This window comes from Nocardiopsis sp. iso_25, assembly GCF_056173305.1.
Window position 1 is genome coordinate 2,805,854 of sequence record NZ_CM149667.1, and the last position, 54,786, is coordinate 2,860,639.

Genomic DNA, 54,786 nt, shown 5'->3' on the forward strand with positions numbered 1-54,786 from the left:
CCGCAGGTCGTGACGCGGGGCCGTGGCGCGCCCCCGCGACGGGGCGGCGCCACCGCCCCGGCATGACGTTTCTCCGTTCTGACTCATGACGCGGTGTCACTGGTGGCACCCCGGAGTCGGGAGAACACTGAAAGACGGATGCCAACCGACGCCGCGGAGCCGCGGACGGACGCGAGGGCGCGGCCCCTCCGGTCCGCGGCCCCCGTCACCGAACACCAATGAAAGGGATGACATGGCACTGCCCGCGAGGATCTCGGTCGAGGACTTCTTCGGTGCGCCGGAGCGCGCCGGTGCGACGATCTCGCCGGACGGAACCCGCATCGCCTACCTGGCGCCGTGGAAGGAGCGGCTCAACGTCTGGGTCCAGGACCTGGACCCGGCCGGGAACTTCGACGGCGAGCCGCGCTGCGTGACCGCCGACGAGGCCCGCAGCGTGCAGAGCTACCAGTGGACCGATGACCCGCGCTGGCTGCTCTACCTCCAGGACAGCGGCGGGGACGAGAACTGGCACCTGTTCCGGGTCGACCTGGAGGCCGCCGAACCCACCGCGGTGGACCTGACCCCCTTCCCCGGCGCCCGGGTGGTGGAGTTCGAGCCCTCCCGGGGAAAACCGGGGAAGATGACCGTGTTGCTCAACGCCCGCGACGCCGCCGAGTTCGACCTGCACGAGCTGGACGTGGCCACCGGCGAACTCACCATGCTGGCCCAGAGCCCCGGCGCCACGGAGACCTGGTTCCAGGGCCGCGAGGGCGAGCTGTTCACCACCTCCCTCAACGCCGACGGCGACCCGCAGATCTCCCGCCGGGACCCCGAGACGGGTGACCTGCACCCCGTTCTGGTCCACGACGGCGCCGACTACCCGGTGGGCGTCTTCCCGACGCAGGTGACGCCGGACGGGACCGGGATGTGGATCGGCTCCAGCCGGGGCACCGACCGCACCCGCCTGGTGCGCGTGGACCTGTCCACTGGTGAGGAGACCGAGGTGGACAGCCACCCGGACTTCGACATCGACACCCGCGCGCAGGTCTTCCCCACCTTCCCCCCGCCGCTGATCCGGGACCGGCGGGGCGAGCTGCTGGGGGTGCGCTACATGGGCGGGCGCCAGGTCGTCCACGCCCTGGACCCGCACTTCGCCGAGGTGCTGGCCGAGCTGGAGAAGCTGTCCGAGGGCGACCTGTCCGCCATCTCCTGTGACGACAGCGGACAGCGGTGGGTCGTGAGCTTCACCCACGACCGCGACCCGGGCGCGACCTGGTTCTACGACCACTCCACCGGGGAGTCCCGGCTGCTGTTCCGTCCCAACCCGCACCTGGACCCCGAGGCGATGGCGCCGATGACGCCGGTCACCATCACCGCCCGGGACGGGCTGGAACTGCCCTCGTACCTGACCCTGCCGGTGGGTGTGGAGCCGGAGAACCTGCCCATGGTGCTGACGGTCCACGGCGGCCCCTGGGCCCGCGACAACTGGGGGTTCAACAGTTCCGCGCAGTTGTGGGCCAACCGGGGCTACGCGGTCCTCCAGGTCAACTTCCGCGGCTCCAGCGGGTTCGGCAAGGCCCACATGAAGGCCGCGATCGGCGAGTTCGCCGGGAAGATGCACGACGACCTCATCGACGCCGTGGACTGGGCCGTCGCGCAGGGCTACGCCGACCCGGAGCGGGTCGCGATCCTGGGCGGCTCCTACGGCGGCTACGCGGCTCTCGTGGGTGCGGCCTTCACCCCCGACCGCTTCGCCGCCGCCGTCGACGTCGTCGGCATCTCCGACCTGGCCAACTTCATGCGGACCCAGCCCGCGTTCGTGCGGCCTTCGCTGGTCAACAACTGGTACCGCTACGTGGGCGACCCGGCCGTTCCCGAGCAGGAGGCCGACATGCTGGCCCGTTCGCCGATCACCAGGGTGGACCGGATCACCGCGCCGCTGATGGTGGTGCAGGGCGCCAACGACGCCCGGGTGGTCAAGGCCGAGTCCGACAACATCGTCGCGTCGGTGCGCGAGCGCGGCGTGGACGTGGAGTACCTGGTCTTCGACGACGAGGGACACGCCATCGTCAACACGGAGAACCTGATCACCATGTTCGGCGCCATCGACCGCTTCCTCGCCCGCCACCTCGGCGGACGGTGAACCCCTGACCGCCCGGACCGGTCGCCGCCGTGCCGCGGCGCACCTTCCCCCTGAAGGGGTTGAGTGTGCCGTGACGGTACGGTGTCGACTGGTCCCGGTCGTGCCCCGGCACGGAACCCGGTCGTGACACGGCGCGAGACCCCACCGCGGGGAAGAAGGAGGGACTGTGGACTGCCTCGGACAACCGTCGGAGCCGGAGGAGGGCGACGCGGAGGAGGCGCGGCACGAGCACGACGCCGCAACGGCGGACGGCAGGCCGCTGCGGCCGTTCCGGCGCCGCGAGGTGCTCCACCGGGTGCTCTATACCGTCGAGCACCCCGGCCCGGGCGGTGGACGCGTCGTCTACACGGCCGAGGTGGACCTCGGCCGGGAGGACGGGTGCGCCGAGCTGTACGCCGACGGGAGGAGCCAGGCCAGAGCCGAACTCCCGGCGGCCTTCCCGGTCCCCGGCGGGGTGATCGAGGTCGACATCTCCCTGTACGGCGTCCGCCGCGTGCACCTGGTCCTGGACGACGGCCGGGAACAGCGGCTCACCCCCGCGCCGGGCACCATCGAGGACCTGCGCGGCCGACTCCACCGCCGACACCCCCGGGTGAGCCGCGCGATCGCGGGGCTGGCGGTCGCGATCCTGGCCCTCAACCTCGTCCTGGCCGTTCCCCAGGCGCTCGAACTCGTCACCGGTATCCCCAGGGTCGCCGAACTCTTCGGTTCCTTCACCTCGCCGGTCGCACTGCCGCGGTGGCTCAACGCCGCGCTGATCCTGGCCGGGGTCCTGGCCGCCGTGGAGCGGGTCCTCACGCTGCGGCGCAACCGGGTGCTCGACGCCGAGACGCTCTGGATGAACTTCTGACACCGCCCGGCCGGCGGCCCCGGCCGGGCGGCCCCGGCGGACTTCCCGTCCGTTCCACGGCGCGCGCGGTGCTCGTGTCGGGGAACCGGGGTCCAGCGCCGTGGTGCTCACCTTCGCCCACCAGATCGCCGACGGCGTCGGCGGCCTGCGGGCCCTGTTGGACCTGGCGGCGGCCCTGGGCGGTGAGGACCTGGACCGAGGTGGCGCCCCGGGAACGCAGGAGGAACTGCTCGCCCGCACCTGTCGGGCGGCCGGAGGCGGTGAGGCGGCGGCCGGAGGCGAGGCGGCGGACGGTGTTGGGGTGCCGGAGGGTGGTGGGGCCGCGACCGGTACGCCCCCGGAGGAGGACGCGCGCATGGACGCCGTCGGCGAACTCGTGCCGTTCTCCGGGCGCTTGCCGCACGTCGACGCCCTCGCACTGCGCGAGGGGCTGACCGAGCGGCTCGTCCGCCGCTGCCGCCTGGAGCGCACGTCCGTCCACGCCGCGCTCTGCGCCGCCGCCGCGACGGTGCTCCACCGTGAGGGGCGCGAGTTCGTGCGCGTCCTCAGCCCGATGGACCTGCGCCACGCGGTCGGCCTGCCCGACGAGGCGGCCGTCCGCTTCGCGGGCGCCCGGACGGCGAGCACCGCGGACGAGGCGAAGGACTTCTGGGCGCTCGCCCGGCGGACCGGCGGATCGCTGGCCCGTCTGCGCGCGCCGGGCGCGCTCAGGGCCGGTGCCGCGGCCGTCGTGGAACACCCTCCCGAGGGCTCCGGCGACGCCGAGGCGATGATGGCCGCCGCCACCGCGGCCGACATCCAGATCACCAACGTCGGGGTCGCGGGGGTGGCGGGGGGCGCGGGCGTCGCGCACCCGGGCGGGCAGAGCCTGGCGGTCCTCTCCGCCCTGTGGGGTCCCGCGCAGACCACACAGCTGCGGGGCGAGCACGTGCTGGGCGTCGTCACCGTGGGCGGGCGGCTGCGGATGACGGAGCTGACCCGCGACCACGTCGCCGGGCTCCTTCCGCGGATGGGCGCCGTGCTGGCCGAGGCGTGCGCCGAGCCGACTCGCGGCTGAGCGGGCGGTTCCGGCACCAGGGCCGGGGACCGGGGGAGCGGCTCCGGCCCGGGCCCGGATGCGGGCCGGGCCTGCGGCCGGTCGGGAGCACGCGGGGGCTCCGCCTCCCGTTTCCCGGGAGGCAGGGGCCCGGTCAGTAGGGGACGCGGTTGCGTCCGACGAGGAACCACAGGATGGCCCCGATCAGGGGCGCGATGCAGACGAAGATGAGCCAGACGACCTTCATCGCCCCGTCCACCCGCGACATGAGGATGCTGAACACGGCCGCGATGATCAGCACGACCGTCACCAGGGACACCAACGCGACCCCGACCAGCAGCAGGATCGGGAGCACGGTGTGGACGAGGTTCGGATCGTTCGCCGCCAGGAGTGACATGTCGTTCCCTTTCGAGGTCCGGGGTCGGGCGTGGTGTCCCCGCCCGACCGCGGCGGGACCGCGGGCGGAAGGGCTCCCGGCGGTCCGTCGGTGCGGGCCGACCGGGCTCCCCTGCGGGGACGAACACCACGCTAGGCGCGGGACCCGTGGGGAGGCATCCCTCTGGAGAACCCACCGTGCCGTCTCCTAAGGCGGCACGCCCCGGGGGAGGGGAGCCGCTTTGGTCGGTGCGCCGACCGACTTTCGTCGGTGCCCCGAGGAGTGTCGCCGTCCCACGAATTCCCGTCCGGGCGAAGTAGCCTCGGCGGGGAGAGGGAGGACCACCATGACAGGACAGGGCAGGACACCCGGACCCGACCACCCCATCACCGTCGAACCCGCCGGCGCGCGCGTCGTCGCGCGGGTGGGGGACCGGGTCGTCGCCGACACCGAGGACGCGCTGACCCTGCGGGAGGCCGCCTACCCGCCGGTCCACTACGTTCCACTCGCCGATGTGGACCCCGCGGTTCTGCGGCCGAGCGCGACCACCACCCACTGCCCCTACAAGGGAACCGCGACCTACCGCACGCTCGCGGTCGGGGAGGGCGAGGAGCTGGTCGACGCGGTGTGGGCGTACGAGGAGCCCTACCCGGCGGTCGCGGAGATCGCCGGGTACGTCGCTTTCAGCCCTGACAAGGTCCGGGTCACCGCCGATTTCTGAGCGGTCGCGCGGCGGGCTCCCCCCGGCGGGAGCGCCCGCCGCGCTCGCAGGCGTCGGTCCGGTGCCGAACTCTCCCCGCGCGGCCACGCACGGCCTCCGGCGCCTCCCACGGGGCGCGATCGTTCGACGGGAAGGCGTCATACTGGCCGACGTGAGTCATGACGCCGTTCCGGCCCCCGTCCGGATTCCGGGGTACCGCCCGGAGAACCCCCTCAACCGACGCCCGGAACTCCTGGAGGAGAGGCTGTTCTGGCTGGTGCACCTCTACGACGGTGCCCAAGGCGAGATCGGCAGGCGGCTTTTCGGTTCGGAGCACACGTGGGACGACTACGTGCGCTTCCAACGCCGGGTGTGGCGCCGGGACGCCCTGCCGACCTTCACCCTCCCGCTCGCCACCGGCCACCGCCTCCACGTCGTCTACAGCATCAGCGACGGCGATGCGGGCGTTGACTACCTCCTGCACCATCCGGACTGGGACGAAGCCGATGTCATCGCCGTCCACGCCGGGGAGGGCATGGTGCCCGGCCTTTCCTGGCCGGAACTGCTCGCCGCCGCGGACAACGGTCCGTCCGGGGCAGGGAGCATGGATTTCCACGCCCGTCTGCTGCTTCTCCTGCCCGCCTGCGCGGACGGTTCCACGCCGGGCGGTGAAATCCACCGGTTGGCGGCGGCGCTGCGCGCACGTGTGGGAGTCGAGGCCCCGGAGGCGCTCGCCTCCGCCATCGTGGAACGCTGGTCGGCGTCCGGTCCGGTGCGCTGGAGGACGACCGGTGCCGGGGTCCGGGTCAACGACGGAGAGTACTCCTTCCGCAACCCCGGCGCCTTCTCCGCCCTGACGGGGGCGAGCCTCGCCCGGGTGTCCGCCGCACTCGCCCCGTGAGGCGGATTCCGCTCAGCCCTGTCGCGGCCCGTGAGCGCGTCGTAGGCCGGGGCGTCCAGGACGCGTCCGGGTGCCAGCCAACCGCGCCGTGCTCGTAGTCACCGCCCGGGACAAGCCGCCGGAAGGCTCCGGTGACCCCGGTGGGGGACCAGGCCCCGCGTTCCTCCAGAAGCCGCTGGTGCTCGGCCCCCGCCCGCGGTCCACGCTCCATGAACAGCAGGTGGTCCACCAGCATGCGCAGGGTGGTCTCGCCTCCGTACATCCCGGGCCGCCGCAGGGCCGAGTTCAACTGGCCGACGAGGTGGGAGTGCATGTCCTCGGACGCCACGAGTGTTCTGGATGTGCCCATGCGCGCATTCTTCCCGTCGGGCCGCTCCGGTGCCTCCACGGGCTCCGGGCCCTTGCGGAAGGGATTGACGAAGTTGTGTTAGCGAGTAACACTTCTTGTGTCGGAACCGACCGGGGGAGGAGCGGACATGGACCAGCGCACGCGCCGCAGGCAGCGCAACAGGGCCGCCATCCAGGAGGCCGCCCTGCGCCTGTTCGAGCGGCAGGGCTACGAGGCGACCACGGTCGCCCAGATCGCCCGTGAGGCGGGCGTCTCGCACATGACGTTCTTCCGCTGCTTCCCCTCCAAGGAGGACGTGGTCCTGCGCGACGAGTACGACCCCATGTTGGAGGAGCTGGTCCGCGAGCAGCCCGACACGCTCCCGGCCGTCGAGCGGATCCACCGGGCCACCCTGGTCGGACTCGGTCGGGTCTACGAGGACAACCGGGAGGCGCTGCTGGCCCGGGCCCGCCTCCTGCTGTCCATCCCGGCCCTGCGCTCACGTATCGGCGAGAACCTGGCCTCGGCGAGCACCGCCTTCGAACGCGCTCTGGCCCCGGCCCGGGGCGAGGCCCTTGACCCGACTCCGCCTGCAAGTGCAGCCCTCGGTCCGATTCCGTCTGGAAGCGGAGCCCCTGGTCTGGATTCTCCTGCAAGCGAGGCCTCCGCTCCGGATCCGCCCGGAAGCGGAGCCCCCGATCCGGCGCCAGCCGGGACCGAGCCCCCCGGCCTGGAGACCAGGGCCGTCGCCGCCGCCTGTTCGGCGGTGCTGTCCGAGGCCGTCGTCGCCTGGGTGGACTCGGACGGCCGGGACGAACTGCCCGCGCTCGTCGACCGGGCCTTCCTCGCCCTGCGCACCCCCTCACTCACCCGCCACCGACCCTGAGGACCCCCCATGACCGACCAGGTCATCACCGTCCAGGACCTCCGGGTCCGCTACCCGAACGCCGACCGGCCCGCGGTCGCGGGGATGAGCTTCTCCGTGGCCCGCGGCGAGGTCTTCGGCTTCCTCGGACCCAGCGGCGCCGGAAAGTCCACGACCCAGAAGGTGCTCACCCGGCTGCTGCGCCGCTACGAGGGCGAGGTGCGCGTCCTCGGTCGGCCCCTACGCGACCGGGGCGCGGACTACTTCGAGCGCGTGGGCGTGGGCTTCGAGCTCCCGGCCGGGTTCGGCAAGCTCACCGCCCGCGAGAACCTCGCCGCCTTCGCCTCCCTCTACCGCGGTCCCGTCGAGGACCCCGGCGAACTCCTGGCCCGGGTGGACCTGGCGGACGCGGCCGACCGCAGGGTCGACGACCTTTCCAAGGGCATGCGCATGCGGCTCAACCTGGCCCGGGCACTGGTCAACAGACCCGAACTCCTCTTCCTGGACGAGCCCACCTCTGGCCAGGACCCGGTGCGCTCCGCCCTGCTGCGGGAGGTCGTCCGGGAGGCGGCCGACCGGGGGTGCACGGTCTTCCTCACCACGCACGACATGGTCACCGCCGACCTGCTGTGCGACCGGGTCGCCTTCGTGGCCGGTGGGCGCATCGCCGCCGTGGACACACCGCGCGGCTTCAAGCTCCGCTACGGCCGCCCCGGACTCGTGGCCCGGGTGCGCGGACGGGCCGCCCGGGAGATGCCGATGGAGGCACTGGCCGAGGACGCCGAACTCCTGGAGCTGCTGAGGCGGGGCGAGGTGGAGACGCTGCACACCCGCGAGGCCTCGCTGGACGAGGTCTTCGCGACGGTCACCCGGGAGAAGCTGTGAACCGCCTGCTCGCGACCGCCGCGCTGGAGTCGCGGGTCGGCCTGCGCTACGGCGTCGTACCCGTGGCCGCCGCCCTCGGCGCCGTGTGGACCCTGGTCCTGCTCGCGGTCCCCGCCGAGGCGGCCGGGACGGTGGCGGCCTACCTGCTCTTCCTGGACACGGCGGGCTTCGGCGCGCTCTTCGCCGCGGCCCTGCTGCTCTTCGAACGCACCGAGGGAACGCGTTCGGTGCTGACCGTGACCCCGCTGCGCGCGGGGGAGGGGGTGGCGGCCCGGCTCGCGGTGCTCACCGCGCTGACGCTGCTCATCGCCGTGCCGATGCTCGCGGCGGCGCTGCGGGGCCGCTTCGCCGACCTCGCGCAGGCCCTGCCGCCGGTCCTGGGCGGGGTGGCGCTCACCTGTCTGCTGCTGCTCACCGTGTGCCTGGCGGTGGGCGCCCGCTCCCGGGACCTGTCGGGCTTCCTCCTCGCGGCCCCGCTCACCGTCGCGCCGCTGGTCCTGGTCCCCCTCGTGCACGTCAGCGGAATCCTGGAGCACCCGCTCCTGTACGCGGTGCCGACCACCGCGGGCGCCGACCTCATCCGTCTGGGGGCCGCGCCCGGCTCCCTCGACGCGTCCCCCGCGGCCCTGGCCACGGGCACGGTCTACGCCGTGGCGTGGGCGGCGGCCGGGGTGGTCGCCGCCTCCCGCGCGGTCGAGCGCGGAGCGGCCCCCGCTCCCCGGCAGCACACGAACGGCAGGGGTGCGAGCGGCCAGGGCGAGGCCGGGTCCCTCCGGCCGGTCACCGGACGCGGCGGCCTCCCGGCGATCGTGCGCTTCGCCCGCGTCGACCTCTTCGGCACCGGGCGCGACCCCCTGCTGCTGCTCATGCTCGGCGCCCCGGTCCTGCTGGCGCTGGTCATCCGCTTCGCCTTCCCGGCGGCCTCGGAGTTCGTCCTCGGCTCCTACGGGTTCGACCTCGCGCCGCACACCCCCGTGGTCCTGGCGGCACTGGTCCTGCTGCACGTGCCCATGATGTTCGGGGTGGTCGGCGGCCTGCGCGCCGTCGAGGACTCCGACGAGAACGTCCTGCTCGTGCTGCGCGCCTCGCCGGTGTCCGTGCCCGCCTACCTCGGCTACCGGACGGTCCTGGCCACCGCCCTCTCCCTGGCCGGGCTCGCCGCGGCCCTGCCCCTGAGCGGGCTCATGGCCCCAGGGTGGTCCGCGCCGGTCGTGGTCGCCCTCGTGCTCGCTGCCCTCCAGGCGCCGCTGCTGACGGCGACGATGACCGCGCTGTCGGCCAACAAGGTGGAGGCCCTGGTCGTGGTCAAGGGGATCGGCGCGCTCCTGGTCCTGACCCCGGTGGCGGCCTGGGCCCTGCCCGCGCCCTGGAACCTCCTGCTACTGACGCTCCCGCCGTCCTGGCCCGCCCTGGCACTGCCCGGCTACGACGCCGGGCCGCTGGGGACCTGGCTGTGCCTGACAGGCGGGATCCTGGTCGCGGCCGCCGCGCTGGCGCTCCTGCTGCGGCGCACCGTGCGGCGGATCGAGGGCGCGTAGGCCGACGCGCGGGGGAGGCGTCCGGCCGGGTCCGCGGCTGCGCTCCGGCTGCCGGACGGACCGGGCCCGCTCCCCCCACGGGACACCGGACGGGCCCGATCCCGGCATCCTCCTCCCGGCGGTCGAACGAGCCGGTTGCCCGAACTCCTCCGTCCGACAGCCTGGCGGACCGGGCCCGCCCCCGCGACGGTCCTAGACCGGCTGGTCGAAGCGGTTCGTGCGCGCGAACAGGTCGGTCACCTCGCCCGACACCTCGAAGGGGGCCGTACCGCGCCGGAAGACGATCGCCGGGCCCGGGGCGTCCGGCTGCACGGCGGTGCCGCCCACGGTCGCGCGGACCACGTCCGTCCCCGCGCCCCGCACGCGCAGGTGCGTCCCCTCGCGCAGGCCGAGGACGTCCACGTCGTTGGCCTCCAGGAACTCCGTCAGCCGGGTCTCACGGGTCTCGCCCTGGTGTGTGGACCGGGGGTCGGCGTCCAGGTAGTGCGGGTTGATCTGGAACGGGACGAAGCCCAGCGCGGTGAAGGAGGGCGGCTCCACGATGGGCATGTCGTTGGTGGTGCGCAGCGTGGGAGCGGTGATGTTGGTGCCCGCGCTCGCCCCCATGTAGGGCAGTCCGGCCAGGACGCGGTCGCGCAGGTCGTCCAGGAGTCCGGTGCGCTGGAGGGCGGCCACGAGGCGGAACGTGTTGCCCCCGCCCACGAAGACGGCCTGCGCCTCGTCCAGGACCCGCGCGGCCCCGGCGTCCGCCGGAACCCCCGTCACACGGACCCCGCGCGGCGCGAAGGCCTCGGCCACCCGCGCGGTGTAGGCGGCGTGGTCGCCCCCCGCGAACGGCACGAACGCGACCGTGTCCCGGCCGTCGAGGAAGGCCTCCACCTCCTCCCACGCGTGGTCGAGGTAGTCGCGGCCGTGGTTGGTCGAGTTGGAGAAGAGCAGGAGCTCGGGCATGGTCCCCCTTCAGGGAGCGGTCGGGCGCGGGGAGGGGCGGGAGCCGTGCCCCCGCCTCCAGTTGCGCGTGGGCGGTGCCGGGCGGCGGTTGGAGAGCAGCCCGGTGAGACCGTCGGCCGCGGCGCGCAGCGGCGCCAGGTGGTCGAGCAGGTCGTCGTCGTGGTCGGAGTGCTTGTTCTCCACCAGCGTCACGGAGCCGACCGGGCGCTTGCCGCCGAACACGGGGACGGCCAGCGCGCGCGACGCGGCGTCGTACTCGCCCTGGGAGAGCGCGTAGCCCTGCTCGACGGCCTCGTCGAAGAGCTCCTCGACCTGCTGCTCGTCGAAGGGGGTGAGGTCGGAGAAGCGGGCGGAGGGGCGCCCCGCCAGCAGGGACCTGCGCTCCGCCGGGTCCAGGAAGGCGAAGTAGGCCCGGGAGGTCGCCCCGGCGTGGGCGGGGTAGAGCTCGTCGAGGAAGGGGTGGGAGCGGCGCGGGCCCTCCGAGCCGCCGACCGCGGCGATGCAGCGCACGTGCGCGCCGTCGGGGACGCAGAACAGGCAGGTGCGGCCGCTGGAGCGGGCCAGGTCGGCGAGCAGGGGTTCGGCCAGGACGGAGAGGCCGCCCGAGCGCTCCCACAGCCCGGCCATGCGCCACATGGCGGGGCCCATGCTGTAGCGGCGCGTGTCGGGGTCGGCGCGCAGGAACCCCTTGCCCGCGAGGGAGGCCAGGAGGCGCTGGGCGGTCGACTTCGACAGGCCGAACTCGTCGGCGAGTTCGAGGACGCCCCAGCTCGTGCGGTACTCGTCGAAGCTGAGGAGGACGTCGAGCGCCCGGTCGACCGTCTGGAGCGGGCCGGTGCGTTCCGTGGAACCGGTGGACATGGAAGCCCACCCTACGTCCGCCCCGGGGCCCGTGGCCCTCGGCTCCGAGGATCGAAATGTGATCTTAACTCCCACATAGTGGGAAACCTTTGCCCCGGCGGGTGAACGGGAGGCAGCCTGGGCGTGACGGGCCAGGACGCGTCAGCCGCGCACCGCAGGCCTTTGACCAGCGACACTCCGTCCTCGACGGACGTGAGCCACCCCTGAAGGACACACATGGAACCGTCGGCACCTGGTTCGTCCACCGAACCGCAGACCCCGGGAAGCGCCCGCCACCCGCGCGCGTTCGAACCCGTCGTCGTCATCGTCACCGTCCTGGTGAGCCTCCTCGGGGCCGTCATCGGGATCCACATGATCACGACGCTCGGGGTCTCGCCCAACACCAGCGTCATCGGCGCGGTCGTGGCCATGCTCATCGGCCGGATCGGGTTCCTGGGGCTGCGCTCGATGCGCAACACCAACCGGCAGAACCTCATCCAGTCCTCGATCTCCGGCGCGACCTTCGCCTCGGCGAACTCCCTGCTCACCCCGATCGCCATCCCGTTCCTCTTCGGCCGCCCCGACCTGGTGTGGCCGATGCTGCTGGGCGCGTCCCTGGGCCTGCTCATCGACGTGTTCGTGCTCTACAAGGCGTTCGGCTCCCGGTTCCTGCCCGCCGACGCGGCCTGGCCGCCCGGTGTGGCGGCGGCCGAGACCATCAAGGCCGGTGACCGGGGCGGACGCCAGGCGGCCATCCTGGTGGGCGGCGGCGCGGTCGGGCTCGGCGCGTCCTTCCTTGGCATGCCGATGTCGGCGGCGGGCATCGCCATGATCGGCAACGTGTGGGCCCTGCTCATGTTCGCCGTGGGCCTGCTCGTCGCCCAGTACTCCCCGGCGGTCATCGGGATCGACCTCAACTCGATCTACGTGCCGCACGGCGTCATGATCGGCGCGGGCGTGGTCGCGCTGGCCCAGATCGTCGTCATCCTCGCCGGCCGCCAGAGCAGCCGGGAGAGGGAGCGCGAGGCCGCCCGCGACCGCGCCGCCCAGGACGACCCGTCCCTGGCCTACACGGTCGACCGCGCCACCCTGGGCCGGGCCCTGGGCTCGGGCTACGTTCTGTTCGCCCTGGGCGCCCTCGTGCTCGCGGTCACCGGCGGGATCTGGGCGGACATGAGCTGGCTGGGCATCCTCGGGTTCGTCCTGTTCGCCGCCGTGGCCGCCCTGGTCCACGAACTCATCGTCGGCCTGGCCGCCATGCACGCGGGCTGGTTCCCGGCCTTCGCGGTCACCCTCATCTTCCTCATCCTCGGCCTGGCGCTGGGCATCCCCGGCGTGCCGCTGGCCCTGCTCGTGGGCTACTGCGCGGCCACCGGCCCCGCCTTCGCGGACATGGGCTACGACTTCAAGGCCGGGTGGGTGCTGCGCCGCGACCGCCGCCCCTACACCGCCTTCGAGCTCGACGGCCGCCGCCAGCAGCTCATCTCCTCCATGATCGGGTTCGCCGTCGCCATCGGCATGGTCGCGCTGCTCTGGCAGGGCCTGTTCGAGGACGGCGCCGTGCCGCCCACCTCGATCGTCTACGCCGACACGATCAAGGCCGGGCTGAGCGACCCCTCGGTCCTGCTCCAGCTCGCCCTGTGGGCCGTGCCCGGAGCGCTCGTGCAGCTCCTGGGCGGCCCCCGGCGCCAGATGGGCGTCCTGCTCGCCACCGGCCTGCTCGTGGCCACGCCCAACGCCGGATGGCTGGTCCTCGCCGGGCTGGCGATCCGCCTGGTGTGGGAGCGCCGCCGCGGCGAGAAGGGCGAACAGGAGATCGCCCTGGTCGGCGCCGGGCTCATCGCCGGGGACTCCGTCCACTCCGTCGGCACCATCTTCAGCCGCTGAACCCGGGAGGAACCATGACACGACTCGGAGTCGTCACCATCGGCCAGGCGCCGCGCACGGACCTGACCCCGGAGATCACCGCCCTGGTACCCGAGGCCACCGTGGTCGAGCGGGGCGTCCTGGACGGCCTCACCCGCGCCCAGATCGAGGCGCGGCCGGTCGCCCCCGACGACCACGCCCTCACCACCCGCCTCGCCGACGGCACCTCCGTCGTCCTGGGGGAGTCCATGGTCATGGAGCGCCTGCCGGGCCTGCTCGCCGACCTGGAGCGCGAGGTCGACGCGGTGCTGCTCGCCTGCACCGGCGCCTTCCCGGAGCTGGAGCACACCAAGCCGTTCTTCGTGCCCGACCGGATGATCGCCTTCGGGGCCGCGGCCCTGCTCGGCGACACCGGACGACTGGGCGTGGTGTGCCCCCTGCCCGAGCAGAGGCGCGACACCGAGGCCAAGTTCGGCCGCCGCCTGCCCGCCGGGACCCGGGTGCTCACCGACGTGTGCTCCCCCTACACCGGCACCCCCGACGACCTCGCCGCCGCCGCGCGGCGCCTGGCCGACGCCGGAGCCGACCTCCTGGCCCTGGACTGCGTCGGCTACACCGAGGAGATGCGCGCCCGCGCGGCCGCGGCCTCGGGCCTGCCGGTGGTCCTGGCCCGGTCGGTGTGCGTGCGCCTGGCCTCGGAGGTCCTGGACTCGCTCGGCGCGCGGACGGGGGCGGCGGCATGAGGATCGGCGTCATCCGGGTGGTCACCACCGACGACCGGGAGCAGCTCGACGCGCACGGCCGCGTCATCCGCGAGGAGTTCGGCGTGGACACCGTCTCGCGGTGCCTGCCCGACCAGCCCGACGGCGTGCACGACGACGCCACCTTCGCGCTCGCCTCGGCCAAGGTCGCCGACTTGGCCGCGCGCATGGAACGCGAGGACGGCGTGGACGCGCTGCTCGTCAGCTGCGCCGCCGACCCGGGCCTGGCCCTCGCCCGCGCCGCGGTCGGGATTCCCGTCGTCGGCGCGGGGGAGGCCGCGGCCCGTCGGGCCCTGGAACTGGGCTCGCGGGTCGGCGTCCTGGACCTGACCACCCGCACCCCGGACTCGGTCATCTCCGTGCTCGGTCCCGCCCGCGTCGCCGCGCTCGTGCCCGAGGGCGTGCGCCGGACCCACGACCTTGCCACCGACGCCGGGCTGGCCGCCTCGGTCCGGGCCGCCGAACGCCTGGTCGCCATGGGCGCGGACACCCTGATGTTCGCCTGCACCGGCATGACCACCATCGGCCTGGCCGCCCGGCTCACCGACCGGGTCGGCGTCCCCGTCGTGGACGCCGTCCGCGCCGGGGCGCGCGCCGCCGTGCGAGCGGTGGAGGGCGCGGCCGAAGGCACGTCCGCAGGCGCGGCAGGGGACTGAGCCCGGAACCGCGGCAACCGACAACCCGGTGACGCGGCAATCCGGTAACGCGCCAACGCGGCAAGCCGTGTCGCCCGCGCGCACAGGACGCGCGGCGACCACACGAACGACCGCCCCGGCCGTGGCACCGACCTCGGTGTCCGGCCGGATCCGGCGGTCCACCATCTGAGAGAGGGAACCCATGTCCTGGAGCCACGTCATCGAGACCCACGACCTGCTCGACACCCCGACCGCCGACGGGGCGTCCGTGGCCGAGTACCTGCGCCGCCACGGCGCGGCCGACGGCGAGGTCCTCGTGGAGACCGTCGCGGGCGAGGGCGGGTCCACCGACTTCGTCCGGGTGACGATCGCCGGTACCGACGGCGCCGCCTCCGGCGGTTCCGCGCCCACCCTGGGCATCCTCGGCCGCCTCGGCGGCCTGGGCGCGCGCCCGGAGCAGATCGGCTTCGTCAGCGACGGGGACGGCGCCCTCACCGCCGTCTCCGCGGCGGCCAAGCTCCTGGACATGCGCCGCCGGGGCGACACCCTGCCCGGGGACGTCGTGCTGGCCACCCACATCGACCCCGACGCCCCGACCCAGCCCCACGACCCGGTTCCGTTCATGGGCTCGGTCGTGGACCAGGACGTCAGCAACCGGCACGAGGTCCTGCCCGCGATGGACGCGATCCTGTCCGTGGACACCACCAAGGGCAACCGGATCTGCAACCACCACGGCATCGCCATCACCCCGGCCGTCGTCGACGGGTGGATCGTCCGGGTCCCGGAGAGCCTGCTCGACATCGTCTCCCGCACCACCGGCCGCGCCCCGGTCGTGATGCCGCTGACCATGCAGGACATCACCCCGTACGGCAACGGCGTCTACCACGTGAACTCGATCCTGCAGCCGTCGACGGCCACCAGCGCCCCGGTCGTGGGCGTGGCCATCGTGACCGAGGAGGCCGTGGCCGGGTCGGCCACCGGCGCCACGGACCTGCGCAGCGTGGAGAGCGCGGTCCGGTTCGTCATCGAGACCGCGAAGGACTACGGCCGCGGCATCGCCAGCTTCGTCGACGCCGACGAGGTGCGGCGGCTCCAGGAGCTGTACGGGAGCATGTCCCACCTGCGCGGCGCGGGCGAGTCCGCCGCCTCCTGAGGTTGTCGGGGGTGCCGTCCCGCCCGGGCCACGGGGCGGTGCCCCTGTTCCCTGTTTCGCGGCGCGGCACAGCACAGGCCCGGACCGGTCACGAGAGCCGAACCTGGTCCGGCTCTGGTGATCTCGCCGAGCCCGCGCTGCTCAATGGCCACGCCGGGCGGGCCGCTTCGGGTGACGCGGGTGTGCCGGGCGGGGCGGGCCCGCCGCATGTGACGGGACGGGCCCCGCCGACTCCCTCGCGCCGGGGAGCGGCGGGGCCCGCCGTGCTCAGACTCGCGGGGCGGTCAGGCGCCGCCCAGGGTCGAGGCGTCGATGACGAACCGGTACCGCACGTCCGAGGCCAGCACCCGCTCCCAGGCCTCGTTGATCTGGTCGGCGCCGACGATCTCGACCTCGGGGGCGATGCCGTGCTCGGCGCAGAAGTCCAGCATCTCCTGGGTCTGGGCGATACCGCCGATCTTGGAACCGGCGAACGAGCGGCGGTTCTCGAACAGCGTGAACAGCGTCACCGCCACCGGCTCCGGCGGCGCGCCCACGCTCACGATGGCGCCGTCCAGCGCCAGCAGGTTGAGGTAGGCGTCCAGGTCGATGGGCGCGCTGACCGTGTTGACGATCAGGTCGAACGTGTTGGCCAGCCGCTCGAAGGTGTCCGGGTCGCTGGTGGCGTGGTAGTGGTCGGCGCCGAACCGCAGCCCGTCCCCGCGCTTCTTCAGGCTCTGCGAGAGCACCGTCACCTCCGCCCCCATGGCGTGGGCGATCTTGACCGCCATGTGCCCGAGACCGCCCAGCCCCACCACGGCGACCTTCTTGCCCGGTCCGGCGTTCCAGTTGCGCAGCGGCGAGTAGGTGGTGATGCCCGCGCACAGCAGCGGCGCGGCCTTCTCGAAGGGGATGGCCTCGGGGACGCGCAGCACGAAGTGCTCGTCGACGACGATGCGCTGGGAGTACCCGCCCTGGGTCACGGTCCCGTCCCGGTCGGTGCCGTTGTAGGTGTCGGTGAACCCGCGCAGGCAGTACTGCTCCACACCGGCCAGGCAGTTCGCGCACTCCCGGCAGGAGTCGACCATGCAGCCCACTCCCACCCGGTCGCCGACCTTGTGGCTGGTGACCTCGGAGCCGACCTCGGCGACCACACCGGCGATCTCGTGCCCCACGGTCAACGGATAGGGAACCTCGCCCCAGTCCCCGCGGACGGTGTGGATGTCGGAGTGGCAGATCCCCGCCCAGGCGATGTCGATCAGGACGTCCTTCGGGCCGACCTCCCTGCGCTCGATCGTGCCCGGCGCCAAGGGCGCGGTCGCCGACGAGGCCGTGTAGGCGTGAACGAGGGACATGAATCTCCTCAGAATTTTTTCGTGTTGGACGTGCGTCGAACCCCGTGGGAGGGCGCGGTCAGCCCTCCGGGCACGGGACGACGGGACGGCCGCGGATGCCGCGTCGACCGCCTCCGGCAGTCAAACACCCCGACGCCACCTCTGGGAGGGTCTGTCAGTGCCCGTCACGGCAGGTCCCGCTTGCGGGGCTCCGCCGTTTCCGCCCGGAGAGCCCCCGTCCGGTGACCGAGGGGGTTCCTCCCGTTCGGGGTAACGCCAGGACCTCCCACGAGCCCGTCCGGCTCCCTAGCCTGGAGGACATGGACCACCGCAACCAGATCCGGGACTTCCTCTCCACCAGACGGGCGAGGATCACCCCCGCGGGCGGAACTTCTACCCCGACTGCCTCCGGTCCGGCTCCCGACGGCACGCGGGCTGCCGAGGTCCGTGTCCGGTCTCGGCGCCCACGCCCTGTGCGCGACCGGTCCGGCCCCGGCGCGGCGTGGGATGATGGCGTCCATGGCCGACAGGGACGCACAGGAACAGCGGTTGCGCGACATCGCCGCCATCCGCCGTGTCCGCGACAGGATCGACCGCGAGTACGCCCAGCCGCTCAACGTCGAGGCGCTGGCCCGCGGGGCGCACATGTCGGCCGGGCACCTGAGCAGGGAGTTCCGACGTGTCTACGGCGAGTCGCCGTACTCGTACCTGATGACCCGGCGGATCGAACGGGCGATGACGCTGCTGCGGCGCGGCGACCTCAGCGTCACCGAGGTCTGCTTCGCGGTGGGCTCGTCCTCGCTGGGCACGTTCAGCACGAGGTTCACCGAGCTGGTCGGCGTGCCGCCGAGCGTCTACCGCCGCGACCACTCGCGGGCGGCGGCGGGCATCCCGCCCTGCCTGGCCAAACAGGTGACCAGACCGGTCAGGAATCAAGAAGCGCGCTCCCTGTAGCCCGGCCTAGCGTTGGGGGCATGGACATCACCATTCACCACGCCTTCCTGCCGCACACCGACGCCGAGGCCGCCCTGGCCTTCTACCGCGACATCCTCGGGTTCGAGGTCCGCAACGACGTCGGCTACGAGGACATGCGCTGGATCACCGTCGGGCCTGAGGGGCGCCCCGCGACCTCCATCGTGCTGCACCCGCCCGCCGTGGACCCCGGCGTCACCGAGGACGAGCGCCGCACCGTCCTGGAGCTGATGGCCAAGGGCACCTACACCGCGATCACCCTGGCCACCGACGACCTCGACGGCCTCTTCCATCGTCTGGAGGCCGCCGGGGCGGACGTGGTCCAGGAGCCCATCGACCAGGACTACGGGGTCCGCGACTGCGCCTTCCGCGACCCGTCCGGCAACCTCGTGCGCATCAACCAGACCGTCTGAACGGGGGGCTGGACGGGCCTGCGTACGACCCTGCGGCCCGGCCTTCGGCCCGCCCACCGGTCGAGGCCGGTCTGATCGGGACCGGTCCGATCAGGGCCGGTCCGGGCCGGAGCCGCTCCGATCGGGGCCGGCCCCGACCGGGGGTCAGCGCGACCGCTTCCGGGCCCGCCTCACCTCGCGGTCCACGGCCCAGGCGTCGGCGACCGGGCCGAGGTGGCCCAGTTTGTCGGGGTTGATCACCCCGTGCACGTGCTGGACCCGCCCGTCGAGCACATCCAGGACCAGCGCCTGGAGGACCCGGCCTTCCCGGTCGCGCAGGAGCGCGCCGGGCTGGCCATTGACCTCGTGCTGCTCCAACGCCACGCCGATCCGCAGCAGCCGGGGGAAGACCGTGCCCAGCAGCCGCGCCACCCTCGCCGCGCCCGTGACGGCCCCGGCCAACTGCGGGGCCCGGCCGCCGCCGTCCCCGGGGCCGGAACCCGAAGTCCGCAGCCGCCGGGCCCCGTGCCGGAACCTAGTGGAACTGCCCGGGCTCGTAGCTTCCGGCGGGCTGCCGGGTGATGATGTTGAGCCGGTTCACGGCGTTCATGAATGAGACCAGCATGACCAGGGCGGTGAGCTGCTCCTGGTCGTGGTGCTCGGCGGCGCGCTCCCACACCCCGTCGCTGACCCCGTCGGCCGCGTCCGCGACCCGGGTGCCCTCCTCCGCCAGCTCCAGCGCGGCGCGCTCGGCGTCGGTGAAGACAGTGGCCTCACGCCACGCCGCGACCAGGTTCAGCCGCACGGCGGTCTCACCGGCAGCGGCGGCGTCCTTGGTGTGCATGTCCAGGCAGACGGCGCAGCCGTTGATCTGGCTCACGCGCAGCGCCACCAGCTCCTGCGTGGCGTTCGGCAGAGCCGAGTCCCTGAGCGCCCGGCCCACGGACATGAAGGGCTTGACGACCTTGCCCGCGGTCGGGCTGGTCAAGTAGTCGAGTCTTGCGTCCATGGGGGTGCTCCTTCGCGGTCGTCATCGGTTACACCCCCTGAGACGAGATGGCCCGTCGCCCTGTGACACGGTGGGTTGTGACCCGGGTCTCCCGATGTTCCGGAGGTTGGCTGACGTGCCCCCTGGGATGGGATGGCCCGTCGCCCCGCCGCCTGGACGGGCGTGGCCAGGGCCCTCCCCTCCCGCCCGGGAACCGGCCGACGTGCTCCCGGGCGGGCCGCGCGACCGCTCCCGACCCCCTCCGCGCGGGTCGGACGGTCAGCCGCCGTTGGACTGGCGGATCCCCTCGGCGAGCGCGTCGAAGGAGTAGACGAACCCGCCGTCGTCCCCGCTGACGGTCATGTAGGCCTCGGTGGTCCCCGGCGCGATGGCCACGTTGGTGGCCGAGTACAGCCCCTCGGCTGCGTCGGCAGGGACGCCGACCGTCGCCAGGTGCTCACCGAGCGGGCTGTACACGAAGATGCGCGGCTGGCCGTGGACGGCCTGGTAGAGGTTGCCGTCGGCGTCCACCGCGATGGAGTCGATCCGGCTCGTGCCGCCGTCGAAGTACAGGGCGGCGTGGGAGGTCACCACCTCGGTGCCGTCCTCGTTCAGCGCGTAGTGGTCCACGCGGTTGTCGCCGTACTGGCCGACCCACAGCCCCGAGAAGTCCGGGGTGAACGAGATGCCGTTGGGCGCGGGCAGCTCCTCGGCCAGGACGGTCGCCTCCGCGGTCTCGTGGTCGATTCTGACGACCCTGCCCCGGCGTTCCCACGCCGGGTCCATGACACCGGCCGAGTCGCTGACGTACATGTTCCCGACCTCGTCGAAGGCCAGGTCGTCGGGGTTCATCGGCGCGCCGTCGACCTCCCCGGAGAAGAACGTGGTGTGGTCCCCGCCCTCGGGGGTGATGCTGTCGATCTTCCCGCCGGCGAAGTCGGTCAGGTAGAGCCGGTCGTCGTGCGGGCTGAACTGCGCGGAGGTGTAGGCGCTGGTCTCATCGGTGAACACCGGGGTCACCTCCCGGGATTCGGTGTCCACCCCGAGCACCTTGGGCTCCCCGGCGGGGGCGGTGACGTCCACGACGAGCAGGCGCCCGTCGGCGTCGAAGGTCGGGCCTTCGAGCAGGGTCATCCCCGTCTCCTCGTGGACGGAGGTCACCTGGACCAGGAGTTCGGCGGTGCGCTCGGTTCCGCCGTCCTCTCCGTCCTCGCCCGTGGTGGCGGGGGCGGCGCATCCGGCCGCCGCGCCGGTCAGGGCCAGCGCGGCGAGTGCGCGGGCGGCCACCGTTCGTCGCGGCCTGGGGCAGTGCGGTTCCATACGGTTCTCCCTCGGGGTCTGGGATGCGGGATCGGGTGTCAGGGGGCGTGCCCGGCGCACGCGCGCCCCGCCCCGCCGCGCGGCGGGGCGCGCGTGCGCCGGGCACGCCCCGGAGGACGGGGCGTTCCGGAGGAGGGCGCCCGCGAGGGTTCCCGGCCGGAACGGCCGCGCGCTGTTAGGGCCGTGCGTCCATGACCTCGTGCATGCGGCTCCCGCGCCAGTCCGCCAGCAGCCGGTGGAAGGCCACGGGACCGGGGCTGTAGGAGAAGCCGCCGTGCACGCCCGCGCCCTCGCGGTTGTAGTAGCCGGGAGTGCACTCGGCCTGGAACGCCGAGTTGTCGTGCGCGGTCTCCCGGACGGTCCGGCCCCACTCGTCGGCGGCCTCCTGGGAGGGCTCGACCACCGGGGCCCCGGTCTTGCGCGCCTCGGCGACGACGGCGGCGATGTGCTCGGCCTGCTCCAGCAGGATGTGCGCGAAGTTCACCGAGTTGGCGTTCTGGAGCGCGCCCAGGTGGAACAGGTTCGGGAACCCGTTGCTGTAGAAGCCGTGCAGCGTGCTGGGTCCGCGGCTCCAGGAGGCCAGCAGGTCGCGCCCGCCGCGCCCGCGCACCGGCAGCGTTCCCGACATCACCCCGGACACGCCCACGTCGAACCCAGTGGCGAAGACGACGCAGTCCACGGGGTACTCGGTGTCCCCGACGACGATCGCGTCCTCGGTCATGCGGGTGATGCCGCCGTGGTCCGCGGTGTCCACCAGGGTGACGTCGGGCCGGTTGAAGGTCTGGAGGTAGTGGTCGCTGAAGCAGGGCCGCTTGCACATGTAGCGGTACCAGGGCTTGAGCAGCTCGGCCGTGGCCGGGTCGTCCACGACCTCGTCCACGCGCGCCCGGATCTGGTTCATCTTGCGGGCGTCGACGAGCTCGTCGATCCGCTCGCGCTCCTCGGCCGGGACGCTGGTGTCCAGCGCGCCGGTGATCATCTTGCGCTGGAGCCGGGCGGTGGAGGTCCAGCCGTCGCGGGTCAGGTCGGTCTCGACCGGCTCGCCGGAGAGGATCGCCAGGAGGTTCTCCATGCGCTCGCGCTGCCAGCCGGGCTTGAGGGAGGCCGCCCACTCCGGGTCGGTGGGGCGGTTGTCGCGCACGTCCACCGAGGAGGGGGTGCGCTGGAACACGTACAGGTGCCGGGCGTCGCGGCCCAGGTGCGGGATGACCTGCACGCCGGTCGCGCCGGTGCCCACGACCGCGACCCGCTTGTCGGCGAGGCCGGTGAGGCCGCCGGTCTGGTCGCCGCCCGTGTAGCCGTAGTCCCAGCGGCTGGTGTGGAAGGTGTGGCCCCGGAAGGTGTCGATCCCCGGGATGCCCGGCAGCTTGGGCTGGGTGAGCGTGCCCGAGGAGGTGATGACGAACCGCGCGCGCATCCGGTCGCCGCGGTCGGTCTCCACCACCCACTCGTCCGCGTCCTCGTCCCAGGTCAGTGCGGTGGCGCGGGTGTGGAACAGCGTGTCGTGGTACAGGCCGAAGGTCTGGGCGATGGCCACGGCGTGGCGGCGGATCTCCTCGCCGGGGGCGTAGCGCCACTTCGGGACGTAGCCGACCTCCTCCAACAGGGGCATGTAGGAGTAGGACTCGATGTCGCAGTGGATGCCCGGGTAGCGGTTCCAGTACCAGGTCCCGCCGAAGTCGCCCGCCTCGTCCATCATCCGGATCGACTCCACGCCCGCCTGGCGCAGCCGCGCGCCGGTGGTCAGGCCGCCGAAGCCGCCGCCGATCACGAGCACCTCCACGGTGTCGGTCAGCGGTTCGCGTTCGGTCCAGGGGGTGTAGGGGTCCTTGGCGTAGTAGCCGAACCCGCCCTTGGCCGAGCGGTACTGGCCGGCGCCGTCGGGGCGGATGCGGCGGTCGCGCTCGCGGGCGTACCTGGCCCGCAGCGCGTCGAGGTCGATCTCCTCGGTGCTGTCTTCATCGCGGTGCGCGTCGGAGGCTGTGCCCATGTGCCGTCCTCACTTCGTTGCCGTCGCATCGCGACGCGGACGCGGCGCCGGGCTCGCGCGGGGGATGGCCGTGGTGCTCACGGGAGCGTGGAACGGGATCCGGGCGGCTGCCATCCCGATGCGGCGGCGGTGTCGTTGAACCGTACGCCAAAAAGCTTAGCATCAGGCTAAGTATTTGGGTCCGGGGGCGCCCGTCGCGGCGCTCTATCATGGCGGCATGCGGCAACAGGTTTCCGAACAGGGCGAACACGAACGCGAACGCATCGTGCGCGAGATCCAGACCCTGAACGGGGTCATGGAGGAGACCGTGATGGCCGCCCTTCTGCAGAACCTGCTGTCGATGGACCTCACCATCCAGCAGCTCAGGGTGCTCATGGTCCTGGTCACCACGAAGGAGGGCGCGACGGGCAGGGGGCTGTCGGAGTCGTTCGGCGTCTCCATGGCGTCGATGTCGGGCGTGCTCGACCGGCTCGTGGCCCACGGCGTCGCCGAGCGCTCGGCCGACCCCGACGACCAGCGCGTCCGCCGCCTCCGCGCCACGCCCCTGGGCGCCTCGGTCGTGCGGCGCCTGATGGTGGCGCGGCCCTTTCGCGACGACATCCTCATGGGCCTGCCGATGGAGGACCTGCGCGCCCTCGAACAGGGGTTCCGCGCGGTGAGCAGGGAGATCTCCCGGCTGGGCGCACCGGACTGACTCCCTCCGCCGGGCGGGCCCGGCCGGGGCGACTACGGGAGGCCGGCCAGGACCGCGCGGAAAGGGGTGCGCCCCGCCCGCACGGGGCGGGGCGAAAGGGTCACCGGCCCGACCGGGCGGAGAGCCGCGGCGAGACCATGCGTCCGACCGCGCGCAGCAGGGCCCGGAACTCGGCCCCGTTCGGGCGCACGCCCAGACCGGCGTACATGAGCGCGTTCCCGTACTCGGCCATGAGGACGATCCGGCCGTCCTCCACGTCGAACCGCGTCACATAGGTGTTGCGGTAGGGCTGGCCCGTGCGAGCGACGACCATGTCGCCGACGCCGTGGAAGAAGAGCTGGCGGCCGTCGGGCGAGACGCGCCACGCGTGGTCGCGCCACCGCAGCGGGGCGAACTTGTCGAACAGCGCGCCCGTGTAGGCCAGGACCTCGCTCCTGCCCTTGACGTCCGCGACGCACAGGCCCCGTGTGCGCCCCTCGATGATGTCCGCGACCCCCTCGGGGGTCGTGGCGCCCCGGGCGTGCATGAACAACTGCCGCGCGTCCTCGGCCAGGGTCCGGGTCACGGCGTCGATGTCCTTGGCCTCGACGGCGCGGATGAACTCCTGGGCGACGGCGAGTCCGGCGTGGACGGCAGGGGTGGCGGGGGTCAGCTTCTGGTCGTGCATGAGGGTCTCCGATCGTCGTGTTCTGCGGGTTCGTCGTGTAGCGCGGGCGGGGAGCCGGTTCAGGCGTCCCAGGACAGCAGGGGTTCACCGAACGACCCGGGGAGCCCGAAGGATCCGAAGCGGGGCGTCCACCACCGTGTGAACTCCGACTCGTAGGCCAGGAGCCGCTCGGAGAAGGCGGCCAGGTCCACGCCCTCGTCGAATTCGAGGTAGACGATGAACTCGGCGCCGCCGTCGTCGTTGGGCTGGAGCCACATCCGTTCCCGGTGGTAGCCGACCTCCCGGGCCCGGGTGTCCAGACCGGGGAGGTGGTCCCTGTTCAGGGCGGTGAGCAGGTCCCGGAACTCCTGGACGCGCTCCCGGGGGATCGGGAGGGTCCACGCTGTACTCGTCATGCCGTCTCCTCGGCCTCGGGTGTCCGCCGCGCGTTCCGGGCGGTCCCGGCCCGCCCGGTGCGGTGTGCTCTCGATGATCCGGGGAGCCGGGCGGGGGAGGAAGACCGCGTCGAGGGTGGTACTGGCAGGACCAGGCTCGCCCGACGGCACGGGGCGGGGACAATGGGGGTATGTCGAGCAGCGATCGGACCGAGTTCGGGGAGTACCTGCGGCGGCGCAGGGCCGCGATGAGCCCTCCGGAGCCGCGGGGCGGGGTGCGGGTGTCCCGTCGGCGGGTCCCGGGGCTCCGCCGCCAGGAGGTCTCCGACATCGCCGGTATCTCGGTGGAGTACTACACGCGCCTGGAACAGGGCAGGGCGCCGCGCCCCTCGCGTGAGATCCTCTCCTCGCTGGCCCGGGCGTTCGGGCTCTCGGACGCCGAACGCGACCACCTCTTCCGGCTGGGGGGCGAGCCCCCGCCCGAACCGGCCTCGCCCTCGTCGGTCATCCGCCCCGGGCTGCTGCGCCTGCTGCGGGGCCTGGACGAGACGATGCCGGTCACCGTGCACGACGGGCGGCTCGACCTCCTGGCCCGCAACAAGGCAGCGCAGGAGCTGCTGGGGTCCTTGACCGGCGGTGGTCCGTTCGAGCGCAACATCGCCTACCAGGCCTTCACGACCGACGTGCTCGCGCAGCTGCTCGGGGGAGAGGGCGCGGACCTGTTCCTGCGGGTCGCCGCCGCCGAACTCCGGACGGCGCTGAGCCGGTACCCCGGCGACGACTACCTTCGCGCCCTGCTCGCCGAGCTCACCGCGACCAGTCAGAGTTTCCGTGACCACTGGGAGGAGGGGGAGGTCGGCGTTTCGAGGTCCGCGGTCAAACAGATGCGCCACCCGACGCGGGGGTGGGCCCGCTTCGAGATCGAGGTGCTCCACGACCCCGAGCGGGACCACTGGATCATGCTGTACACGCCTCACGGAGACGGGTAGTCCCGCACGCCGGGAGGGGCGGCGTCAGTCCCTGGGCGCGACGGCGTGTTCGAAGCCCAGTTCCCGGAGGGCGGTGCGCAGCCGCTCGGCCGAGCGGTCGAGGACGGCGTGGTCCGTCTCGGTCTCGACGCCGCTGACGTCGAAGTCGGACATGTTCCAGACGGGGGCCACGTGGACGTGCATGTGCGGAACCTCGAAGCCCGCGACGAGCAGTCCGGCGCGGGGCGCGTTCCAGGCGGTGCGAACGCCCCGGCCGACGGCCTGGGCCACTTCCATGCACCTGGTCAGGAGGGCGGGGTCGGCATCGGTCCAGTGGTCGATCTCCGCCCGGGGGACGACCAGGGTGTGGCCCGGCCGGAGCGGGGCGATGGACAGGAAGGCCACGACCTCGGGGTCCTTCCACACGAAGTGTCCGGGGAGGTCGCCGGCGATGATCTGGGAGAAGAGGGTCGGCAAGGGCAGGCCTTTCCAGCAAGGGCGGGGACAGACGGTTCCTCACAGTGTGGGGGCCGGGGGCCGGTGGGTCGTCCGGGGCCGGTGGGCGCTGCGGGGGCGGCCTGTCGCCACCGACCCCGGACAGCTCCACGGTTCCGACCCATTTGAACTGGTGTTTCCTCATCTCGGTGTCGACGGTCAACCGGGCCGAAGATGTCGTGGACGCGTTGGGTCCCGGCGGTTGGATCGCTCTACCGCGTGGTCCGATCATCGGCGTGCCGCGCACTCGCCTCCCGGGAGAGGGCCAGTGCGGCGACACCGGCTGCTGTGAGCATGAGCCCCGCGAGCAGCACGAGCACGGTTGTGTGGGAACGACTGCCCGCAGCACCGACCAGGGATCCGATCCCGGTGACGCCGAGTGCCGCGCCGAGCTGGACGACGAGCAGGACGGCCGTGGTGCCCCTCCCGGCCATCGCTGCCGGGAGTATGCGGTAGATGCTGGCGAAGGTCGGCGCGGATACCGATCCGAAGGAGAGGCCGGTGAGGCACAGAAGGAGCGTACACACCAACGCGGGGGAGGGCAGGAGTTGCGAGCAGGCCGCCAGGAGAGCCAGGGAACCCGCTGAACAGGACGCTGCGGTGGTGACGATCCTTCGGGATCCGACGCGGTCCGAGAGCGCTCCGGCGACGCTCATCGACACCAGCATTCCCGTTCCGAAGGCCGCCAGTGGCACCGCCTGGGTGAACCCGCTGAGATTCCATGACCGTGCGGCCATCAGGGGCACGAGAGTGAGTATGGAGAACAGCAGCACGCCACCCGTACCCATGATCGCGGCGGCTCCGGAGAAACGACGGTCGGTGAAGAGCCGGGGGTCGATGATCGGCGCGGGTACGCGCAGAGAACGCCAGACGTAGGCGGTCAACAGCAGTGCGCCCAGTACACCCGCGGTGAGCGCCGACCACGGCGTTCCAGCGGAGAGCCGACCGACGGCGAACAGGTTTGCGGTGAAGCCGAGACCGAGCAGGACCAGGCCGACAAGGTCGAACCGGTGGGCCTGAGCTGCCCCTGCGGCTGATGAGTCGGTGCCGGGGGACGTTCGCCACCGACCCAGGGAAAGAGCCAGGAGTACGCCAGCCAGGAGTACGGGCGGTACGGCGAAGAGGAAGACGCTGCGCCAACCCGCGGCGGACAACAGAGCGGCGCCGATGACGGGTCCGACCGCCGGGGCGAGGTTGACCACCATGGACATCAGCCCCATGACCGCGCCGATGCGTCTGCGGTCGGTGATCTGCGAGATCAAGGCCAGGCAGGCGGGCTCCAGGACTCCGCCGCCGAGCCCCTGTACGGCGCGTGCCGCGATGAGCTGTTCGAACGTCACCGCCGATCCGCTTCCCAGCGCACCCGCCGCGAAGACCGCGAGACCCACCAGCAGCACCGGGCGGCCGCCGAATCGGTCCACAGCCCACCCGGCGAAGGGGAGCGCCAGTCCCGCCGTCAACAGGAAGACCGTCGTGACCCACACGATCGAACTCATGGAGGTCCCAAGAGCCTCCGCCAGGGTGGTGAGCGCCATCGACGTGACCGAACTGACCAGTACCGAGACGAAGCCGATGACCGCCAGCGCGGCGACCGCCAGGGGGAGAGAACGCGCGGAGACGCTTGCCGGTGTCATCGGTCCCTTCCGTACCAGACGGCGACCAACGCGGTGACCCCCGGGAGAGCCGGAAGACAGAGCAGGGTCAGGCCCAACCACAGGGGAACGATCCGGTCGTACGCACCGACCCCGGCCCCGGCGCTGAGGATGAGCACCCCCATGCCGACCGCGAACAGGGCCGTGACCACCCCGCGCTCCCGCCACCCGCGCCGAACCGCCGCCAGGGCGAAGAACCATCCCGCGAGCCCTGCCGCGCCGACGATCACCAGGTAGAGGATGACCGCCGTCCGGGCGGCGGCCATCTCGGCGGCGCCCCACTGGGGGTAGGCGGCCCGCACGTGTCGTTCCACCGACCCGAAGAGCCACAGATCCAGGACCGGCAGCAGGATGCACACCACCTGCAGACCGGCGCCGATCTGCAACGCCTGTGTGAGGTTCCCACCGCCCCCGTTGCGGGGGCCCTGCTTCTCGGCTGACATGGCGCACCACCTCTCTTACGGTGTATGAGACGGCTTGATGCTACTCTTACGCCGTAAGAGAGGTCAATCGGGGGGTGGCATGGGCCAAACGCGCGTCCAGGGCAAGCACGCCGGTCTGAGCCGGCGCCGGGTGCTGCGAACCGCCGTGGGACTGGTCGACTCCGAAGGGGTCGCCGCGCTGTCCATGCGGCGGCTGGCTCGTGAGCTCGACGTGGAGGCGATGACCCTCTACCACCACGTGCGCAACAAGGAGGCGCTTGAGGACGCGATCGTCGAACACGTCCTCGCCGAGTCGATCCGCGAACCCGAGGCGTCGGTCTCGTGGCAGGAGGCGATCACCGGTTATGCGCTCGATCTGCACCGAGGACTGCTCGCCCATCCGGGGGTGGCCACCCTCTTCGCCACCCGCCCCGCCCTGACCGGCCGGAACCTTCGCGAACTCGAAGGCCTCCTGCGTATCCTCACCACGGCGGGTTTCGCCGCTGGGACCGCCCTGACCATCGTGCACGCGACGGCCTCGTCCGTGCTCGGGCAACACCTGACCAAGCGGGACGAGAACTCCGGCGGCCCCGCGTCTGGAAGTGCCGACCTGCCCTTGGTGAACGAGGCCCTCGAAGCGGGGTTTCCCGGTGTCGACGCCCGGGTGGGGTTCACCCTGACCGCACTCGTCACCGGTTATGAGAGTCTCCTGTGAAAGACGCGGGATTCCCGGCGCGTCGCCGTCGTCGTCCTCCGCGCGCTGATCAGGTTCCGGAACGGGACACGCCTCCGAGCAGGGCGGGACGGGCGGATCCTGTGGTGGGTGTGCACCGGTTCGTGCACGGGCTCCTGGTGTCGGTGTGACCTACGCGACTGGCCGCGCGGATACACCCGGGGGTATAGTGGGGGCATGGGCGGAAGGAGACCAGATGAAGCCTGAAATGGTGGGCGACGCCATCACGCGACTCAAGCGCGCGCAGGGCCAGCTCTCCGGTGTCATCTCGATGATGGAGGCGGGGGAGGACTGCGCCGCCGTCCTCCAGCAGCTGGCCGCGGTCTCCCGGGCCCTGGACCGGGCGGGGTTCAAGATCGTCGCGAGCGGCATGCGGCACTGCAACACCGCACGCGAGCGGGGCGAGGAGCCCGAGCTCACCGAGGAGGAGCTGGAGAAGCTGTTCCTGGCGCTGGCCTGAGGGTTCGCGGGCGCCGACCGGGTGTCGGGCGCCCGCGCGCCGCCTTTCCCGCGGAGTTCCACTCCGGCCTCTGCCCGGGTACCTCCGTGATTTCTGGATACTCCCCCCAGTATGTGGGGGCGGATATCGGGTAGCCCGGGTTACCGCGCGCCCGGAGTCCCGCTCCGTCCACCGGATACCCCCGGGTGTATCCAGATCCACTCCCACGCCACCGAAGGAAGGAAACACATGAGTGACCACGGCATCGACGTGCGCGCCGTGCGCGTACTGCTCGAAACCGACCCCCGCGCCCTGATCGTCGACGTGCGCACCCCCGCCGAATACGAGGGCTCGCACATCCCGGGGGCTGTCAACCTGCCGCTGGATCAGGTGGACGCCCACCTGGAGCGCATCGTCACCGGCGCGCGCGGCCCCCTCGTCCTGGTCTGCCGCTCCGGCAGGCGGGCCGGGCGGTGCCGGAACACGTTGGCGGGGGCGGGCCTGGGCGACACGGTCGTGCTGGAAGGCGGCATGAACGCCTGGGAGGCGCAGGGGGCGCCCCTGGAGCGCGGCCGCGAGAGATGGGCGCTGGAACGCCAGGTCCGGCTGGTGGCGGGCGGCATCGTCCTGGGCTCGGTGCTCACCTCCCTGATGTGGTTCCCGGCGGTGGCGGTCGCCGGGGTCGTCGGTGCGGGGCTGGTCTTCGCCGCCGTCACCGACACCTGCGCCATGGGCATGGCCCTGTCCCGCCTTCCCTACAACCGGCCGAGCGAGGAGGTCGACATCGAGGACTCGCTGGCCCGCATCGGCGTCGGCCGATGAGCGCACGCGAACAGGGCCGCCTTCTGCCCTCTGGATACTCCCCCCGGTATCCGAACAGGGCTGACACACCACACAGCACCAATCGGACAAGGAGCAGAGCATGCTGTTGGAACGCCTCTACGACGAAGACCTCGCCCAGGCCGGCTACTTCGTCGGCTGTCAGGCCAGAGGAGAGGCCGTCGTGGTCGACGCCCGCCGCGACATCGACGACTACCTCGCACTGGCCCGCGCACACGGCATGCGCATCGTCGCCGTGACCGAGACCCACATCCACGCCGACTACCTCTCCGGCACCCGCGAACTCGCCGCGGCCACCGGCGCCACCGCGTACGTCTCCGGCGAGGGCGGTCAGGACTGGCAGTACGGGTTCGACGCCGAACGGCTGCTCGACGGTGACGCCATCACCGTCGGCAACATCACGGTCCGCGCGAGCCACACCCCCGGGCACACGCCCGAGCACCTCTCCTTCCTGGTGACGGACGGGGCGTTCAGCCGCGACCCCGGCTACCTGCTCTCGGGTGACTTCGTCTTCGCCGGCGACCTGGGCCGTCCCGACCTGCTCGACGAGGCCGCCGGGGGGACCGGCACCCGGTTCGAGGGCGCCCGCCAGCTCTTCGAGAGCCTGCGCCGGGTGTTCCTGAACCTGCCGGACCACGTCCAGGTCCTTCCCGGACACGGGGCGGGCAGCGCCTGCGGCAAGGCCCTCGGCGCGCTCCCGGCCACCACGGTCGGATACGAGCGGCTCAACGCCTGGTGGGGGCCCTACCTGCGCGCCGACGACATGGAGGGCTTCGTCGCGGAACTGCTCGACGGGCAGCCCGACGCCCACGCCTACTTCGCGCGGATGAAGCGCCAGAACAGGGAGGGGCCCCGAATCCTGGGCCGCCTCGCCCCGCCGCCCGCGCTCTCCGGCGAGGAGGTCGGCAGGTCCCTGAACGAGGGCGGGAGCGTCCTCGTCGACACCCGGACCCACGCCGAGGTCCACCGGGGCACCGTGGCGGGGGCGCTGAACATCCCGGGTCCGGCCAAGGCCGCGACCTTCGGGGCCTGGGCCCACGACCCCGAGTCCGAAACCCGCCCCCTGGTGCTGCTCGCCGACGACGGGGACACCGCCCGCCGGGTGCGCGACCACCTGTTGCGCGTCGGCATCGACCACGTGTCCGGTTACACGACCAGCACGGAGGGCCTGCCGAGGACCGTGCCGCCGCGCGTCCTCCCCGAGGAACTCGAACAGGCCGGTGCCGCGCTCCTGCTGGACGTGCGCACCAGGGGCGAGCACGCCGAGGGGCACATCCCCGGTTCGCGGCAGCTCAGCGCGGGCCGTGTGCTGTGGAACCTCGACGCGCTGCCGACCGACGGCACCATCGTGAGCTACTGCCAGTCGGGCGCCCGCAGTTCCGTGGCGGCCTCGGCTCTGCGTCGCGCGGGATACGACGTCGTCGAACTCGACCGGGGTTACGGAGCCTGGGAGGACTGGAGGCGGGACCGGGACGCGTCGGTACGCGCTGGTGCCGACTGAGGCACACGGCGGGGCCGCGCCCGCCGCCCCACGGAGCGGGGCGCGTGCGTGCGCGGCCCGCCCCGCGTCGTCCGGGCGGCCCCGCGTCGTCGGACCGCCCCCCGCGCCCCACCATTCCCGAGCCAACGGCCGCCCGCATCCGCGGCGGCGAGCCACGCAAGCGGAGTCAACATGGAGTTTCAGATCGTCCTCGCCCTGGGCCTCGCCGTGGTGGTCGGGCTCGCACTCGGACTGCTCGGCGGAGGCGGTTCCATTCTGATGGTGCCGCTGCTGACCTACGTCGCGGGCATGGACCCCAAGGAGGCCATCGCCGCGTCCCTGTTCGTCGTGGGCGTCACCTCGCTCGTCGGCGCGCTCGCGCACGCACGTGCGGGAAACGTGCGCTGGCGTACCGGGCTGGTGTTCGGAGCCGCCGGGATGGCGGGGGCCTTCGCCGGCGGCGTGGTGGGAGCGCACGTCCCCGGCGCCCTGTTGATGACCGCCTTCGCCCTCATGATGGTCGCGACCGCCCTGGCCATGCTCCGGGGCGGGAGGGCGACCTCCGGCCGGGGGACGGCCGCCGCGGCGCCGCCGCTGGGACGCGTCGTCCTCGACGGAGTGGTGATCGGCGCGGTCACCGGGCTGGTCGGCGCCGGAGGAGGCTTCCTCGTCGTGCCCGCCCTGGTGCTGCTGGGCGGACTGGCCATGCCGGCCGCCGTGGGCACCTCCCTGCTCGTGATCGGCATGAAGTCCTTCGCCGGACTCACCGGTTACCTGACCGCCGTGAGCCCGGACTGGGCCCTGGTCGGCGCGGTCAGCGCGCTCGCGGTGGCCGGTTCGCTCGTCGGGGTGCGCCTGACCTCCCGCGTGCCCGAAGCCGCCCTGCGCAAGGGGTTCGGTGGCTTCGTGCTGATCACGGGGGTGTTCGTGCTGGTCCAGGGGCTCTCCGACCCCCTCGGCTCGGCCCTGGTCGCCGCGGCGGCGGGTCTGGCGGCCCTGGCCCTGGTGTGCCGCCTGGTCGGTGACCGCTGTCCCCTGGTCCCCCTCCTCCGGCCGCGCGCTGGATGACCGGTGCGGATGGCCGGCGGAAAGCAGCCCCTCAACCCCTTTTTTCCGGCCGGGCGCCGGATGGATCGAGGCGGATACGCCCGATCCGGTCCGGGTGGGGCCCCTTTTCCGGTCGTGCGCGGGATGACCCCGCCCTCCGCCGGAGGTGCGGCGGCCCCGCGTCGAGACGGACGCCCGCGCGGTTGGCGGCGGGCGGGGCCGACCCTGCCAGCGAGGGCCGGTCCCACCCGGGCGCGACGGGGTGTGCGACGCCCCGGGCGCCGGCCCGCCGGTGCGGACCGGCGCCCGAGTCCGTCGGGCTCGGAGCCGGGGCGCCCGGGCGGGCGCGGTCGGCTCAGAAGCGGTCGACCAGGAGCTGACCGTCCGCGACGCGCTGGCCGCTCAGGCCGCTGCCGTAGTTGGCCTCCACCCGCGAGCGCTCGGAGGCGTTGGGGTAGCGGCTGGTGCAGTTCACGCCGCCGGTGGAGCCCGACATCAGCGACGAGCACGGGCCGGGCTTGGCGTCGGGCAGGCCCAGGCTGTGGCCGAGTTCGTGCGCGGCGATGCGCACCGCGTCGTAGCCCTGGGCGGTGCCCTGGCGGCCCATCCAGACGGTGACCTGCCCGCCCGGGCGCACCGGGCCCAGGTGGGCGCGGGGCCAGCCGTCGTCGGCGACGATCCGGATCTCGGCGCGCCGTCCGGCGGAGGCCGGTTCCAGGCGCACGTTGTTGACGCTGGAGTTCCACACGTTCACGGCCGAGGCGACGGCGGAGGTGTACTCGGCGGCCCGGCTGGCGTCGTAGTACAGGACGGTCTGGCGCAGCGGCTGGGTCTGCTCCGCGGGCGCGGCGGTGGCCGGCGCGGTGCCCACCAGCGTCAGCGCCAGGGCGCTCAGGGCGATCAGGACGGGCATGAGGACGCGTCTCAGCATGGGGGTCTCCCGGGGGTGAGGGTGCTGATGCTGCCTGGTGACCCGGTGGGGTCGGGTCGATGCTATGCGTAGCGGTGTGCCGCCACAAGATGTGCGGGACGCCTAATTGGGGCACCGTGTACCGGTTCGCAGGCCCCGGGGGAGAGCGCGCCGTTCTGTCGTAGAGGTCCGATACAACGGAGGAATCCGTACGCCACGACCACCGCGAGGTACCCCCTGATGGACCGTCCCGCCCTGCCCCTGCCCTTGCCGCCCGCCGACGACGCGTCGCACGTGCCCGGGATGCTGCTCCTGCGCACCGACCACGACGACGAGGCCTGGGACGACGTGCTCTCCCGCATGGGAGAACTGCCCGGTCTGGTGGCGCCCGCCCCCGGCCAGGAGGCCTCCGAGGTGTCGGAGGCCCCCGTTCCCCGTCGCCTGGTCGTGGTGGACGCCCCCGCCTGGCGGGGCGCCACCCCCGAGGAGGTGGTCGGGGCCCTGGGCCGGGACGGGGAGTGGGTCCCCGACGTGGTCCTGCTCGCCAACGACAGGACCACGGCCAACGCCGGTCCGCGCCCGCTGCTGGCGTTCCGCGGCACCGGCGGGGAGGCGTTCCGCATCACGCCCCGCCAGGCGGCCCTGACCTACCTGGTGATGCACTGCCAGGACCTGGACGCGGTCCTGGACGACTTCGAGGATTGGGCTCCGGCCGAACCCGAGTGGGAGACCGAGGAGGACGAGACGGTGGAGGACTGGGAGGCCGGCCTCCCCGACCCCGTGGGCGCCCACCTGGAGGCCCAGGAGGCCCCGCCCCGCTACGAGCCCCCGGCCCGGCCCCTGCCTCCGCTCACCCACGCCAACGACGGCCTGCTCGTGCGCACCGACTTCACCGACGAGGCCGCCTGGACGGCGCTCCTGGACACCGTGTACCGCCCGGGTCCGGGCTACGGGAATCCGATCGACGACTTCGGCGACCACATCGGGGTCGTGGACGACCCGGTGTTCGAGGGCGCCACCCCCGAGCAGCTGATGTCGCTGGTCCGCGCCGACCCGGAGGACCCCGACGAGGGCGCCGCGGACGCCCTGCTGGTGGCGGACCGGACCGCCATGAGCGATCCGGAGCACCGGCTCCTGGTCGTCCCGCTGGAGGCGCACGCGGGGCGCACCTTCCGGCTCGTCCCGGAGAAGGCCGGGCTCATGCTGGTCAACCTGGCCATCGCCAACCAGGACGTCGAGGACTACATGGACGTGGAGGAGAAGGCACACATGCACGGGTGGTGGTGACCCGTGGGGGCGGGGCTCCGTCCGGCCGGAGGGGCCTGCGCCCCCGCCCTCGGTGCGGGCGGGCCTCCGCGCGGCCGGTTCCGGCGGGGGCGGGCGGCCGTGACCGCCTCGCCGGCCAGCACGGGCCGCCGTTCCCGCCGACGCGCGGTAGGTTGCGGATATGGATGAGAGCGGGAGCCACCGTGCCGACGAGGGCGACGCCGACGTGCTCCGTGCAGTGGGCGCACGGCTGCGGGGCCTGCGCAACCGCGCGCGGCTGACCCTCGCCGAGCTGTCGGAGCGCACGGGGGTCACCCCGAGCACGCTGTCGCGCCTGGAGACCGGGCGCGTGCAGCCGACGCTGGGCCAGCTGCTCCCGCTCTCGCGCGTGTACCGGGTGCCCATCGACGAACTGGTGGACGCGCCCAGGGTGGGCGATCCGCGGGTGCACCTGCACCCGGTGCGCCGCTTCGGCCTGACGTTCGTCCCGCTCACCCGGCGCGCGGGCGGGGTCCAGGCCTACAAGGTCCTCTACCCGCCCGCGCGGACGCTGCCGCCGCCCGAGCTGCGCACACACGAGGGGCACGAGTGGTTCTACGTGCTCTCGGGAACCATGCGGCTGGTCCTGGGCGCCGAGCAGGACCTGCTGCTGGGCGCGGGGGAGGCGGCCGAGTTCGACACCCGGACCCCGCACTGGATCGGCAACCCCGCCGAGGACGAACCGGCGGAGACCATCGCGATCTTCGGAACCCAGGGCGAACGCGTCCACCTGCACGGGACCTGAGGGGGCCGGGCGCGCGGAGCGGACGGACACCCGCACAGCCGCGTGCCCGCCCCCGGCCCGCCGGAGACGGGGCCGCAGGGGGAGGGGCCCGGAACCACCGGGGGAGACCCGGGGCGATCGCGGGAGACGCCCGGAGCTGTCGGGGACGCGCCGTGCGCACGTGCTTTTGCAGTTCTGCAAGAGAACTGGCCCCGCGGCCCCGGCGGGGCGAACACTGGCGTCCATGGAGACAGACGAGAACACCTCGCCCAGCCGCGATTTCTGGGAACCCCGCTACCGGGACGATGACCCCTCGACGCCGCCGCCCGGCCCCAACGCGGCCTTCGCGCGACTCGCCGGGGAACTGGCCCTGGTGCCACCGCCGGAGCCGGGAAGCGGGGCGGGCCCGCCCCGCGCCCTCGAACTCGCCTGCGGCCGGGGCGGGGACGCCCTGTGGCTGGCGGGCCGGGGCTGGAACGTCACGGCCGTCGACGTCGCGGAACACGCCCTGGCCGTGCTGGCCGAGCGGGCCCGCCGCGCCGGGGTCCAGGGCTCCCTCACCACGCGGCGCCACGACCTGGCGCTGTCGGTGCCCGACACCGGACCGCGGGACCTGGTCTACGCGAACTACTTCCACACCCCGGTGGACATCGACCGTGACGCCGTGCTGCGCCGGGCCGCACGATCGGTGGGCGGGGGCGGGCTGCTGGTCGTGATCGACCACGCGTCCAGCGCGCCCTGGTCCTGGGAGCAGCGCGACGACTTCCCCGCACCCGAGGACCTGTGGCGGTCGCTGGACCTGGGAACCGACTGGACCGGACTCGTGTGCGAGCGGCGTTCGCGGACGGCCCACGGCCCCGACGGCCGGAGCGCGCGGGTGAGCGACAACGTGGTGGTGGCCCGGCGCCGCACGGGGGTGGCGCCGGAGGAGTCCGCGAAGACGCCCGCCGCGCCTTCGCGCCGACGCGACCAGCCCCCGCCCGGGACCGGCCCCGGAGAGAAGGAGGTCCTCACCGGGTTCCTGACCTACCTGCGCGAGAGCGTCCTCGCCAAGCTGGACGGCGCACCGGAGCGGCACGTGCGCGCCCCGGGCGTCGCGTCCGGCACGAACCTGCTCGGCCTGGTCAAGCACCTGGCCCACGTCGAGCGCTCCCTCTTCCTCGGGGAGGAGGTCGGCGACTGGCAGGCCACGTTCCACGCCGATGCGGGCGAGACCACGTCGGGCGTTCTGGAGGGGTACCGCGACGCCGTCGCCGCCGCCGACCGGGCCATCGCCGCCTGCGACGATCTCGGCGGGCCCGCGCACGCGGGGCGCCGGAACAGGTCGGCACCGTCGATGCGGCGGGCGCTCGTGCACATGATCGAGGAGACCGGCCGCCACGCAGGGCAATTGGACATCCTCCGCGAGCTGGCCGACGGCCGCACCGGCCGCTGACCGCCACCGCGCCCGCCCGCGCACCCCTCCCACCGCCTCACGGGCCGGGACCGGTGCGACGGGGACCTCAGCGGCCCCCGGGGGCGGAGGCCGGGTCCGCCGCGACCGCGCCGGGGCGCCACAGGACCGCCGCCGCCAGGGCGCACGCCCCGGTGAGCACCCCGGCGCCGCCCAGCACCAGGACCGGTTCCAGGTCTCCGGCCCATCCGGCCAGTGGGTAGGTGAGCAGGAAGCAGGCGTGGGAGAGGGAGAACTGGGCGGCGAAGACCCCCGCCAGCGAGCCCTCGGGAGCGGCCTCGCGCAGCAGCCGCCCCGTGGGCGCGGACACCAGCGCGCACCCCGCGCCCAGCACCGCCCACCCCGCGCCGAGCACCAGCGGCCCCGGCGCCAGAGCCCAACCCAGAGCCAGTGCCGCCGCTCCCGCCGTGAGGACGCCGGGCCCGGTGAGCATGAGCGCGCGCGTGCCGAACCGGTCCACCAGTGCTCCCAGCGCCAGCGCCACCGCCATCGAACCGCCGCCGAAGCAGGCCAGCACCAGCGCCACGGCGGTGTCGCCGCCGCCCAGGTGGGAGCGGACGAGGACGACGGTGTCGACCAGGACCAGCGCGGTGACCACGGCCACCGCCGTGTTCAACGCCGTCAGCGCCAGCAGGCGCCGGTCGGTGCCGAAGGCCCGCCAGCTCGCCGCGGCCCGGCGCGGGCTCCGCGACTCGGGCGTCGGGGCGGGCAGGGCGGTGGTGGCCACCAGGGCGGCGGAGACGGCGAAGCCGAGCGCGGTCAGCGTGAACAGGCCGTCGAAGGGCACCGCGAGCAGCACGAGTGCGGCCAGCAGCGGCGAGGCCAGCGCCTCCAGGTCGTAGGCCAGCCGGGACAGGGCCAGTGCCGAGGTGTAGCCGCGGTCGTCCACCAGTTCGGGGATGACCGCCTGGAAGGTGGGGGTGAAGGCCGCCGAGGCGCACTGGAGCACGGCGATGAGCGCGTACACCTGCCAGACCTGGTCCACGAACGGCAGGCAGGCCACCGCCAGGGCGCGCACCGCGTCCGAGCCCACCAGCACCGCCTTGCGCGGGGCCCGGGCCAGGGCCGCGGTCAGCAGCGGCCCCGCGCCCACGTAGGCGAGCATCTTGACGGTCAGGGCGGTGGCCACTACCCGTCCCGCCTGGCCCGGGGCCAGATCGTAGGCCAGCAGCGCCAGGGCGACCGTGGCCAGCCCGGTGCCCGCCAGCGCTACGACCTGGGCGTAGAACAACCTGCGGTAGGACGCGAAGTCCGCCAGTACCCGCCACACCCTGACCACCACCCGGAGAAGTAGGAAGAGCTCGACCAGGCGCACCATATAAGTGCGCAAGTACGCACATGATGTCATGTAGCGCGGGGTCCTTCCCCCTCCGGGCCCTAGACTGCGCACATGCGCACCAGCGACGAGCAGGCCGTCCCCAGCCGCGTGCACCCGGCTCCGCCCGAACCCGAGCGGCTCGCCGTGGCCGCGAGCGTGTTCGCCCTGCTGGCCGACCCCACCCGGCTGCACCTGCTGTGGACCCTGGCCGGGGGCGAGGCGGACGTGGGCCAGCTGACCGAGGCCTGCGGAGCGTCGCGCACCGCGGTCTCCCAACACCTGGCCAAGCTGCGCCTGGCCGGACTGGTGGAGTTCCGCAAGGAGTCCCGGCACGCCATCTACCAGCTGCGCGACGGCCACCTGCGCCGCCTGGTGCTGGAGGCGCTCAACCACGCCGACCACGTCGTGACGGGCGAACCCTTCCACGACTGACTGTGGGTGTGTGTAGTGAGTGGCTTGTCCGAACAGGTCCGACCCACCGACTGACCGACGCCGACAGGTTGTCCTTGATGTGATGCGTCGGCCTGCTCGGGAGAGCCGCTACACGCGACCGGCCGGGCGATCGTGACCTCATAGGAGCTTGGTCCAGAAACCCCGTCCCGGGGCGTCCGCGCCGCCGCGAGGCCGAGGCGGCCCGCCCGGCTCCGGTGGAACGCCTGACGCACCGGCGTGTCCCAGCGTCCGCCGACAGCGGTGCGGGGTTCCCCTGTCCCGTGGCCGCCGAACACCCCGGCGACACCACCGCTACAGTTCCTGACATGGACCGGCACACCTCCACGCGGCGACAGCGCACCCTCGCGGTGCCGCTGGTCGCGCTGGTGCTCATGTGCTTCATGTGCGCGCTGTGCCACAGCACGGGCCCGGTCACCCAGGCCGTTTCCGCAACCGCAGCCGCCGCGTCCACCGCTGCCACCGCCGCCGCGACGGCCGACTGCCCGGAGCGGCCCCGGGAGGCCGCCGCGGTCACCGACGCGGCCCCGGCCGCCGCCCCGCAGGCCGCGCACGCGTGCGAGGTGACCGAGGGGCACGGACTGCCCACCGCGCCGCCCCTGTTCCTCGTCGCCCTCGGCGTCGCCCTGGTCCTCGCGCTCCTGCTGGCCCCGCGCCCGGGACCGGCCCCGCGCCCCGTCAGCCGCCCGCCCCTGGCCCCCCACGGGTACGGGCTGCTGACCCTGCTCTGCGTCCAACGGGTCTAGGACACGGTCACCCGCCCCTCCCCGCGTCCCGCGCGAGGAGGGGCGCGGCCGCGCCCCGCGCGGCCCCCTCCACGTGACCGTCTCCCCGGGCGCGCTCCGCCGCGCCCCGCACCCCAGGACACACCCACATGAGCAAGAACCTCGGCATCACCCTCGGCCTGATCATGGTCGCCGTCATCGGCCTCGGCCTCCTCATCGCCCTCGACGACCGGGGCGGCCCCGCCGCCCCCGCGGCCACGGACGGCTCCGCCGACCCGCAGGCCGCACCCACCGCACCGGCCGGACTCCTGGTCCGCGAGGACAGCCGCCACCTCGACCGGGTGGAGGAGGCGCCGGTGACGGTCGTGGAGTTCCTCGACTTCGAGTGCGAGGCCTGCCGCGCCCAGTTCCCCGTCATGGAACGTATCCGCGAGGACTACGACGGGCGGATCAACACGGTCATCCGCTACTTCCCCATGCCCGGGCACACCAACGCCGAGCCCGCCGCCGCGGCCGTGGAGGCCGCAGCCCAGCAGGGCGCGCTGGAGCAGATGTACGTCCGGATGTACGAGACCCAGGCCGAGTGGGGCGAGTCCCGGGACTCCAAGGCCGAGGTGTTCGTCGGCTTCGCCGAGGACCTGGGCCTGGACACGGAGGAGTTCACCGCGACCATGGAGGACCCCGCCACGCTGGAGCGCGTGCGGTCCGACTTCCGGGACGGCGTGGCCCTGGGCGTGCGGGGCACCCCGACCATCTTCGTCAACGGCCGCCCCACCCCCAGCATGCCCGGCTACGAGACGCTCTCGACGATGATCGACCGGGAGCTGGAGGAATGAACGCCCCCACCGAGCCCCGACGCGCCGCGGTGTCCCCGCCCGGTGCCGCGACACCCGTCATCAGCCGGGCCCTGCCCTGGCTGCTCACCCTGGGCGGCGGCGCCGGGCTGCTCGCGGCACTGGCCCTGCTGGTGGAGAGGATCCGGGTGCTGGCCGACCCCGGTCACGTGCCCGCGTGCAGCCTCAACCCGGTGCTCTCCTGCGGCACCGTCATGGCCACCCCGCAGGCCGAGGTCTTCGGGGTGCCCAACCCGGTCATCGGAGTGGTCTGCTTCGCCGTGGTCACCACCGTGGGCGCGGCGCTGGCCGCCGGGGCGCGCTTCGACCGCTGGTTCTGGCTCGGGCTCCAGGCGGGTGTGGTGTTCGGCGCGGTCTTCGTGCACTGGCTGATTTTCCAGAGCCTGTACCGCATCGGCGCGCTGTGCCCGTACTGCCTGGTCGTGTGGGCGGTGACGATCCCGCTCTTCTGGTACGTCACACTGCACAACGTGCGCTCCGCGCACCTGCCCGCGCCGGGATGGGCCGCCGGGCCCCTGGACCTGCTGGCCCGCAACCACACCGTCGTGCTCACCGTGTGGGCGCTGGCGGTCGTCGGCGCCGTCGCCCAGGCGTTCTGGGCCTACTGGTCCACGCTGCTGTGAGCCAGCCCCCGGCGGGCCGCCGCGCACGTCGGCGAATCGGCGCCGGCGTGCGTGGCGGTGCCCGTGACGGAGCGTGTACGGAACGTAGGTTGGGTCCATGCGCGTACTGGTCACGGGTGGTGCCGGGTTCATCGGATCGAGGGTCGCGGAGGAACTCCGCCTGGCCGGGCACGAGGCGGTCACCCTCGACGCCTACCTGCCCCAGGCCCACAGCGGGAGGGACACCGAGCACAGAACCGTCGACGTCGTGGGCGACGTCCGGGACGGCGAGATCGTCGAGCGGGCCCTACGGGGCGTGGACGCGGTCTGCCACCAGGCGGCGATGGTGGGGCTGGGCTCCGCGGACTTCCTGGACGCCCCCGACTACGTCCGCTGCAACGACCTGGGCACGGCGGTCCTGCTGGCCGCCATGGCACGGACCGGCGTCCGCGACATCGTGATGGCCGGTTCGATGGTCGTCTACGGGGAGGGGCGGTACACGTGCCCCGAGCACGGCGACGTCCGTCCCGGCCCGAGGTCGGAGGCGGACCTGCGGGCGGGGGTGTTCGACCCGCCGTGCCCCCGGTGCGGGGCGTCGCTCGTGCCCGGCCTGGTGGGGGAGGACGCGCCGAGCGACCCGCGCAACGTCTACGCCACCACGAAGCTGGCGCAGGAGCACCTGTGCGCGTCGTGGGCCCGCTCCGTCGGCGGACGCGCGGTGTCGCTGCGCTACCACAACGTGTACGGGCCGGGGATGCCGCGCGACACCCCGTACGCGGGCGTGGCCTCCTTCTTCCGCTCGGCGCTGGCACGGGGCGAGGCGCCGCGCGTGTTCGAGGACGGCCGCCAGCGGCGCGACTTCGTGCACGTGGGCGACGTGGCGCGGGCCAACGTGGCGGCGCTGGAGGCCGTCGAGGGCAGGGCCCCGGGGGAGCTGTCCGCCTTCAACACCGGCAGCGGGACCCCGCACACCATCGGTGAGATGGCCCGGGCGCTGGCGGACGCGCACGGCGGCCCCGAACCCGTGGTCACCGGCGAGTACCGGCTCGGCGACGTCCGGCACATCACCGCCTCCTCCGACCGCCTGAGGCGGGAGCTGTCCTGGCGGCCCGGGGTCGGCTTCGCCGAGGGGATGGCCGAGTTCGCCCGCGCCGAACTGCGCGGTTCGACCGGTTCGACGGCGCCGGAGGCCGAGGCGTCCGCGTGTCGCGACCGCCTTTCCCGGCCTGTGTCCACATGACTTCGTAGCGTAACCAGGGTGAGCAGAGAACCACACGAGTACGGCCAGGACGAACCGGCGCAGGCGTCGCCCGACACGGCGGGCGGCGATCCGCCGCCACCGGTCGACGTGGTGCTGCCCTGTCTGGACGAGGCGTCCGCCCTGCCCTGGGTGTTGGAACGCGTCCCACCGGGGTGGCGGGCGATCGTCGTGGACAACGGGTCAACGGACGGCTCGGCGGGCGTCGCCGCGCAGCTGGGGGCCCTCGTCGTCTCCGAACCGCGCAGGGGGTTCGGCGCCGCGTGCCACGCGGGCCTGTCCGCCGCGACCGCCGAGTTCGTCTGCTTCTGCGACTGCGACGCCTCCCTGGACCCCGCCCTGCTCCCGCAGATGGTGGAACGGGTGCGGGTCGGCGGGGCGGACCTGGTTCTGGGCAGGCGGCGCCCCGTCCGCCGGGGGGTCTGGCCGACGCACGCCAGGGTCGGCAACGCCGTCGTCGCGCGGATGCTGCGCTCGCGGACCGGGGTGCGGGTGCGCGACATCGGGCCGATGCGCGCCGCCCGCAGGACGGACCTGCTCAAGCTGGGGATGACCGACCGGCGTTCGGGCTACCCCCTGGAGACGGTCGTGCGCGCCGCCGACGCCGGGTGGCGGGTCGACGAGGTGGACGTCCCCTACCTGCCCAGGTCGGGGGCCTCCAAGGTGACGGGGACGTGGCGCGGCACGTGGACCGCCGTGCGCGACATGACGGCGGTGCTGCGCGAGCCCCGGGGCCCGGAGGGCGTGCGCGCGAGGGGAGGGCGGCCATGACCGGCGACGGCGGGCGCGACCTCCCGGCGGGGGAGGCCACCCTGATGGTGATCGCCAAGGAACCCGTTCCCGGACGGGTCAAGACACGGCTGACCCCGGAGTACTCGCCGCGGGAGGCCGCCGCGGTCGCCGAGGCCGCCCTGGCGGACACCCTGCACACGGTGCGCTCGCTCCCCGCCCGCAGGAGGCTCCTGGTGCTGGAGGGGCGGCCCGGACCCTGGCTCCCGCCGGGGTTCGAGGTGGTCCCGCAGTCGGGCGGCGGGCTCGACGAACGGCTCGCGCACGCGTTCGCCCGATGCTCGGGCCCCTCCCTGCTGATCGGCATGGACACCCCCCAGGTGAACAGGGAGCTCCTGGGGCCCGCCCTGGCCCCGGACGCCTGGGAGCGCGCCGACGCGTGGTTCGGCCCGAGCGAGGACGGGGGCTTCTGGGCGCTCGGCCTGGCCGAACCCGACCCCCGCCTGCTGCGGGGCGTGCCGATGTCCACGGATCACACCGGGCGCGTCCAGCGCGCGCGGCTGGTCGGTGCCGGGCTGCGCGTGGGCGACCTGGACGTGCTCACGGACGTGGACACGCCCCGCGACGCCGCGCTGGTCGCCTCGCTCGTCCCCCGCAGCCGCTTCGGCAGGGCGGTCCGGCTCGCCGGAGCGGGGTGTCGGCCGTGAGCGCGACGGAGACCGGGATCGACACGAGATCGGCCCCGTGGCTGTGCGACCCCTACTCGCGGGCGCTCGCCGACGGCCGCGGCCCCCTCTTCCTGCGACGGCCCGACGGGTGGATGCTGCGCCTGGACGTCGAACGCTGGTGCGGGGGCACCGACGCCGCGGACGAGAGCGTGCTGGAGCGCTGCGAGGGCGACACGCTGGACGCCGGCTGCGGGCCCGGGCGCATGGTCGTCGCGCTCGCCGCCCGGGGCCGCCGGGCGCTGGGCGTGGACATGAACCCCGTGGCCGTGTCGCGCGCGGTCGAGGCGGGCGGCCGTGCGGTGTGCGCCTCGGTGTTCGACCCCCTGCCGGGCGAGGGGGGCTGGCGCACCGCGCTGCTGGTCGACGGCAACATCGGTATCGGCGGATCTCCCGGGGACCTGCTCGCCCGCATGCGGCAGGTCGTGCTGCCCGGCGGCCTGCTCATCGTCGAGACCGCCGCCCACGAGGTCCACGAGTGCGTGACGGTGCAGGTCACCGACGGCCGGGGGGAACCGGGCTCCCCGTTCCCGTGGGCGCGGATCGGCCCCCGCGCCCTGCGGTGGTGCGCACGGGAGAGCGGATGGGAGTGGTCGGAGGCCTGGCAGGTGCGGGGACGCCGGTTCGCGGCGCTGCGCGCGCCGCGGGACAACCCGGCGCCGGGGCCCGTCCGCCCCGCGGTGACGGCGTGACGCGGCCCGGACTCCACCAGCGCGACGTCCGGAGCGCGGTCGGCGCCGCCCGGACGGGAGCGCGCGCCGACCTGGCCGTGGCGGCCCTGGCCGCGCTCCTCTTCACGGCTGCCGCCGTCATCGGCACCCGGATCGAGCGCGCCCACGGCGTCCTGCACGTGGACTGGCCGCCGCTGTACGCGTCCTGGTTCCCCCACACGGGGCCCGGCACGGTCCCCGCCCTGGCCCTGGCCGCGGTGGTGGCGGCCTGCGGGCCCGCGGCGGCGCGCGCTCTGCCCTGGCGCGCCCTGGTGTGGGCGGTCTGGGCCGCGTCCGCGCTCTGGACCACCGCGCTCGCGCTGGTCGACGGGTGGCGGCGCGGGATCGTCGGCCGCATGCTGTCGCCCCACGAGTACCTGTCCTCGGTCGACCGCTTCGAGGACGTGGGCGCGGCGCTGAGCACGTTCACCCGGCACATCCTCATCGGGCAGCCGGACAACTGGCCCACGCACGTGGCCGGACACCCCCCGGGCGCCGTCCTGACCTTCGTCGCGCTGGACCGGATCGGCCTGGGCGGCGGGGCGTGGGCCGGGCTGTGGTGCGTCGTGGTCGGCGGCTCGGCCGCCGCCGCGGTCCTGGTCGCGATGCGCGCGCTCGGCGCGGAGCCGACGGCGCGCCGGGCGGCCCCGTTCCTCGTGCTGCTGCCCGCCGCGGTGTGGGTGGGCACGTCGGCGGACGGGTACTTCGCGGCGGTCACCGCGTGGGGCCTGGCCCTGCTCGCTGTGTCTGCGGCCCCCGACGCGCGTGCGCCGCGCGCCACCGCGCTGGCGGCCGGTCTGCTCCTGGGGTGGTCGGTGTACCTGTCCTACGGGCTCGTCCTCATCGGGCTCCCGGCCGTGGCGGTGCTCCTGTGCGCGCGGACCGCGCGCCCCCTGCCCTACGCGCTGCTGGGCGCCCTGGCCGTCGCCGCGGCCTTCACCGCGGCCGGTTTCCACTGGTGGGAGGGCTACCAGCTGCTCGTGGAGCGCTACTACCAGGGGTTCGCGTCGGTGCGGCCCTACGGCTACTGGGTCTGGGCGAACCTGGCCGTGGCGTGCCTGACGACCGGAGCCGCGACGGCGGCGGGCCTGCGGCGGGCCCTGGCGCGCCTGCCCGGGGCGGTGCGCGGCCTGCGGCGGGCGCCGTCCCGGGAGGAGGCCACGGCGGCCATGCTGGTGGCCGCCGCCCTGTGCGCGGTCGCGGCCGCCACCCTGTCGGGGATGAGCAAGGGCGAGACCGAACGCATCTGGCTGCCGTTCGTGCTGTGGCTCGTCCCGGCCGCCGCCCTCCTGCCGGACCGCCACCACAGGGCCTGGCTGGCCGTCCAGGCGGCCACGGCGCTCGCGGTCAACCACCTGCTGCTCACCGGTTGGTGAACCCGGGCGCTCCCCGGGGCCGGTGTCCCAAGCCCTGGTGCCCGAGGCCCCGGCGTCCGCGCGGGCAGCGAAGGAGCCCGCCCGCGGCGCGGCCGGGGGAGTCCGCGACCGTGGCGCGCCGAGTGTTTCCGGGCGCGACCGGGCGTGGGCGGATGAAGCCGGAGGGCACCGGGCGCACGCCGGGCGTCTCCGGGCGCGAGCGGCCGTGGGGACGCTGAGGGGCGGGACGAGCTGTGCCGTCCCGCCCCTCAGCGCTCAGGAGTGGCGATCGTCCCCGACCGTGTGCTCAGGCGGTGTCCTGGAGCTGGTCGAGGGTCTCGGTCCGCGACCGCTGGGCCTCCTCGTCCAACTCCAGGCCGGAGGCCCCGGACGCCTCACAGGAGACGTCCTGTTCGGGGAACTCGCCGTCGACCAGGTAGCTCGTGGCCACGTCCCAGGCGCAGGGGTTGTCGCCGTAGACGTATGCGCCGTGACCGCTGTCGTCGACGCTCACCAGGCGGGAGCGCTGGCCGAACTTCTCGTCCAGCAGCACGCCGCCCAGGTGCGGTGTGGCCGGGTCGCGCAGGTTCTGCATGATGAGGACGTTGTCCGGGCCCTCACCGGTGATCTCCACGGCGGGCTCGGACGGAGCGTCGTTCCAGTAGGCGCAGGGCATGATGTTGGCGCTGGCCGCGCCGTACATCGGGTACTTCTCCCGGTCCTCGGCCACGCCCTGCTGGTAGGTCGCCAGGTCCTCGGACCACTCGACGTCGTTGCAGGTCGTGGCGAGGAACACCGACCACGCGTTGTCGGAGGGCCACAGCTCTCCCGTCGCCGCCCCGGCACCGCCGACCGGCACGCCGCCGAGCCCGTTCTCCTCCATGTGCCGTCGCACCGCCTCCTCGTCCGCGAGGCGCACCGACTGCCACAGCTGTGCAGTCCGCCCGTAGCTGCGCTCGTTGTAGAGCCCTACGAAGACGGCCAGCCGGAAGACGTGGCCGTTGACACCGGCCACCGGACCCTCCTCGTCGAGCCGCTCGGCGGTCTCGAAGTACGTCTCCCGGACCTGTTCCGGCGAACTGCCCAGGCCGTAGCTGCCGTCGCGCTCCGCCACCCAGGCGGCGAAGTCGGGGAAGGTCTCCTCGAAGCCCAGGGCGTACCTGCGCATGCCGTCGTAGTCGAGGTGGGTGTCACCGACGTTGCTGTCGAGGATGATCCGGTCGGTGCTCCCGGGGAACATCGAGGCGTAGGCGGCGCCCAGCGCCGACCCGTAGGACAGCCCGAAGAAGCTGGCCTTCTCCTCGCCGAGGGCGGCCCGGATCCGGTCCAGGTCGCGGGCCATGTTCGCCGTCGAGATGTGGCTCATCAGCCCGTTCTCGTCGCTCTGCGCGCACTGGTCGGCGACCCCCTCGGCGACCGCGGCCTGTTCGGTGACCGCCGCCTCGTCGACGGCGTAGGGCGGGATGTTGCCGAAGTACTCCTGGTCGGTGGTGAAGCCGCAGCTCACCGCCGAGGAGTGCCCGACCCCGCGGGTGTCCATGCCGATCAGGTCGTAGCTGTTCAGGACGCTGGCGGGCATGCCCAGGGAGGCCAGATCCGCGGGCATCGACAGCCCGGACCCGCCCGGGCCGCCGGGGTTGAGCAGCAGCACGCCGCGCCTCTGCTCCGGGTCCGTGCTGGCCAGCCGCGACACCATGATCTCGATCCGGTCGCCGTCGGGGTCGTCGTAGTCCACGGGCACCGGCACGGTGGCGCACTCCAGCACCTGCGTCGCGTCCGGGACGTCCTCGGGGCAGGCTCCCCACGCCAGATCCGTCGTCGGCGCCCCGCTCCGCTCGTCGGCCGCGGCTGACACCGGGGCGACCAGTGAGCCCACGAGGCCCATCGCCACCACCACCGGGGGCAGACTTCGGCCCGCGCTCCGCCTTCGTCCCATGTCTCCAGCCTCCTGGATGTCGATTTCACCGGCGCTCCGTCGGGCACGGCGCCCCGCCGTCCGTCGCGGGAGGGCCGTGACCGCCGTCGCCGGAGGCACGCGTCCAGCCTGCTGTCACTCCGCTGAGTCCACCAGTGACACCGTGTCATGCGTTGGCGGTGCGAACCTCACGGAAAAGCCGTGACAGACACACGTCGTTCGTGGGTGGTGTCGTTCCGTGACGGAGGTCCGGGCGCCGCGCGCGGGACCGACCGGAGGTGGTGGTCTCCGGGGAGCAGAGGTGGTCCGCTCGGTCGTCCACCGCATACGCGAACGGGAGCGACACGCGCCCCACCAGGAGCGGAGCGCACTCGGGCCCCGGCCACCCCAGCCAGGGCCCGCCGGGAGAAGGCGTGCTTGGAGTCAGAGCACTATGTCGGCCAGGCGGGTGACCTCGTCGAGGTCGTCGGTTCCCGGGCCCAGGATCAGTTCGTCGGCCCCCAGGGCCTCGAACTGCTTGACGGCGTCGCGCAGCGATTCCGCGTCGGTGTGCACGTTGTCGACGACTATGTCCTGGTATTCGCCGATAGCGGCGTAGTAATCGGCGATGTTGGCCCGACCGCGGTCGGGATCGCCCAGCGCGAAGTAGTTGAGGGCGACCAGCCGAGGCCGTCCCGGCCGCCCGGCCGCCTGCCAGGCGGCACGGGCGGCGTCGAAAGCGCCGGACGCCAGGTTCGCCGGCACTGACCCGGCTATGTAGCCGTCCGACGACTCGGCCATCCGGCGGTAGGCGGCCGGGGTATTGGCGCCGAACAGCAGCGGCACCTGCCGTGCTCCGGCCGGAACCGCCGGATTCGTGCTTCCCGAGAGGGGCTCACCGGCCCAGACCGACCGATAGGTCGCCAGGTCGCGGTCCATCCGGGCGCCCCGGCCCCGGGGTCCGTGCCCGGGCACGACGAAGTCGTCCTCGCGGATGCCCACCCCGATGCCGAGGATCAGCCGACCGCCGGAGACTCCGTCGATCGACGCCGCCTCCTTGGCCAGCAGCGCGCCCGGCCAGGTGGTCGCCAGCAGTACCTGGCTCATCAGCCCGATCGTGGTGGTGGCCCCGGCGGCCGCGGCCAGGGCGACGGTGTCCATCACGCCCGGATAGGCGACTCGGCCGGTGGTGCCCAGGGTGGCGAAGCCCGCTTCCTCCGCTCTGCGGGCCCAGGCGGGAATCACTGGGGCGTGGACGTCGCGGACCTGGTTGGGTAGTCCGATGCCGATGCGCATGAAGACGGTCCTTAGCTGGTACGGGTGTCGACGTTGCACGGGCCGTGGACCGGCCCGCCCCGTGATCCTGGCCAGGCACCCCTACACCCGGGTTGCAACCGTCAGACAGTGCGCACCGGGGCGGACAGGACGGCGACGGCGTCGTCGAATGTCGGCGGCTGTGCGGGAGGGGCGCCTTCGTACCAGCCGTGCGGTATGACCGACTGGAGGTAGGTGCCGGTCGGTCGGATACCGCTGCGCGCCTGGTGGAAATGGACGACGTCGCGGAGCAGCGCGGCGCCGGCCGCGTCGCCGGCCGCCTCCAAGGCCAGGGCCCCGTTGTGCAGCACGGCCAGCTGGTTGCTCAGGTCGCCTTCGTCGAGGAAGCGCCGCAGCGAGGTCCGCAGCAGGGGCAGCGCTTCGCTGTTCCCCGCCTCGACCAGGGTCTGGGCCAGCATCAGCTCGCTGAGCGCGGCCGTCCAGACCAGCCCGGAGGCGTCGGCCAGCCGCACGGCAGCACGCAGCCGGTGCTGGCCGTCGGCGATCCGGCCGGCCATGACGAGGGCGGCGCCCCACGCCATGGAGGTGGCCGCGATCAGCCAGGTGGTCTGCGTCTCGGTGGCGATGGCGTGCGCCTCGGCCGACGCGGTCAGCGCGATCGCCGGGTCGCCTCCCGGCAGCTGGACCAGAGCCTGGTAGTAGCGGACCTCGGCGAGCAGGCCGCGATGCCCCGGTTCCGAGCCCACCTCCAGGAGCGCCTCGGACAGCATGCGCCGTGCCGTGGTGACGTCGCCGGTGAAGTAGAACAGTCCGGCCGACGAGGTCTTGGCCCGCACGGAGTCACCGAGCGGGGCGTCCGGCGCGGCGGCCAGGGCTGCGGTCAGCATCCGGTTGCCCTCGTCGAGCAGGCCGCTGCGGATCCAGAACCACATGAGCCGCGCGGCCGTACGCAACGCCTCGACCGGGGCGTGCGTCAGGTCGTGCGCGAGCCCTGCGCGCAGGTTCGGCAACTCCAGACGCAGCGCCGCCATCGTGCTCGCTGACCGCACGCCCTGCAGATCGCCCGCGGCCCGGGCGGCCAGCTCGCGAACCCAGACGGCATGGGCGGCCCGGCTCGCCGCCGGATCCTCGTCCACGGACCGGCAGTACGCCCGGATCGTCTCCAGCATCCGGTACCGCGCCGTGCCGCCGCCGGTCTCGGCGGTGACCACGGACTGGTCGACCAGCGAGACGAGCGCGTCGAGCCGGGCGGCAGCGGAGGCCGCGGCCTCCACGGGAAAACCACCCTCGTAGGGCCAGAGCCGCACCGCGAGATCACGTTCGTCGCCGGAGAGGAGAGCGAAACTCCAGGCGACGGCCTCCTGCAACGTCGCGTGCGAGGTCATCGTGCCGCGCGGGATCCGGCCCAGCACGGTGAAACGGTCGTTCAGGTGCTCGATCAGCCCCCGTACGCCGAAGGTCCGCACCCGCGCCGCCCCCAGCTCCAGGGCCAGCGGCAGACGGTCCAGCGCGTCGGCGAGGCGGCGCAGGTCACGGCGGTCGGCGTCCTGCTCGACCCAGCCGGGCCGGCCCGCGCGGATGCGGTCGGCCAGCAGCGCCACGGCGTCGTCCGCGGCCAGCGGCCCGAGCGGGAGACTGTGCTCGCCGTCGACGCCGAGCGGTCCGCGGCTGGTGGCCACCACCCGCAACGCGGGAATCCGGTCGAGCAGGTCGATGACGAGCCGGGCCACCTCGCCGACGAGGTGCTCGCAGTTGTCGAGCACCAGGGGTTTCCCGAGCAGACGCAGCCGCTTGACGAGTGCCTCGTACGGGTCCCCGGCGAACCCGGTGACGTCGACCGCCGCGGCGACCGCCGAGACCAGGTGGGCGGGGTCGGCCACATCGGCGAGCCGGACGACGGCGTCCCGCCCCGCCCACTCCACGGCCAGGCGGGTCTTGCCCGACCCGGCGGGCCCGACGACGGTGACGAGCCGGTGCATGCCGACGAGACGGTCCAGCACGGCCAGATCGGCGTCGCGGCCGATGAACGACGACAGCGGCCGGTCACCGGGCGTCGCGGCCCCGACGCCGACGGCCGCCAGGGCCGGGTCCTGTGACAGGATGCGGGCTTCGAGCTGCCGCAACTCCGGTCCGGGGTCGACACCCAGTTCCTCGGCCAGCAGGGTCCGGACCCGGCGCACCGCGTTCAGGGCGTCGGCCTGGCGTCCCGAGCGGTAGAGCGCCAGGGCCAGCAACTGCCATCGGCGTTCGCGGTACGGCTCGGCGTGCACCAGCAGTTCGAGCCTTTCCGCCGCACCGGCGTGGTCGCCGGCGGCCAGCAGCGCCGCAGCGCCCTCCTCCTGGGTGCTGTCGCGCTGTTCCACCAGGGCGGCACGGATCGCGGCCGTCGACTCGTCGTCGGCCAGATCCTCGTAGGGTGTCCCGCGCCACAACCGCAGCGCCGTGTCGAAGGCCTCGTGCGCGTCGGCGTGGCGGTCGCCGGCCGCCAACGCGCGGGCGCGGACGAGGTGGCCGCGGAACCGTTCGACGTCGGTGTCGGCGGCAAGAAGCCGATAGCCACCAGGGGACCGCTGCAACGCCGTGCCCGGCAGCACCCGGCGCAGCCGGGAGACGTACACCTGCAGTGCGCCCGCCGGATCGCGTGGCTGGCGGTCACCCCACACTCCTTCGGCCAGGCTGTCATCCCGGACCGGACGCCCTTCCGCGGCGATCAGGATCGCCAGCAGCCTGCGGGGCAGCCGGCCCCCGACGTGGACCGGCTGATCTCCCACGCGAACCTCGAACGGACCCAGCACCGAGAATGTCAGCACCGCACCATGTAAGCCCATGCCACCTACGGCGGCAAACGGCGCGGCGGCCGCCGTATCCGTGCTGTAGGCGGCTTGCAAGGTACAGCCCCGAAGCTGCTTCCATGCACAACGAGAAGATGGCCGACAGCCGCGACATGATCGGCGCGCACGACGCCATGCGGCGGGAGTTCGCCGCTCTGCCCGCGCTGGTCGCCGGCGTGTCGGCGCGTGACGCGGACGGCACCACCGTCGTCGCCCGCCACGTCCTGATGATGGTCGACTTCCTGCACGCCCACCACACCAGCGAGGACGACCATGTGTGGCCCCGGCTGCGGGAGCGTTGCCCCGCCGACGTCGAGCCCCTCGTCGAGACGATGGACCGGCAGCACGCCTTCATCGACAGCGAGCTGGAGGCGCTCGCCGCGGGCAGTCGGCGTTGGCAGGCCTCCGCCGACGCCACCGACCGGGATGCTGTCGCCGCCGTCGCGGAGCGTCTGTTGCCGGCGCTGTACGAGCACCTGGCGCTGGAGGAGGAGCGGATCCTGCCGCTCATCGATCGCTACCTGACCGAACGCGAGTGGAAGGCGACCGTCGAGGCGTCCTTCGGCAAGGTGACCTTCGCTCGGCGTCTGCTGATGCTGGGCATGGCCCTGCACGGGGCGAGCGAGGAGCAGACCCAGCTCCTGCGCGCCGCCGTCCCCGCGGTCGTCTGGCATGCCGGTCGCCCGATCGGGGCACGTCTCCATCGCAACCACCGTCAGCGCCTGGCCGCCGCGAGCCCGGGTTCAGATCTCTGATCCCCGCTCACGCGCGAGCCGCGGCCGTGATCACCACGCTGTCGCGGTAGTACCCGGTCCACTCGTCGAACCGTCCGCCGCAGGCGATCAGGATGAGCCGTGCCGCGCCACCGCGGGCGAAGGACTCCTCCTCCCGATCCCCGGGCCGGTGGACTGCGAGTCTTCGGGCGAGGAGTGCGGTGGCGCCTTCGACGGTCCATCCGCTGTCGTGGTGGTAGGGCCGTGCGGGCAGCCGGTCGTAGGCGAACCGGCGCTGGGGTTCGGCCAGCGGGATGAGGCCCTCCGTACCCCCCGGGGGTCAGGCGTCGGCTCTGGCGGGGGCGCGGCGGATCAGCGCGCTGAGCCCGAGACCGAACCCGGCGGCCGCCGCCGCGGCCGCCGGGACCAGGCCGGGGCTCATGGCGACCGCCGCGCCGCCGAGGACTCCGCCCAGGGCCGCCCCGACGTACACCGAACTGCTGTGCACCGCCATGGCCTGCGAGGCGGCGCGTGTACCCGCCCGGTCGAGCATGAGCGTCTGCAGGCTCGGCGGCACCGCCCACGCGGCGGCTGACCAGGCCATGAGCAGGGGCACCACCGCCCACACGGGCACCGGGGCCACCAGCCACAGCAGGGCCATGGCGGACATTGTCAGGCAGAAGAGCACGACGGCGCACAGGAAGGCGCGCAGCGGTCCGAGGCGGTCCACCAGGCGGCCCGACGCCTGCGTGCCGAGCAGGCCACCGACGCCGGAGCACACCAGCAGCACCGCCAGCAGGGCGGGGGTGACACCGGAGAGCCCGGAGAGGGCGACCGCGACGTAGGTCTGGAAGGCCAGGTTCCCGGCCACGGTCAGGACGGTGATCGCGAGGACGACGGCCACGGTCCGGTCGACCAGCGGGCGGACGAGGTCCGCCAGGGCCTGGGGCTCCTCGTCGGTGCCCTCCGACCCGGCGGGCAGGACGCGGGCGGCGAGAGCGAGGGAGCCCAGTCCCAGGAGCCCGCCGAACACGAAGGTCGCCTGCCAGCCCAGCAGGGCGCCGATCCACGTCCCGAGGGGGACGCCGATCAGGATGGCGCCGGTCAGGCCCGTCATGACGGTGGCCAGGTAGCGGCCCCTGTGCTCGGGCGGGGCCTGTGTGCTCGCGATCGCCAGGGAGGCGGGCAGGACCACCGCCGCCGCCAGCGCCGCCACGACCCGCAGGGCCACGAGCGGGAGGTAGCCGTCGACGAGCGGCACGGCGGCGTTGGCGGCGGTGAACACGGCCAGGGCCCAGAACAGGGCCCGTCTGCGCGAGATCCGGGCGAACAGGACCGCCCACAGGGGCGCGGTGAGCGCGTAGACGAGGGAGTAGACGGTGACGAGCTGTCCGGCCGCGGCCTCCGACACGTCCACGTCGGAGGCGATCGAGGGGAGCACGCCGATGATGATGAAGTCGTCCGTCTGGACCGCGAAGGCGGCCAGTGCCAGGGCGAGGAGCCACAGGGGAGGCCGTTGGAAACCACTCATGGGATAAAGGTAACAAGTGTTTCCCTTATCCGTGTGCCAAAGTGGCCTTCCGGAGGTGGGGCACCATGCCACGGATCGCGGACCCGCGCCGTCGCCGGGACGTCGTCGACGCGGTGATCGGCCAGCTCTCCCGCACGGGCATCGGTAACTTTTCGCTGCGTGCCCTGGCCGAGGGGCTCGGGCAGAGCACCCGTGTGCTCACCCACCACTTCGCGGACAAGGACGCCCTCGTCGCCGCCGTGCTGGAACGGCTGGACGAGCAGCAGCACGAGGCCCTGCGCGCCACCCCCGGTTGGGAGGACCCCTCCGTGCCGGTCGGCGCCATCGTCCGCTCCACGTGGAAGCGCAACCTCGGCTCCGGTGAGGTGGCCACGACCCGCCTGATCCGCGAGATCGAGGGCCTGGCCGCCAGCGGCAGGCTCCCGTGCCCGGTGCCGGGCTTCGCCCGCAGGCGCGCGGAGTTCGTCGCGGCGTGCCTGGCCGCGCGCGGCCTGGACCCGAAGGCGGCCCTCGTGCACGCCACCGTGCTCAACGCCGCCTTCGCCGGACTGGAGACCGACTACCTCATGACCGGTGACCGGGAGCGGACCGAGGCCGCCCTGGAGGACCTGTGCGCCTGGGTCGACTCCCGCGTGGCCGCGGCGCGATCCGGCGGGTGAGGCGGGAGGCCCGGCACCCGGCGGATCGCTGGGTGCCCGGCCCGCGCACCCGTCCTCGCGTTCTGAGCCCCGCCCGCGCACCCGCCGGAGGGGACGGGGGAGGGGGTCCGCCCGACTGCCCGGAGCCGATTGGTGCGCCCGCGCCCTCCCGGGGCTCCCGGAGGGCCGGTCG

The 54,786-nt window shown here is 73.5% G+C and carries 55 protein-coding genes (1 of these 55 running past the window's edge); 36 read left to right on the plus strand and 19 right to left on the minus strand.

From position 1 onward, the window contains the following. The 4 genes from AC0VX6_RS12095 to AC0VX6_RS12110 all read left to right on the plus strand — a co-directional run. A protein-coding gene (locus AC0VX6_RS12095) for a DUF418 domain-containing protein (RefSeq protein ID WP_475468658.1) crosses the window boundary here: on the plus strand, positions 1-13 show its end. It extends 1,295 nt beyond the left edge of the window; 13 of the gene's 1,308 nt are visible here — the last part of the coding sequence; the start codon falls outside the window, past its left edge; the stop codon is at positions 11-13. A gap of 219 nt (positions 14-232) precedes the next feature. Further along, positions 233-2,122 (plus strand): S9 family peptidase, encoded by a 1,890-nt coding sequence (locus AC0VX6_RS12100; RefSeq protein WP_475468659.1) that lies wholly within the window; start codon positions 233-235, stop codon positions 2,120-2,122. 166 nt (positions 2,123-2,288) lie between these two features. Continuing rightward, positions 2,289-2,972, plus strand: a complete 684-nt coding sequence (locus tag AC0VX6_RS12105; protein ID WP_274977615.1) for a hypothetical protein — start codon at positions 2,289-2,291, stop codon at positions 2,970-2,972. 100 nt (positions 2,973-3,072) lie between these two features. Beyond that, the gene (locus AC0VX6_RS12110) at positions 3,073-4,029 is read left to right on the plus strand and encodes a hypothetical protein (RefSeq protein WP_475468661.1); all 957 of its coding nucleotides are present in this window, start codon (positions 3,073-3,075) and stop codon (positions 4,027-4,029) included. Positions 4,030-4,162: 133 nt separating this feature from the next. Here AC0VX6_RS12110 and AC0VX6_RS12115 read toward each other — a convergent pair whose 3' ends face one another. After that, complete coding sequence (locus AC0VX6_RS12115; RefSeq protein WP_212640215.1) at positions 4,163-4,405, minus strand: PLDc N-terminal domain-containing protein; 243 nt, start codon at positions 4,403-4,405, stop codon at positions 4,163-4,165. A 325-nt stretch (positions 4,406-4,730) separates the two neighbouring features. On the opposite strand from AC0VX6_RS12115, the gene AC0VX6_RS12120 reads away from it, so the two are divergent. From AC0VX6_RS12120 to AC0VX6_RS12140, 5 genes are all read left to right on the plus strand, one after another. After that, on the plus strand, positions 4,731-5,105 hold the full coding sequence (locus tag AC0VX6_RS12120; protein ID WP_274977617.1) for a DUF427 domain-containing protein: 375 nt from the start codon (positions 4,731-4,733) through the stop codon (positions 5,103-5,105). Between the two features lie 151 nt (positions 5,106-5,256). Next, on the plus strand, positions 5,257-5,985 hold the full coding sequence (locus AC0VX6_RS12125) for a hypothetical protein (protein WP_475468663.1): 729 nt from the start codon (positions 5,257-5,259) through the stop codon (positions 5,983-5,985). Positions 5,986-6,461: 476 nt separating this feature from the next. Further along, on the plus strand, positions 6,462-7,199 hold the full coding sequence (locus AC0VX6_RS12130) for a TetR/AcrR family transcriptional regulator (RefSeq protein ID WP_475468664.1): 738 nt from the start codon (positions 6,462-6,464) through the stop codon (positions 7,197-7,199). A gap of 9 nt (positions 7,200-7,208) precedes the next feature. Then, the gene (locus tag AC0VX6_RS12135; RefSeq protein ID WP_475468666.1) at positions 7,209-8,063 is read left to right on the plus strand and encodes an ABC transporter ATP-binding protein; all 855 of its coding nucleotides are present in this window, start codon (positions 7,209-7,211) and stop codon (positions 8,061-8,063) included. Continuing rightward, entirely contained in the window at positions 8,060-9,601 is a 1,542-nt protein-coding gene (locus AC0VX6_RS12140; RefSeq protein ID WP_475468667.1) for a fluoroquinolone export ABC transporter permease subunit, read from the plus strand. Before AC0VX6_RS12135 ends, AC0VX6_RS12140 begins: the two co-directional genes overlap by 4 nt. 192 nt (positions 9,602-9,793) lie before the next feature. Here AC0VX6_RS12140 and pepE read toward each other — a convergent pair whose 3' ends face one another. Beyond that, on the minus strand, positions 9,794-10,552 hold the full coding sequence (gene pepE / locus AC0VX6_RS12145) for a dipeptidase PepE (protein ID WP_475468668.1): 759 nt from the start codon (positions 10,550-10,552) through the stop codon (positions 9,794-9,796). Between the two features lie 9 nt (positions 10,553-10,561). Continuing rightward, complete coding sequence (locus AC0VX6_RS12150) at positions 10,562-11,413, minus strand: IclR family transcriptional regulator (RefSeq protein ID WP_475468669.1); 852 nt, start codon at positions 11,411-11,413, stop codon at positions 10,562-10,564. A 216-nt stretch (positions 11,414-11,629) separates the two neighbouring features. Between AC0VX6_RS12150 and AC0VX6_RS12155 the strand changes: the two genes are divergently transcribed. The 4 genes from AC0VX6_RS12155 (at position 11,630) to AC0VX6_RS12170 (ending at position 15,807) form a co-directional block, all read left to right on the plus strand. Further along, entirely contained in the window at positions 11,630-13,279 is a 1,650-nt protein-coding gene (locus AC0VX6_RS12155; RefSeq protein WP_475468671.1) for an OPT/YSL family transporter, read from the plus strand. Positions 13,280-13,293: 14 nt separating this feature from the next. Next, complete coding sequence (locus AC0VX6_RS12160; RefSeq protein ID WP_475468673.1) at positions 13,294-14,001, plus strand: AroM family protein; 708 nt, start codon at positions 13,294-13,296, stop codon at positions 13,999-14,001. Next, the gene (locus AC0VX6_RS12165) at positions 13,998-14,675 is read left to right on the plus strand and encodes an aspartate/glutamate racemase family protein (RefSeq protein WP_475468674.1); all 678 of its coding nucleotides are present in this window, start codon (positions 13,998-14,000) and stop codon (positions 14,673-14,675) included. Before AC0VX6_RS12160 ends, AC0VX6_RS12165 begins: the two co-directional genes overlap by 4 nt. 181 nt (positions 14,676-14,856) lie before the next feature. Next, positions 14,857-15,807: a DUF1177 domain-containing protein gene (locus AC0VX6_RS12170; RefSeq protein ID WP_475468675.1), complete on the plus strand. Its 951-nt coding sequence runs from the start codon at positions 14,857-14,859 to the stop codon at positions 15,805-15,807. Between the two features lie 284 nt (positions 15,808-16,091). Here the strand turns inward: AC0VX6_RS12170 and AC0VX6_RS12175 are convergent, their stop codons facing one another. Next, positions 16,092-17,141, minus strand: coding sequence for an NAD(P)-dependent alcohol dehydrogenase (locus AC0VX6_RS12175; protein ID WP_274977628.1), 1,050 nt, complete (start codon positions 17,139-17,141; stop codon positions 16,092-16,094). Positions 17,142-17,639: 498 nt separating this feature from the next. On the opposite strand from AC0VX6_RS12175, the gene AC0VX6_RS12180 reads away from it, so the two are divergent. Together AC0VX6_RS12180 and AC0VX6_RS12185 are read left to right on the plus strand one after the other, a co-directional pair. Next, a complete protein-coding gene (locus AC0VX6_RS12180; protein ID WP_274977629.1) occupies positions 17,640-18,074 on the plus strand; it encodes a helix-turn-helix transcriptional regulator in 435 nt (144 codons plus the stop codon). A 20-nt stretch (positions 18,075-18,094) separates the two neighbouring features. Continuing rightward, positions 18,095-18,505 carry a VOC family protein gene (locus tag AC0VX6_RS12185; RefSeq protein ID WP_475468678.1) on the plus strand — a complete coding sequence of 137 codons (411 nt, stop codon included), beginning with the start codon at positions 18,095-18,097 and terminating at the stop codon, positions 18,503-18,505. A gap of 144 nt (positions 18,506-18,649) precedes the next feature. Here the strand turns inward: AC0VX6_RS12185 and AC0VX6_RS12190 are convergent, their stop codons facing one another. The 4 genes from AC0VX6_RS12190 to AC0VX6_RS12205 all read right to left on the minus strand — a co-directional run bounded on the left by AC0VX6_RS12190 (position 18,650) and on the right by AC0VX6_RS12205 (position 22,782). Continuing rightward, positions 18,650-18,946, minus strand: coding sequence for a sigma-70 family RNA polymerase sigma factor family protein (locus tag AC0VX6_RS12190; RefSeq protein ID WP_274977631.1), 297 nt, complete (start codon positions 18,944-18,946; stop codon positions 18,650-18,652). Between the two features lie 73 nt (positions 18,947-19,019). Further along, positions 19,020-19,493, minus strand: coding sequence for a carboxymuconolactone decarboxylase family protein (locus AC0VX6_RS12195; protein ID WP_274977632.1), 474 nt, complete (start codon positions 19,491-19,493; stop codon positions 19,020-19,022). 258 nt (positions 19,494-19,751) lie between these two features. Beyond that, on the minus strand, positions 19,752-20,792 hold the full coding sequence (locus AC0VX6_RS12200) for an SMP-30/gluconolactonase/LRE family protein (protein ID WP_475468680.1): 1,041 nt from the start codon (positions 20,790-20,792) through the stop codon (positions 19,752-19,754). A gap of 175 nt (positions 20,793-20,967) precedes the next feature. Further along, on the minus strand, positions 20,968-22,782 hold the full coding sequence (locus AC0VX6_RS12205) for a flavin-containing monooxygenase (protein ID WP_475468681.1): 1,815 nt from the start codon (positions 22,780-22,782) through the stop codon (positions 20,968-20,970). Between the two features lie 217 nt (positions 22,783-22,999). Between AC0VX6_RS12205 and AC0VX6_RS12210 the strand changes: the two genes are divergently transcribed. Further along, entirely contained in the window at positions 23,000-23,476 is a 477-nt protein-coding gene (locus tag AC0VX6_RS12210) for a MarR family winged helix-turn-helix transcriptional regulator (protein WP_274977635.1), read from the plus strand. A gap of 100 nt (positions 23,477-23,576) precedes the next feature. On the opposite strand, the gene AC0VX6_RS12215 is transcribed toward AC0VX6_RS12210, so the two are convergent. Further along, a complete protein-coding gene (locus AC0VX6_RS12215; protein ID WP_475468683.1) occupies positions 23,577-24,143 on the minus strand; it encodes a nuclear transport factor 2 family protein in 567 nt (188 codons plus the stop codon). A 59-nt stretch (positions 24,144-24,202) separates the two neighbouring features. Continuing rightward, on the minus strand, positions 24,203-24,538 hold the full coding sequence (locus AC0VX6_RS12220; protein WP_274977637.1) for a hypothetical protein: 336 nt from the start codon (positions 24,536-24,538) through the stop codon (positions 24,203-24,205). 170 nt (positions 24,539-24,708) lie between these two features. On the opposite strand from AC0VX6_RS12220, the gene AC0VX6_RS12225 reads away from it, so the two are divergent. Further along, positions 24,709-25,506: a helix-turn-helix transcriptional regulator gene (locus tag AC0VX6_RS12225; RefSeq protein ID WP_274977638.1), complete on the plus strand. Its 798-nt coding sequence runs from the start codon at positions 24,709-24,711 to the stop codon at positions 25,504-25,506. Between the two features lie 24 nt (positions 25,507-25,530). Here AC0VX6_RS12225 and AC0VX6_RS12230 read toward each other — a convergent pair whose 3' ends face one another. From AC0VX6_RS12230 to AC0VX6_RS12240, 3 genes are all read right to left on the minus strand, one after another. Then, entirely contained in the window at positions 25,531-25,962 is a 432-nt protein-coding gene (locus tag AC0VX6_RS12230) for an HIT family protein (RefSeq protein WP_274977639.1), read from the minus strand. Between the two features lie 230 nt (positions 25,963-26,192). Further along, the gene (locus AC0VX6_RS12235) at positions 26,193-27,614 is read right to left on the minus strand and encodes an MFS transporter (protein WP_475468686.1); all 1,422 of its coding nucleotides are present in this window, start codon (positions 27,612-27,614) and stop codon (positions 26,193-26,195) included. Further along, entirely contained in the window at positions 27,611-28,075 is a 465-nt protein-coding gene (locus tag AC0VX6_RS12240) for a hypothetical protein (RefSeq protein ID WP_475468688.1), read from the minus strand. Before AC0VX6_RS12240 ends, AC0VX6_RS12235 begins: the two co-directional genes overlap by 4 nt. Positions 28,076-28,154: 79 nt before the next feature. Here AC0VX6_RS12240 and AC0VX6_RS12245 point away from each other — a divergent pair, with 79 nt between their 5' ends. The 5 genes from AC0VX6_RS12245 (at position 28,155) to AC0VX6_RS12265 (ending at position 32,614) form a co-directional block, all read left to right on the plus strand. Further along, on the plus strand, positions 28,155-28,769 hold the full coding sequence (locus tag AC0VX6_RS12245) for a TetR/AcrR family transcriptional regulator C-terminal domain-containing protein (RefSeq protein ID WP_475468690.1): 615 nt from the start codon (positions 28,155-28,157) through the stop codon (positions 28,767-28,769). A 226-nt stretch (positions 28,770-28,995) separates the two neighbouring features. Beyond that, positions 28,996-29,247: a metal-sensitive transcriptional regulator gene (locus AC0VX6_RS12250; protein WP_019611331.1), complete on the plus strand. Its 252-nt coding sequence runs from the start codon at positions 28,996-28,998 to the stop codon at positions 29,245-29,247. Positions 29,248-29,475: 228 nt separating this feature from the next. Further along, positions 29,476-30,048 carry a rhodanese-like domain-containing protein gene (locus tag AC0VX6_RS12255; protein WP_274977643.1) on the plus strand — a complete coding sequence of 191 codons (573 nt, stop codon included), beginning with the start codon at positions 29,476-29,478 and terminating at the stop codon, positions 30,046-30,048. Between the two features lie 100 nt (positions 30,049-30,148). After that, on the plus strand, positions 30,149-31,567 hold the full coding sequence (locus AC0VX6_RS12260; protein ID WP_475468692.1) for a rhodanese-like domain-containing protein: 1,419 nt from the start codon (positions 30,149-30,151) through the stop codon (positions 31,565-31,567). 171 nt (positions 31,568-31,738) lie between these two features. Then, positions 31,739-32,614 carry a sulfite exporter TauE/SafE family protein gene (locus AC0VX6_RS12265; RefSeq protein ID WP_274977645.1) on the plus strand — a complete coding sequence of 292 codons (876 nt, stop codon included), beginning with the start codon at positions 31,739-31,741 and terminating at the stop codon, positions 32,612-32,614. 334 nt (positions 32,615-32,948) lie between these two features. Here AC0VX6_RS12265 and AC0VX6_RS12270 read toward each other — a convergent pair whose 3' ends face one another. Then, on the minus strand, positions 32,949-33,524 hold the full coding sequence (locus tag AC0VX6_RS12270) for a snapalysin family zinc-dependent metalloprotease (protein ID WP_475468694.1): 576 nt from the start codon (positions 33,522-33,524) through the stop codon (positions 32,949-32,951). Positions 33,525-33,743: 219 nt separating this feature from the next. Here AC0VX6_RS12270 and AC0VX6_RS12275 point away from each other — a divergent pair, with 219 nt between their 5' ends. The 3 genes from AC0VX6_RS12275 to AC0VX6_RS12285 all read left to right on the plus strand — a co-directional run bounded on the left by AC0VX6_RS12275 (position 33,744) and on the right by AC0VX6_RS12285 (position 36,967). Continuing rightward, positions 33,744-34,790, plus strand: a complete 1,047-nt coding sequence (locus tag AC0VX6_RS12275) for a DUF6924 domain-containing protein (RefSeq protein ID WP_475468696.1) — start codon at positions 33,744-33,746, stop codon at positions 34,788-34,790. 160 nt (positions 34,791-34,950) lie between these two features. Next, the gene (locus AC0VX6_RS12280; protein ID WP_475468698.1) at positions 34,951-35,553 is read left to right on the plus strand and encodes a helix-turn-helix domain-containing protein; all 603 of its coding nucleotides are present in this window, start codon (positions 34,951-34,953) and stop codon (positions 35,551-35,553) included. Between the two features lie 223 nt (positions 35,554-35,776). Beyond that, positions 35,777-36,967, plus strand: coding sequence for a mycothiol transferase (locus tag AC0VX6_RS12285; RefSeq protein ID WP_475468700.1), 1,191 nt, complete (start codon positions 35,777-35,779; stop codon positions 36,965-36,967). Positions 36,968-37,034: 67 nt separating this feature from the next. On the opposite strand, the gene AC0VX6_RS12290 is transcribed toward AC0VX6_RS12285, so the two are convergent. Beyond that, a complete protein-coding gene (locus AC0VX6_RS12290; protein ID WP_475468702.1) occupies positions 37,035-38,315 on the minus strand; it encodes an MFS transporter in 1,281 nt (426 codons plus the stop codon). Between the two features lie 60 nt (positions 38,316-38,375). Between AC0VX6_RS12290 and AC0VX6_RS12295 the strand changes: the two genes are divergently transcribed. From AC0VX6_RS12295 to AC0VX6_RS12335, 9 genes are all read left to right on the plus strand, one after another. Continuing rightward, positions 38,376-38,735, plus strand: coding sequence for an ArsR/SmtB family transcription factor (locus tag AC0VX6_RS12295; protein WP_013152750.1), 360 nt, complete (start codon positions 38,376-38,378; stop codon positions 38,733-38,735). A gap of 326 nt (positions 38,736-39,061) precedes the next feature. Continuing rightward, positions 39,062-39,499 (plus strand): hypothetical protein, encoded by a 438-nt coding sequence (locus tag AC0VX6_RS12300; protein WP_274977651.1) that lies wholly within the window; start codon positions 39,062-39,064, stop codon positions 39,497-39,499. A 128-nt stretch (positions 39,500-39,627) separates the two neighbouring features. Beyond that, complete coding sequence (locus AC0VX6_RS12305) at positions 39,628-40,314, plus strand: DsbA family protein (protein ID WP_274977652.1); 687 nt, start codon at positions 39,628-39,630, stop codon at positions 40,312-40,314. Continuing rightward, the gene (locus tag AC0VX6_RS12310; protein ID WP_475468704.1) at positions 40,311-40,955 is read left to right on the plus strand and encodes a vitamin K epoxide reductase family protein; all 645 of its coding nucleotides are present in this window, start codon (positions 40,311-40,313) and stop codon (positions 40,953-40,955) included. Before AC0VX6_RS12305 ends, AC0VX6_RS12310 begins: the two co-directional genes overlap by 4 nt. Before the next feature lie 97 nt (positions 40,956-41,052). Continuing rightward, positions 41,053-42,174, plus strand: coding sequence for an NAD-dependent epimerase/dehydratase family protein (locus AC0VX6_RS12315; RefSeq protein WP_274977654.1), 1,122 nt, complete (start codon positions 41,053-41,055; stop codon positions 42,172-42,174). A gap of 18 nt (positions 42,175-42,192) precedes the next feature. After that, positions 42,193-42,963: a glycosyltransferase family 2 protein gene (locus tag AC0VX6_RS12320; RefSeq protein ID WP_274977655.1), complete on the plus strand. Its 771-nt coding sequence runs from the start codon at positions 42,193-42,195 to the stop codon at positions 42,961-42,963. Beyond that, a complete protein-coding gene (locus tag AC0VX6_RS12325) occupies positions 42,960-43,628 on the plus strand; it encodes a TIGR04282 family arsenosugar biosynthesis glycosyltransferase (protein WP_475468707.1) in 669 nt (222 codons plus the stop codon). The genes AC0VX6_RS12320 and AC0VX6_RS12325 overlap by 4 nt, the downstream gene beginning before the upstream one ends. Beyond that, on the plus strand, positions 43,625-44,338 hold the full coding sequence (locus AC0VX6_RS12330) for a class I SAM-dependent methyltransferase (protein ID WP_475468709.1): 714 nt from the start codon (positions 43,625-43,627) through the stop codon (positions 44,336-44,338). Before AC0VX6_RS12325 ends, AC0VX6_RS12330 begins: the two co-directional genes overlap by 4 nt. After that, entirely contained in the window at positions 44,335-45,732 is a 1,398-nt protein-coding gene (locus AC0VX6_RS12335) for a hypothetical protein (protein WP_274977658.1), read from the plus strand. Before AC0VX6_RS12330 ends, AC0VX6_RS12335 begins: the two co-directional genes overlap by 4 nt. A gap of 286 nt (positions 45,733-46,018) precedes the next feature. Here AC0VX6_RS12335 and AC0VX6_RS12340 read toward each other — a convergent pair whose 3' ends face one another. The 3 genes from AC0VX6_RS12340 to AC0VX6_RS12350 all read right to left on the minus strand — a co-directional run bounded on the left by AC0VX6_RS12340 (position 46,019) and on the right by AC0VX6_RS12350 (position 51,651). Then, positions 46,019-47,647 carry an alpha/beta hydrolase gene (locus tag AC0VX6_RS12340; protein WP_475468711.1) on the minus strand — a complete coding sequence of 543 codons (1,629 nt, stop codon included), beginning with the start codon at positions 47,645-47,647 and terminating at the stop codon, positions 46,019-46,021. 402 nt (positions 47,648-48,049) lie between these two features. Beyond that, positions 48,050-48,901, minus strand: a complete 852-nt coding sequence (locus tag AC0VX6_RS12345) for an LLM class flavin-dependent oxidoreductase (protein ID WP_475483719.1) — start codon at positions 48,899-48,901, stop codon at positions 48,050-48,052. Between the two features lie 101 nt (positions 48,902-49,002). After that, complete coding sequence (locus AC0VX6_RS12350; protein ID WP_475468715.1) at positions 49,003-51,651, minus strand: AfsR/SARP family transcriptional regulator; 2,649 nt, start codon at positions 51,649-51,651, stop codon at positions 49,003-49,005. A 140-nt stretch (positions 51,652-51,791) separates the two neighbouring features. Between AC0VX6_RS12350 and AC0VX6_RS12355 the strand changes: the two genes are divergently transcribed. Then, on the plus strand, positions 51,792-52,466 hold the full coding sequence (locus AC0VX6_RS12355) for a hemerythrin domain-containing protein (RefSeq protein WP_475468717.1): 675 nt from the start codon (positions 51,792-51,794) through the stop codon (positions 52,464-52,466). A 298-nt stretch (positions 52,467-52,764) separates the two neighbouring features. Here the strand turns inward: AC0VX6_RS12355 and AC0VX6_RS12360 are convergent, their stop codons facing one another. Beyond that, complete coding sequence (locus tag AC0VX6_RS12360) at positions 52,765-53,955, minus strand: MFS transporter (protein WP_475468719.1); 1,191 nt, start codon at positions 53,953-53,955, stop codon at positions 52,765-52,767. Positions 53,956-54,020: 65 nt separating this feature from the next. Here AC0VX6_RS12360 and AC0VX6_RS12365 point away from each other — a divergent pair, with 65 nt between their 5' ends. Beyond that, entirely contained in the window at positions 54,021-54,614 is a 594-nt protein-coding gene (locus tag AC0VX6_RS12365) for a TetR/AcrR family transcriptional regulator (protein ID WP_274977664.1), read from the plus strand. The last annotated feature ends 172 nt before the right edge of the window (positions 54,615-54,786 follow it).

Bases quoted from the DNA above. Each gene is read 5' to 3' on its own strand.
- AC0VX6_RS12100 (WP_475468659.1), top strand. From the start codon at position 233: ATGGCACTGCCCGCGAGGATCTCGGTCGAGGACTTCTTCGGTGCGCCG.
- AC0VX6_RS12115 (WP_212640215.1), bottom strand. From the start codon at position 4,405: ATGTCACTCCTGGCGGCGAACGATCCGAACCTCGTCCACACCGTGCTC.
- AC0VX6_RS12120 (WP_274977617.1), top strand. From the start codon at position 4,731: ATGACAGGACAGGGCAGGACACCCGGACCCGACCACCCCATCACCGTC.
- AC0VX6_RS12130 (WP_475468664.1), top strand. From the start codon at position 6,462: ATGGACCAGCGCACGCGCCGCAGGCAGCGCAACAGGGCCGCCATCCAG.
- AC0VX6_RS12135 (WP_475468666.1), top strand. From the start codon at position 7,209: ATGACCGACCAGGTCATCACCGTCCAGGACCTCCGGGTCCGCTACCCG.
- pepE (WP_475468668.1), bottom strand. From the start codon at position 10,552: ATGCCCGAGCTCCTGCTCTTCTCCAACTCGACCAACCACGGCCGCGAC.
- AC0VX6_RS12150 (WP_475468669.1), bottom strand. From the start codon at position 11,413: ATGTCCACCGGTTCCACGGAACGCACCGGCCCGCTCCAGACGGTCGAC.
- AC0VX6_RS12155 (WP_475468671.1), top strand. From the start codon at position 11,630: ATGGAACCGTCGGCACCTGGTTCGTCCACCGAACCGCAGACCCCGGGA.
- AC0VX6_RS12160 (WP_475468673.1), top strand. From the start codon at position 13,294: ATGACACGACTCGGAGTCGTCACCATCGGCCAGGCGCCGCGCACGGAC.
- AC0VX6_RS12165 (WP_475468674.1), top strand. From the start codon at position 13,998: ATGAGGATCGGCGTCATCCGGGTGGTCACCACCGACGACCGGGAGCAG.
- AC0VX6_RS12170 (WP_475468675.1), top strand. From the start codon at position 14,857: ATGTCCTGGAGCCACGTCATCGAGACCCACGACCTGCTCGACACCCCG.
- AC0VX6_RS12175 (WP_274977628.1), bottom strand. From the start codon at position 17,141: ATGTCCCTCGTTCACGCCTACACGGCCTCGTCGGCGACCGCGCCCTTG.
- AC0VX6_RS12180 (WP_274977629.1), top strand. From the start codon at position 17,640: ATGGCCGACAGGGACGCACAGGAACAGCGGTTGCGCGACATCGCCGCC.
- AC0VX6_RS12185 (WP_475468678.1), top strand. From the start codon at position 18,095: ATGGACATCACCATTCACCACGCCTTCCTGCCGCACACCGACGCCGAG.
- AC0VX6_RS12195 (WP_274977632.1), bottom strand. From the start codon at position 19,493: ATGGACGCAAGACTCGACTACTTGACCAGCCCGACCGCGGGCAAGGTC.
- AC0VX6_RS12200 (WP_475468680.1), bottom strand. From the start codon at position 20,792: ATGGAACCGCACTGCCCCAGGCCGCGACGAACGGTGGCCGCCCGCGCA.
- AC0VX6_RS12205 (WP_475468681.1), bottom strand. From the start codon at position 22,782: ATGGGCACAGCCTCCGACGCGCACCGCGATGAAGACAGCACCGAGGAG.
- AC0VX6_RS12210 (WP_274977635.1), top strand. From the start codon at position 23,000: ATGCGGCAACAGGTTTCCGAACAGGGCGAACACGAACGCGAACGCATC.
- AC0VX6_RS12215 (WP_475468683.1), bottom strand. From the start codon at position 24,143: ATGCACGACCAGAAGCTGACCCCCGCCACCCCTGCCGTCCACGCCGGA.
- AC0VX6_RS12220 (WP_274977637.1), bottom strand. From the start codon at position 24,538: ATGACGAGTACAGCGTGGACCCTCCCGATCCCCCGGGAGCGCGTCCAG.
- AC0VX6_RS12225 (WP_274977638.1), top strand. From the start codon at position 24,709: ATGTCGAGCAGCGATCGGACCGAGTTCGGGGAGTACCTGCGGCGGCGC.
- AC0VX6_RS12235 (WP_475468686.1), bottom strand. From the start codon at position 27,614: ATGACACCGGCAAGCGTCTCCGCGCGTTCTCTCCCCCTGGCGGTCGCC.
- AC0VX6_RS12240 (WP_475468688.1), bottom strand. From the start codon at position 28,075: ATGTCAGCCGAGAAGCAGGGCCCCCGCAACGGGGGCGGTGGGAACCTC.
- AC0VX6_RS12245 (WP_475468690.1), top strand. From the start codon at position 28,155: ATGGGCCAAACGCGCGTCCAGGGCAAGCACGCCGGTCTGAGCCGGCGC.
- AC0VX6_RS12250 (WP_019611331.1), top strand. From the start codon at position 28,996: ATGGTGGGCGACGCCATCACGCGACTCAAGCGCGCGCAGGGCCAGCTC.
- AC0VX6_RS12255 (WP_274977643.1), top strand. From the start codon at position 29,476: ATGAGTGACCACGGCATCGACGTGCGCGCCGTGCGCGTACTGCTCGAA.
- AC0VX6_RS12260 (WP_475468692.1), top strand. From the start codon at position 30,149: ATGCTGTTGGAACGCCTCTACGACGAAGACCTCGCCCAGGCCGGCTAC.
- AC0VX6_RS12265 (WP_274977645.1), top strand. From the start codon at position 31,739: ATGGAGTTTCAGATCGTCCTCGCCCTGGGCCTCGCCGTGGTGGTCGGG.
- AC0VX6_RS12270 (WP_475468694.1), bottom strand. From the start codon at position 33,524: ATGCTGAGACGCGTCCTCATGCCCGTCCTGATCGCCCTGAGCGCCCTG.
- AC0VX6_RS12275 (WP_475468696.1), top strand. From the start codon at position 33,744: ATGGACCGTCCCGCCCTGCCCCTGCCCTTGCCGCCCGCCGACGACGCG.
- AC0VX6_RS12280 (WP_475468698.1), top strand. From the start codon at position 34,951: ATGGATGAGAGCGGGAGCCACCGTGCCGACGAGGGCGACGCCGACGTG.
- AC0VX6_RS12285 (WP_475468700.1), top strand. From the start codon at position 35,777: ATGGAGACAGACGAGAACACCTCGCCCAGCCGCGATTTCTGGGAACCC.
- AC0VX6_RS12295 (WP_013152750.1), top strand. From the start codon at position 38,376: ATGCGCACCAGCGACGAGCAGGCCGTCCCCAGCCGCGTGCACCCGGCT.
- AC0VX6_RS12300 (WP_274977651.1), top strand. From the start codon at position 39,062: ATGGACCGGCACACCTCCACGCGGCGACAGCGCACCCTCGCGGTGCCG.
- AC0VX6_RS12305 (WP_274977652.1), top strand. From the start codon at position 39,628: ATGAGCAAGAACCTCGGCATCACCCTCGGCCTGATCATGGTCGCCGTC.
- AC0VX6_RS12310 (WP_475468704.1), top strand. From the start codon at position 40,311: ATGAACGCCCCCACCGAGCCCCGACGCGCCGCGGTGTCCCCGCCCGGT.
- AC0VX6_RS12315 (WP_274977654.1), top strand. From the start codon at position 41,053: ATGCGCGTACTGGTCACGGGTGGTGCCGGGTTCATCGGATCGAGGGTC.
- AC0VX6_RS12325 (WP_475468707.1), top strand. From the start codon at position 42,960: ATGACCGGCGACGGCGGGCGCGACCTCCCGGCGGGGGAGGCCACCCTG.
- AC0VX6_RS12340 (WP_475468711.1), bottom strand. From the start codon at position 47,647: ATGGGACGAAGGCGGAGCGCGGGCCGAAGTCTGCCCCCGGTGGTGGTG.
- AC0VX6_RS12345 (WP_475483719.1), bottom strand. From the start codon at position 48,901: ATGCGCATCGGCATCGGACTACCCAACCAGGTCCGCGACGTCCACGCC.
- AC0VX6_RS12355 (WP_475468717.1), top strand. From the start codon at position 51,792: ATGCACAACGAGAAGATGGCCGACAGCCGCGACATGATCGGCGCGCAC.
- AC0VX6_RS12360 (WP_475468719.1), bottom strand. From the start codon at position 53,955: ATGAGTGGTTTCCAACGGCCTCCCCTGTGGCTCCTCGCCCTGGCACTG.
- AC0VX6_RS12365 (WP_274977664.1), top strand. From the start codon at position 54,021: ATGCCACGGATCGCGGACCCGCGCCGTCGCCGGGACGTCGTCGACGCG.